Source organism: Geodermatophilus sp. SYSU D00867, assembly GCF_054050315.1.
Genome location: NZ_JBJGZC010000032.1, coordinates 1 through 45,995, shown reverse-complemented (window position 1 = coordinate 45,995; position 45,995 = coordinate 1). Strand labels below are relative to the sequence as shown.

The window sequence follows — 45,995 nt, the reverse complement described above, 5'->3', positions numbered from 1 at the left end:
GGCGGCCATGGCGAGAGGGAAACGCCCGGATCCATTCCGAACCCGGAAGCTAAGCCTCTCAGCGCCGATGGTACTGCCCCGGAGACGGGGTGGGAGAGTAGGACGCCGCCGGACAACCATTCAGGAACGGGGGTCGGAGCCATTGGCTCCGACCCCCGTTTCGCGTGTCCGGCACACCATTCCGGTGCTCGAACGAGTGCCGCCCTTGCGACCGAGGTACTGACGACGACATGACTGCTCCTCGACGAGGCTCCGCCGGACGTGGCCGGCCCGACGGCCAGGACCCGCGTGGCGGTGCACGCTCGCGGCGGGACGACCGGGCGGGTGGCTCCTCCGGCAGGGGTGCGACCGGTCAGCGGGGGTCCGGCTCCGGCCGACAGAGCGCCCAGGGCCGCCGTGACGGTGCCGCCTCCGGTGAGCGCAGCGGTCGACCGCCGGCCGGTGGCCGCCGGATCGGAGGCCAGCAGGAGCCGCGCGCCGGTGGCGCCCGCGGTGACGCGGGGTGGCAGGACCGCCGTCCGGTCGCCGGTGGACGGTCGGAGGGTTCGTGGCGGGACCGTCGTCCTGCCGGCGACCGGGCCGAGCGCTCCTGGCAGGACCGCCGTCCCGGTGCGGATCGCAGCGAGCGGCCCGGTCAGGACCGCCGTCCGGGTGGGGATCGCACCGAGCGGACGTGGCAGGACCGCCGTCCCGGCGGTGACCGCCCGCAGCGGTCCTGGCAGGACCGGCGTCCCGGTGCCGACCGCACCGAGGGCTCCTGGCGTGATCGCCGGACCGGTGGCGGCGACCGGCCGGAGGGCGCGTGGCGGGACCGCCGCCCGTCCGGGGACCGTCCCGGCGGCGACCGTGGCCGGGACGGCCGCGGAGCCGGCCCCCAGGGCGGCGCCCGCTCCTGGGAGGACCGCCGCTCCGCCCGCCCGGCGGACCGGAGCGAGCGCCCTGCCGGCCGGGACCGGGACCAGGCCGCCGGCCGCCCGTCGGGTGCGGGACGTCCCGACCGCTCGGGTGGGGGCAACTGGCGCGAGCGCCGGCCGAGCGAGGACCGTCGCAGCCGCCCCGGTGGGCCGGCCCGGGTGGACCGCACGCCCCCGGCGCCCGCCGGCCCCCTGCTGCCCGACTGGGCCGACCCGCGAGACCTCGACCCCGCCGTCCGCGCCGGCCTCCGGGGGCTCGACTTCCGCAACGCCGAGACGGTCGCGCGGCACCTGGTGGTCGCCGGCACGCTCGTCGACGAGGACCCCGAGCAGGCGCTCGCGCACGCCCGGGCGGCGCGCGACCGGGCGTCCCGGATCGCCCTGGTGCGGGAGGCCGTGGGTGTCGCCGCCTACCACGCCGGTGACTACGCCGAGGCCTCGCGTGAGCTCCGCGCCTACCGGCGGATGAGCGGCGACCAGGGCTACCGGGCCGTGCTGGCCGACTGCGAGCGGGCGCAGGGACGTCCCGAGGTGGCGCTGCGGCTGGTCCGCGAGGCGCTGGCCGAACAGCCCGACCGCGACGAGACCGTGGAGCTGCGACTCGTCGAGGCGGGCGCCCGTCAGGACCTCGGTGAGGAGTCGGCGGCCCGGCTGGTGCTCGAGGGGGCGCTCGGCGGACGGCCCCGGCCCGACGGCGTGGACTGGGAGGACGAGCCCACCCGCCGGCTGGCCGTCGCCTACGCCGACCTCCTCACCGCCACCGACGACCCGGCCGCCGACGCCTGGCAGGAGGCCGTGGCCGCTGCCGCGCCCGAGGAGGACGACGTCGCGTTCGGCGAGGAGGAGCTGCCGGAGGTCCCCGACGTCGATCCGGCCGCGGACGACGACGCCGTGGCGGCGGACGGGGACGACGCCGACGCGGGGGACGACGAGCTGGACTTCGACGCGGACGTGGAGCGCGAGGTGGCCGAGCTGCTCGGTGAGGTCGAGCCGCCCGCCGAGGACGAGCCGGGGCACTGACCACCGACGATCGAGTCCCCGTCGTCCACACGGCGGCCGCCGGTCCACAGGCGCCCCGGGGCGCCTCCCGGGCGTCCGCGGCCGGGTGAGGCTGCCGCCATGAGCGTGGCAGTCATCGACCGGAACGACGTGGTGCTCCGCGGGCGGCTCTCGGCCCCCGCGGAGCTCAAGGCCCTCCCCAGCGGGGACACCCTGGTCACCTTCCGCCTGGTGGTGCGCCGCCCCGAGACTCGGGCCCGCGGGCACTCGGTCGACGTGCTGACCTGCGTCACCTACGACCGCGCGCTGCAGCGGCGGGTGGCAGCCTGGGAGGCCGGGGACGTCGTCGAGGTCGAGGGCGCACTGCAGCGGCGGTTCTGGCGCACGCCGGGCGGCACGGCCTCGGTGTGCGAGGTCAACTGCCGGCGCGGTCGCAAGGTGCCGCGGAGCGGTGCCGGGGGGACGGTGCGGACGGCGTGAGCGGCGGCGGGCCGGGCCGGCGGCGTCGGTCAGTCCCCGTGGGGGCGCAGGACCAGCCCGGTCCGCGGTTTGGGCACGAACAGCGTCGACTTGCGCGGCATCCGGGCGCCCGCCCGCGCCACCGCGGCGACGTCCGTGGGGGAGGGCGGCCGCAGCAGCAGCGCCACCCCGTGGCGCCGGTCGGCCAGACCCAGCGCCTCGGGGACGTCGTGGGCGACGAGCACCGACCCGGGGTCGTCGGGCCGGCCCCACAGGTGCCCGATCAGCCCGGTGGTGGCCAGCACGACGTCGAGTCCGCGCCAGGCCGGCGGCGCCTCGGCCGGCACGGTCGCCCGGACCTCGGCCGACGGCTCGGACAGGCGCAGCAGCCGGCGGCCGTCGCTGAGCAGGAACAGACCCCCGGCCGAGGCGTGCGCCCGCCGGACGGCGACCTCGAGGTCGTCGGGGTCAGGGCCGGCGGGGACCTCGGTGACGGTGAAGCCGCGGGCGGCGGCCTCCGCGGCCACGTCGAGGGAGAGGTCGGGCACGACGCGGTGGATCGCCTCGACCCGCAGCCCGCCGGCGCCCATCGGCGTCAGCAGCGCGAGCACCCGGCAGTCGCCGTCGGGACGGGCCCGGTGCAGCGCGCGGGCCGCGGCGAAGCGGTGGTGGCCGTCGGCGATCACCGCCCCGGTGCGGGCGAGGGCCCCGGACAGGCCGCGCAGCACCTCCCGGTCGGCGACCCGCCACAGGCGGTGCCGGACGCCGTCGGGATCGGTGACGTCCATCGTGGGCGGGCCGGCCGGCGCCGCCTGCGTCAGCGCGGCGACCTCCGGCTCCGGGTCGTGGGCCAGGACGATCGGCTCGAGGTCGGTGGCCGTGGCCGCGAGCAGCGCCCGGCGGCCCTCGACGGCGGCCGGGAAGGTGTCCTCGTGCGGCAGCACCGCGCGGCCACCCGCGGCGGCGACCGCGACCGCTCCCAGCCAGCCGACCGTGGCCGCGCCCTCGACCGGCTGCATCTCGTACAGCCACAGGGCCGCCTCGCCGTCCCGGACCAGCACCCCGGCGTCCTCCCACTCGCGCAGCGTGCGGGCCGCGCGGGCCGCGGTGCCCTCGCCGGTGCTGCCGCCGCAGGGGCCGGTGGCCCCGGCCGTGCCGGGTCCGGACGTGCCGCCGGGCAGGATGAGGCGGACGATGTTGTGCGGATCGGCGGCGGCCAGCCGCTCGCGGCCGTCCGGCGTCACCAGGTCGTAGGCTGGCGAGCTCACTCGGGCCAGGTGCCCGGGGTCGTGTCGCCGGTAGGTCAGGGCCCGGAACGGACGGACGTCCAGTCCCGCCACAGCGTGGGGCAGAGGGCCCGCCGACGACGAGTGCACGACGGGATCGTAGGAGCCGTCGGCCACGCACCGCCGCGGCAGCCGGGTCCCCGGTCCCTGCCGGGCCTCGCACCGGCCGGCGCGCACGCGAGCGGCAGGAGCGGGAGGACAGCGGTGTCGACAGCAGGCTCACCGGAGGACGACCTCCCGGGCGGGGGTGTGCCCGGGGGCGGGGTCTACGAGTGGTACCGGCGCGGCCTGGACCTGCTCAGCGGCGGCGACCCGGCGGCCGCGGCGACCCTGCTCGCCCGGGCGGCGGAGGCCGAGCCCGGCTCGCGCAGCATCCTCGAGGCGCTGGCCCGCGCCCAGTACGACGCCGGGCGCTACCGGGACGCCCTCGACAGCTTCGCCGAGCTCGCGGCGGTCAACCCCACCGACGACTACGCCCAGTTCGGCCTGGGCATGGCCGCCAGCCGCGCCGGCGAGCTGGGCCTGGCCGCCGAGCACCTCGCGCTGGCGGTCGCCATGCGCCCGGACCAGGCGCACTACGCCCGCGCCCTGCGCGGGGTGCGGGCGCGGCGGGCGTCGGGAGGGGGAACGGCGTGAGCGACCCGTCCGCGCGGCCGGCTCTCGCGGCCGGCAGCCCCCGGCCGCCGGCCGAGGTGCACGACGTCGCGCTGCTGGACCTCGACGGCGTCGTCTACGTCGGGCCGGACGCGGTGCCCGGCGTGCCGCAGGCCCTCGCCACCGCCCGCGAGCGGGGGATGCGGCTGGGCTTCGTCACCAACAACGCCGCCCGACCGCCGGAGGAGGTGGCCCGGCACCTGACCGACCTCGGCGTACCGGCGAGCGCGGACGAGGTCATCACCAGCTCCCAGGCGGCGGCGTCGGTCGTGGCCGGGATGCTCGGGCCGGGCGCGCGGGTGCTGCCCGTCGGCGGTCCCGGTGTCGCGGCGGCGCTGCGGGCGGCCGGGCTCACCGTCGTCGAGCGCGCCGAGGACGAGCCGGCCGCGGTGGTGCAGGGCTACGGCCGCGAGGTGGGCTGGGCGCAGCTGGCCGAGGCGGTGGTCGCCGTCCGCAACGGCGCCCGCCACGTGGCCACCAACGCCGACGCGACCATCCCCTCGCCGCGGGGTCCACTGCCCGGCAACGGGGCGATGGTCGGCGTGGTCCGCGACGTCACCGGCCGCGAGCCGCTGGTCACCGGCAAGCCGGACCCCGCCATGCACGCCGAGTGCGTCCGCCGCACCGGGGCGGAGCGCCCCCTGGTGGTCGGCGACCGGCTGGACACCGACGTCGAGGGCAGCCACCGGGCCGGCGCGGCCAGCCTGCTCGTCCTCAGCGGGGTCACCGTCCCCGCCACCCTGCTGGCCGCCGGCCCGCTGCACCGTCCCGACCTGCTGGCCGCCGACGCCGGCGGGCTGCTGGTGCCGCACCCGCCGGTCACGGCCGAGGACGGCGGGTGGCGCTGCGGGGGCTGGCTGGCCACCGCGGACGGCGACGGCCTGCTGGAGCTGCGCGCCGGGGAGGGCGCCGGCGACGGCCTGGACGGGCTCCGCGCCCTGTGCCTCGCCGCCTGGACGGGAACGCCCGGGGGCGGGCCGGCCAGGGTGCTCGCCGCGGACGGGGAGGCGCGCCGCGCGCTCACCGCGTGGGGGCTGGCGGAGCGGTGAGACAGCGCGCCGGCACGAGCGGCCGGGCGAGCCGACGGGGTGTCCGCGGTGTCCTCGGGCGGCCCGCGCCGTCGTCTCCGGCCGGTACCCTCGCGGGCCAGGGGCGCCGCACCGCGCCGCCCCGTGCCCGCCGTCCGGCGACCCCGTCCCCCCTCCCGTCCGAGAGGTCAGCGCCATGACCGAGCCGACCCGGCCGCGACCGGTCCCCGGCCCGCCGCGGCCCGGTCCCGCGGGCGTCCCGGCCCGGCCCGTCCCCGCGGGGCCGGTCGTCGACGCGACGGACGCCGACCGGGGCACCGACGTGCCCGAGCAGCCGGGGACACGGTTCGCCGACCTGGCGCAGCGCCCGGTGGGGGAGCACGTCGCCGTCTTCGAGGCCGAGCACGACCGGCTGAAGCGCGAGCTCGGCACGATCGACCAGCTCTGATGCCGCGCCGCAGCCGACTCGACGCCGAGCTGGTCCGCCGGGGCCTGGCCCGCTCCCGCGAGCACGCCGTCGAGCTGATCACCGAGGGGCGGGTCGCCGTCGCCGGGCGCGCCGCCACCAAGCCGGCCACCGGCGTGGAGGCCGGCACGCCCGTCGTCGTCCGCACCGACCCCGACGAGCACCGCTGGGTCTCCCGCGGCGCGCACAAGCTGATCGGCGCCCTGGACGCCTTCGCCGTGCCGGTCGAGGGCCGCCGCGCCCTGGACGCCGGCGCCTCCACCGGGGGCTTCACCGAGGTGCTGCTGAGCCGGGGTGCCCGCGAGGTGGTCGCCGTCGACGTCGGCTACGGCGAGCTGGCCTGGTCGCTGCGCACCGACGACCGGGTGCGGGTGCACGAGCGCACCAACGTCCGCACGCTGACGCCGCAGCAGATCGACGGCCCGGCCGACCTGGTGGTCGCCGACCTGTCGTTCATCTCGCTGCGGCTGGTGCTGCCCGCGCTCACCGCCTGCGCGACCGACGACGCCGACCTGCTGCCCATGGTCAAGCCGCAGTTCGAGGTCGGTCGCGAGCGGCTGGGCTCGGGCGGGGTGGTCCGGGACCCGGCGGCGCGCGCGGCGGCCGTGCTCGAGGTCGCCGAGGCAGCGGCCGCGCTGGGCTGGGGCACCGCCGGCGTGGTCGCCAGCCCGCTGCCCGGCCCGGCCGGCAACGTCGAGTTCTTCCTGCGGCTGCGCCGCGACGCCGGCGCGCCGGCCGAGGAGGACGTGCGCCGCGCCGTCGCGGAGGGACCACGGTGACGCGGGGGACCGGCCGGGCGGGCACGCCCGTCCGGGGGGACGCTGGGGACCGGCGGCGGACACCGCGGCACAGGGCACAGGCGGGCAGAGCAGCCCGGATCGAGGAGGACCGATGAGCGAGGCCGGCCAGGGCGGATGGCGCCCGGGAGGCGGGCGGCACGTGCTGCTGGCCGTGCACACCGGGCGGCAGGACATCACCGAGCTGGCCCGCAGCTCCGCCGCGCGGCTGGCACGCGCCGGCATCACCGTGCGCGTGCTCGACGACGAGGCCGAGGCGCTCGGCATCAAGGGCGCCGAGGTGGTCCCCGCCGACGCCGAGGCCGCCCGCGGCGCCGAGATCGTCATGGTCTTCGGCGGCGACGGCACCTTCCTGCGCGCCGCCGAGCTCGCCCGCTACAGCCACGCCGCGCTCATGGGCGTCAACCTCGGCCGCGTCGGCTTCCTCGCCGAGACCGAGCCGGAGGCGGTCGAGGAGACGCTGACGGCGATCGAGCAGTGCGCGTACGCGGTCGAGAAGCGGCTGGCCATCGAGGTCGACGTGCTCGACGCCGCCGGCAACGTCGTCGCCGGGACGTGGGGGCTCAACGAGGTGTCGGTGGAGAAGGCCGAGCGCTCGCGGGTGCTCGACGTGGTGGTCTCCATCGACGGGCGGCCGCTGACCAGCTTCGGCTGCGACGGCGTCCTGTTCGCCACCCCCACCGGCTCCACCGCCTACGCGTTCTCCGCCGGCGGCCCGGTGGTGTGGCCCGACGTCGAGGCGATGCTGCTGGTCCCCAGCAACGCGCACGCGCTGTTCTCCCGGCCGCTGGTCACCTCGCCCGACGCCGTGCTCTCGGTCGCGGTCCCGCCCGACGGCAACCGCGCCCGGGTCTCGGCCGACGGCCGGCGTGCGTTCGACGTCCCCGACGGCGGCCGCGTCGACGTGCGGCGCGCGGCCCGGCCGGTGCGCATCGCGCGGGTGCACACGACGACGTTCGGGGACCGGCTGGTCGCCAAGTTCGGGCTGCCGGTGCGCGGCTTCCGCGAGGTCCGCCGGCACGACCCCGGCCACGAGCTGCGGTCCTCACGGAACGTCCTCGCCCGCGACGTCGTGTCCTACCCGGGCAACGGCGACGGGGGCGTCCGGGAGGAGGTGCGCGGTGGCGCCGCGGACCCCGACGCGTGAGCGCACCGGCCGCGCGCGCACCGCGCCCGCCGCCGACCCCGCCGTCCCGGCCGACACCGACGGCGGCCGCCCGCCCGCCCGCCGCGAGGACGCTGCACCGCGCACCGCGCACGGCCTCGGCCGGCTGACCGAGCTGCGCATCCGCGGCCTGGGCGCCATCGACGACGTCACCCTCGAGCTCGGCCGCGGCCTCACCGTGGTCACCGGTGAGACCGGCGCCGGCAAGACGATGGTCGTCACCGGCCTGACCCTGCTGTTCGGCGGCCGCGCCGACCCCGGCCGGGTGCGCGCCACCGGGCGGGCCGGCGTCGAGGGCCGGCTCGAGCTGCCGCCGGACTCCCCGGTGTGGGAGCGGGCCGCCGACGCCGGCGCCGAGCCCGACGACGACGGCAGCCTGATCCTCGCCCGCACGGTCAACGCCGAGGGCCGCTCGCGGGCGCACCTGGGCGGGCGCAGCGTGCCGGTCGGCGTCGTCTCCGAGCTCGCCGAGGGCCTGCTGGCCGTGCACGGGCAGAGCGACCAGCTGCGGCTGTCCCGCCCGGCCGAACAGCGGCACGCCCTCGACCGCTACGCCGGCCCGGCGCACCTGCAGCTGCTGGAGACCTACCGCGCCGCCTACGCGCGGTGGCGGGAGCTCGCCGCCGACCTCGACCGCCGCCGCGGCCAGGCCCGCGAGCTGGCCCAGGCCGCCGAGGTGCTGCGGCACGGCCTGGACGAGATCGAGGCGCTGGCGCCCGAGCCGGGCGAGGACGAGGCGCTCGACGCGCAGGCCAAGCGGCTGGGCGACGCCGACGCGCTGCGCGCCGCGGTCGACGAGGCGCGCACGGCGCTGGTCGGCGACGTCACCGGCGACCTCGGCGCCGAGGGGCTGCCGCAGGACGCCACCGCGGCGCTGGCCACCGCCGAGCGCGCGCTGGCCGGCACCGACGACCCCGCGCTGGTCCTGCTCGCCCGCGACCTCGCCGACGCCGTCGCGGTCGTGTCCGACGTGAGCGTGCAGCTGGCCGGCTACGTCGCCGACCTCGACGCCGACCCCGCCCGGCTGGCCGAGGTGCTCGACCGGCGCGCGGCGATCACCGCGGTGGTGCGCAAGTACGCCGACCCGGGCGAGGGGCTGGCCGGCGTCCTGCGCTGGGCCGAGGACGCGCGCGCCAAGCTCGACGCGCTCGACGTCTCCGACGAGGCCCTCGAGGCGCTGGAGGCCGCCCGCGACACCGCCCGCGCCGAGGTCGACGACCTCGCCGCCCGGGTGTCGGCCGGCCGCCGCGCCGCCGCCGACGGGTTCGCCGCCGAGGTGGGCCGGGAGCTCGCGGGCCTGGCGATGAAGAGCGCGCGGGTCTCCTTCTCGATCGACAGCCACCCCGACCAGCCGGGGCCCGACGGCGTCGACGAGGTCGCGCTGCTCATGGCCGCCCACCCCGGCGCCCCGCCACGGCCGGTGCACCGCGGCGCCTCCGGCGGTGAGCTGTCCCGGGTGATGCTCGCGATCGAGGTGGTCTTCGCCGGCGCCGACCCGGTGCCGGTGATGGTGTTCGACGAGGTCGACGCCGGCGTCGGCGGGCAGGCGGCCGGGGAGATCGGGCGGCGGCTGGCCCGGCTGGCCCGCGACCACCAGGTCGTCGTCGTCACCCACCTCGCGCAGGTGGCCGCCTTCGCCGACACCCACCTCGTGGTGGACAAGTCCCCGGACACCGCCGCGGGTGTCACCGCCACCGACATCCGGGCCGTCGACGGCGAGGACCGGGTGCGGGAGCTGGCGCGCATGCTCTCGGGCCTCGCCGACAGCGAGACCGGGCAGGCGCACGCCCGCGAGCTGCTCGCCGTCGCCGCCGCGGCGCGCACCGCGTAGGAGCCCGGCCGGTCGTACACGACCGGGTGGTGGGACGCAGGAGTGTCGATCGCGTGACGGGGGTAGGCGGGACCCGTGCGCGCCGACGTCCCGCTCCCGTCACCCCTCGCCGCGGCCTGCCCCGCCCGGACCGCCGGGGGTGACCGGTGAGCTGCTTCAGCTCCGCCGACGAGTCGGCGCACTACGGCTTCTCGGTCTGCATGCTGCTGCAGCAGTACCGCGAGCAGCTGGGGTGGGAGACCGCGCCGCTGGTCGAGCTGGGCACCGGTGACGCCTCGGCGATCGCCGACGTCGTGCAGGGCCTGCCCGGCCTGCGCGTCCGCAGCTACGACATCAGCGAGGACTCGGTGCGGAAGGCGCGGGCCAACATCGCCGAGCGCGGGGTCGCCGACCGCTACACCGTCGAGCTCGGCGACTTCTTCGACCAGGCCGACGCCGCCGGCGGCGAGCCGGTGACCACCGCGATCGCCAACCCGCCCTACATCCCGGCGCCCGACCGCGACATCCTCATGCCCGAGCTGTGGGGCGGCGTCCGCGGCAACGACCTCACCCTTCAGCTGCTCAAGGCCGGCTACGACCACGTGGTCACCGCGGTCGCCAGCTACGCCGATCCGGTCACCACCGTCAGCACCGCCGCCGACCTCGGCTACCGGGTGGTCAACTTCCTCGCGATGGGCCTGGACTACGGGCCCTACAGCAGCGAGCCGAAGGTGCGCGAGCAGATCCGCCGGATCGTCGCGGAGGGCCGCGGATGGGCCGGCGACGACGAGTACATGGTCGCCGTCGCGCTGTTCACGAAGGACCCGGACATCCCCGGCGACCGCGCCGACCAGCTGCTGCGGGCGCTGCAGCTGCCGGCCTGAGCCGGGCGCTCAGCCCAGCGGCACGCACAGCGCCGTCGGGTGCCCGCCCGCGGGGCGCCGCCGTCCGCGGCGGTGAGCTCGACGGTCGCGGCGAGCCCTCGGCCGGCGCGGTCAGCGGCGCTTCGCGTAGCCCGCCAGGCCGAACTGCAGCAGCGACAGCCCGCGGCGGCCGGCGGTGCGCAGCTCCTCGGCCAGCTCGGGGCCGGTGACGCCGGCCAGCACCCGGTCGCGGGCCAGCTCCAGCAGCCGCCCGTAGAGCGCGGTGACCGCCGCGGCGGTGAGCTCGGGTTCGACCGCGCCGTCGCCGGCGCCGGTCTCCGCGCGGATCTGCGCCGCCAGCGCCGCGGTGAGCTCGCCGAGGATCTCCCGCTCGCGGGCCTGCAGCGTCCGCGAGCCCCGGACGACCTGGGCCATCGCGGCCACGCCCTCGGCGGCCTCGGGCGTGCCGAGCATGGACATCGCCCGGACGACGAACGTCCCCGCCGCCGCGGCCACCGACTCCCCGGCCGGGCGGGTGGCGACGGCGTCAAGCAGCGCGGCCCGCATCGGCGGGTCGGCGGCGAGGACCAGCCCCTCCTTGACCGGGAAGTGGTTGAAGACCGTCTTCTCCACCACGCCCGCGCGCTGGGCGATCTCCACGACGCTCACCGCGTCGAAGCCGCGCTCGGCGAACAGCTCGGCGGCGGCGTCGACGATCCGGTCGTGGGTCTCCCGCCGCCGGCGCTCCCGCACGCCCGAGCCGCGCCGCTCCCGCCGCCGGGCGGCCCGACGCTCCCCGGCCGGCGCATCCCCGGGCCGCCCGGCGGGGGCGGGCGGCGGGCCGGGCACGGGGACCGGTGCGGGCGCCGGGCCCCCGGGCACAGCGCGGATGTGCGGGGGAGCCGTCGTCTCCGGCCCTTCCTCCGCGGCCCCGGGACGGGTCGCCGGGATGCTGGCAGCAGGAGCCCCACGTGTCACAGCGGGCAACGCTAGACAGCGCCGCTGGGAGATGGAGCGGTGCTGGTGGGACGTGCGTGCCGGGCGTGTCGCGTCGGCCGTGGTGTCGGACACCCTGCGTGACCAGGCCGTTGCAGTTGCGCGTCGGAGGAGAACCGCCGACGGCGTGCGTGGGACCATCGGCCAATGCGCATCGGCACCCTGCGACGGAGCCGGGCCCAGGAGGCGGCACCCGGGGTGAGCGGCACCGTCCGGCTGGACCGTCGCACGAAGAACCTCACCAAGCGCCTGCGGCCCGGCGACATCGCCGTCATCGACCACGTGGACATCGACCGGGTCAGCGCCGACTCCCTCGTCGCCGCCCGGGTCGGCGCCGTCGTCAACGCCGCGCCCAGCATCTCCGGGCGCTACCCGAACCTCGGCCCGGAGATCATCACCGCGGCCGGCATCCCCCTCGTCGACGGCGTCGGCAAGGACGTGTTCGCCGCGCTCAAGGAGGGCGCGCAGGTCCGCGTCGAGGGCGACACGCTCTACGGCCCCGACGGCACGGCCGTCGCGAAGGGCACCGAGCAGACGCCGGAGACCGTCGCGACCGCGATGGCCGAGGCCAAGGCCGGGCTGTCCACGCAGTTGGAGGCGTTCGCCACCAACACGATGGAGTACATGAAGCGCGAGCGCGCGCTGCTGCTCGACGGCGTCGGCGTGCCCGACGTGCAGACGGCCATCGAGGGCCGGCACGTGCTCGTCGTCGTCCGCGGCTACGACTACAAGGAGGACCTGCAGGCGCTGCGGTCCTACATCCGGGACTACCGGCCGGTCCTCATCGGCGTCGACGGCGGCGCGGACGCGCTCATCGAGGCCGGCTACTCGCCGGACATGATCATCGGCGACATGGACTCGGTCAGCGACCACGTCCTCAAGAGCGGCGCCGAGGTCGTCGTGCACGCCTACGTCGACGGCCGCGCCCCCGGCCTCAAGCGGGTGCAGGACCTCGGCGTCGACGCGATCACCTTCCCGGCCGCGGCGACCAGCGAGGACATCGCGATGCTGCTGGCCGACGAGAAGGGCGCCAAGCTCATCGTCGCCGTCGGCACGCACGCCACGCTGGTGGAGTTCCTCGACAAGGGGCGCGGCGGCATGGCCTCGACCTTCCTCACCCGGCTGCGGCTGGGCGGCAAGCTGGTCGACGCCAAGGGCGTGAGCCGGCTCTACCGCAGCCGCATCTCGACCGCCGCGCTGGTCGTGCTCGTGCTCGCCGCGCTGGTCGCCATCGTCGCCGCCCTGGCCGTCACCACCGCCGGGCGGATCTACTTCGACCTGCTGGTCGACCAGTGGGACAGCTTCGTGTTCTGGTTGGAGAACCTCTTCTCGTGATCGACTTCCGGTACCACCTGGTCTCCCTGATCGCGGTGTTCCTCGCGATCGCCCTGGGGCTGGTGATCGGCGCGACCCAGCTGTCGGGCCCGCTGCTGGACAACCTGCAGGGCCAGGTCACCTCGCTGCAGGACGACAAGCGCGCGCTGGAGGACACCACCCAGGACCTGCAGACGCAGGTCGACAGCAGCCAGGCCTTCGAGTCCGCCGTCGCCCCGGCCCTGGTGCAGGGCGCGCTGACCGGCCGCAGCGTGCTGCTGGTGCAGGCCTCCGAGGAGGTCACCACCGACACCGTCGAGGAGGTCACCGCGCTGGTCACCGAGGCCGGCGGGACGATCTCCGGGCAGGTCTCGCTGGCGCCGGAGTACAGCGACCCGGCCAGCGAGGCGGGCCTGCAGAGCTACGTGACCGGCCCCGGCCGCCCGGCCGGCGTCGTGCTGCCCGAGACCGACGACACGGGCCAGCTGGTCGGCGCGCTGCTCGCCCAGGTCCTCATGGTCCCGGCCGACGGCACCCCGGCCCCCGACACCGCCGCGGTGTCCACCGTGCTGGCCGGGCTGTCGGCGCTGGAGGTCCTCTCCCAGGACTCCGCGTCGGTCACCCCGGCCGACTTCGCCGTGGTGCTCACCGCCGGGGCGCCGACCGGCGAGGACGCCGCCGACCGCAACGACGTGCTGCTGGACCTGGTCACCGCCCTCGACGCCGAGGGCTCGGGCGCGGTCGTGGCCGGCGACGCCGACTCGGCGGGGGAGACCGGCCTGGTGGGCGTCGTGCGCGCCGACCCCGCGGTCTCCGCGGCGGTCTCCTCGGTGGACAACGTGACCAGCCCCTCGGGCCAGATCAGCACCGTGCTGGCGCTGGGCCGCGAGCGCGAGGGCACCTCCGGCAAGTACGGCACCGGGGAGGACACCCAGCCGGTCCCGCCGGTGCCCGCCACCACCCCGTGACCGGCCGCCGGCTCCCGCGCCGCACGACCGGCCGCCGGTTCCTGCTCGCCGCCGCCGGCGCGGCCGCCGCCCGGGCGGGTCTCGCCGCCGCGGCCGCGCTCGACGCCCGCCCCGTCGGCGCCCCGTGGCGGCGCACCAACTACGCCGGGCGGCCGGTGACCCTGCTCGGCGGGCCGGCGCTGGCCGCGGCCGCCACCGCCGGCGCCGTGCTCGGCGCCCCGGCCGGCACCCGCGCCGCCGCCGCCGTCGCCGGGGCGGTGTCCGGGCTGGTCGGCGGCTACGACGACCTCGCCGGTGCCCGCCCCGAGCAGGCGCGGGACAAGGGCCTCGCCGGGCACCTCGCCGCGCTGCGGGCCGGCCGGGTGTCGGCCGGCGCGGTCAAGGTCGCCGGGATCGGCGCGGCCGCCGCGGTCGCGGCGCTGCTCTCGGCAGGCGGGCATGGGGCCCGAGGCGGGCGGGGGATCGCCGACGCCGTCCTCACCACCGGCCTGGTCGCCGGCACCGCCAACCTGGTCAACCTGCTCGACCTGCGCCCCGGCCGCGCGGCCAAGGCCGGCGCGCTCGCCGCCGCGGCGGGCCTGCGCGGCCCGGCCGGCGGCCTGGCCGCCGGTCCGCTCGGTGCGGCGCTGGCGGTGCTGCCCGCCGACCTCGGCGAGCGGGTGATGCTCGGCGACGCCGGCGCCAACGCCCTCGGCGCGGTGCTCGGCCTACGGGCCGCCGCCGTCCCCTCGCGCCCGGCGCGCGCGGGCCTGCTGGCCGCGGTCACCGCGCTCACCCTCGCCAGCGAGCGGGTCAGCTTCACCCGGGTCATCGAGGCCACGCCGGGCCTGCGGGAGCTCGACCGGCTCGGCCGCCGCCCGGCGTGAGCGCCGGACCGGCGGTGCGCCCGCCCGGCCGCCGCGTCGCACAGGGGGTCGCCGGCGCCGCCGCGCTGATCGCCGTCCTCACCGTGCTGGCCCGCCTCGCCGGCTTCGGGCGCACGCTGGTCTTCACCAACGCCGTCGGCGCGGACAGCACCGGCGACACCTACACCGCGGCCAACGCCGTCCCGAACATCGTCTTCGAGGTGGTGGCGGGCGGGGCGCTGGCCTCCCTCGTCGTGCCGATGCTGGCCGCCGGCATCGCCGCCGGAGACCGCGAGCAGGTCCGCCGGACCGCCTCGGCGCTGCTGGGCTGGACGCTGCTGGTGCTCGCGCCGCTGGCCGCGCTGCTCGCCGTCCTCGCGCACCCGGTCGCCGAGCTGCTGCTCGGCGGCGGCACGCCCGCCGAGGTCGACCTGGCCGCCCGCTTCCTCGTCGTGTTCGCACCGCAGGTGGTGCTCTACGGCCTCGCCGTCGTCGCCACCGGCGTGCTGCAGGCCCACCGCCGCTTCGCCTGGCCGGCCCTGGCGCCGCTGCTGTCCAGCGTCGTCGTCGCCGCCGCGTACGCCGCCTTCGCGTGGACGGGCGGCGGCCGGGAGGTCCGGGACCTGACGACGACGGGCGAGCTGGTCCTCGGCGTCGGGACGACGCTCGGCGTGCTGGCCCTGGCGCTGGCGGTGCTGCTGCCGGTGCGGGGGCTGCACCTGGGGCTGCGGCCCGCGCTGCGGTTCCCGGTGGGCGCGGCGCCGCAGGTGCGCCGGCTGGCGGTCGCCGGGGTGCTCACCCTCGCCGGGCAGCAGCTGGTGGCCGCGGTCGCCATCCGGCTGGCCGGCGACGGGCCCGACGGCACCCAGGTCGCCTACACCGCCGGGCTCACGCTGTTCCTCGTGCCGTGGGCGGCGGTCGCGGTGCCGCTGGCCACCTCCGCCTACCCGCTCATGGCCGAGCGCGCCGCGGTCGGGGACCTGCCCGGCTACCGCCGCGCGCTGGCGCCGGTCACCGCGCTGGTCGTGGCCGCCAGCGCCGGGGCCGCCGCGGTGCTGGCCGCCGTCGCCGGGCCGATGGCGCGGGTGTTCCTCGTCGACGGGGAGGCCGACCGGGTCGCCGCGCTGCGCGACGCCGTCGTCGCCTTCGCCCCGGGCCTGGTCGGCTACGGCCTGGTCGCCGTCCTCACCCGGGCGCTCTACGCCCGCGGGCTGTGGCGGGCGCCGACGGCGTGCGTGCTCGGCGGGTGGCTGCTCGCCGTGGCCGCCGACGTCGTCCTGTCCACCGCGCTGCCGGTCGCGGACCGGGCGCTGGCGCTGGGCGCCGGGCACAGCGCCGGGGTGACCGCCGCGGGCCTCGGCCTGCTCGTCGTCACGGCGCGGACGGCCGGGCCCACGGGGCTGGCCGGGCTGGCCCGCCTGGGGCTGCCGGCGCTGCTCGCCGCCGGGGCGGGCGCGGCCGCGGGCCTCGCGGTCGCCCGCGCACTGGGCGCCGACCCGGTGCCCGGCGGCTCGCTGCTCGCGACGGCGGGGGCGGGGCTGCTGGCGGCGGCGACCGTGACCGCGGTGGCGGCGGCGGTCATGATGGGGACGGCGCGCCGCCCCCTGACCGCGGCGGTGCGCGCGCTGCGGACGCCCGGGGGGACGGAGGTGCACGGTGGCTGAGGCCCGACCGCTGGCCGGCCGCCGGGTGGCCGAGGTGCTCGCCACCAGCACCGGCGGCGTCGGCACCCACCTGCGCTCGGTGCTGCCCGCGCTGGCCGGCGCGGGCGCCGGGGTCACCGTCTGCGGGCCCGCGGCCACCGACGCGCTGTTCGGCTTCTCCGCCGCGGCCGGCTTCACCCCGGTGGAGATCTCCGCCGGGCTCGACCCGCTCGCCGACACCCGCGCGGTGCTCGCGCTGCGCCGCGCCGCCGCCGGGGCCGACCTCGTGCACGCCCACGGGCTGCGCGCCGGCCTGGTCGCCGCCGCCGCGGTGCGCGGCGGCACCCGCCGCCCGCTGGTGGTCACCCTGCACAACGCGCTGCCCGAGCGCTCCGGTCCGCTCCGCCGGGTGCTGGCCGCCGCCGAGCGGGCCACCGTCCGCGCCGCCGACGTCGTGCTGGCCGCCTCCGGCGACCTCGCCGACAACGCCCGCCGCCTCGGCGCCCGCGACGTCCGGGTGGCGCCGGTGTCGGCGCCCGCGCTGCCGCCGGCCCGCCGGTCCCGCGACGAGGTCCGCGCCGGCCTGGGGCTGGCCGACGGCCGCCCGCTGGTGCTCGCCGTCGGGCGGCTGCACCCGCAGAAGGGCTACGACGTCCTCCTCGACGCCGCCGCGACCCTGGCCCGTGGCGCGGCCGGTGACCGCGCGCCGCTGGTCGCGATCGCCGGTGACGGGCCGCTGGAGGCCGAGCTGTCCGCCCGGATCGCCGCGCAGCGGCTGCCGGTGACCCTGCTCGGCCGCCGCGACGACGTCGCCGACCTGCTGGCCGCCGCCGACCTGGTCGTGCTGCCCTCCCGCTGGGAGGCGCGCTCGCTCACCGCCCAGGAGGCGCTGCGGGCCGGCACGCCGCTGGTCGCCACCCGCACCGGCGGGCTGCCGGAGCTGCTCGGCGACGGCGCGCTGCTCGTGCCCCCCGGCGACGCCGCCGCGCTGGCCGGCGCGGTCGCCGACCTGCTGGCCGACCCCGCCCGCGCCGCCGCGCTGGCCGAGGCCGGGCGGGCGCGGGCGGCGGGCTGGCCGGACGAGGCCGCCACCGCCCGCACCCTGGTCGCCGTCTACCGCGAGCTGCTGGGGCCCCCGCGGTGAGGCGCGCCGCCGTCCTGCTGTCCGTGCTGCTGGCGCTGCTCGCCCTCGGGCTGCCCGGATCGGCGGCGGCGGACGACGGCCGGCGCGCCGACCGGGTGCTCGTCGTCGGCGTGCCCGGGCTGGTGTGGGACGACGTCGACCCCGGGCGGACGCCGGCCCTGTGGGAGCTGGCCGACACCTCGCCGGTCGGGGCGGTGTCGGTGCGCGCGGCCCGCTCCACCACCTGCCTGCTCGACGGCTGGGCCACCCTCGGCGCGGGCAACCGGGCCCGCTTCCCGGCGCCGGACGAGATGCTGCCGATGGTCCCGCTGCCCACCGTGCCGCTGCCGGGGGAGACACCGGACGCCCCCGGCGAGTCCGGCGCGGCCCCCTCCCAGGAGCCGGTGCCGGCCGGGCCGCCGGCCAGCCCCGAGCTGTCGCACTGCGGGCTGCAGGAGCGGCTGGCGGAGGCGGGGCTGGCCGATCCGCTCAGCGCCGTCCGCGCGGTCGCCGAGGACGACGCCAGCGCCCGCTTCGGCGCCGAGCCGGGGGCCCTCGGCGCCGCGGTCGGCTGCGCGACGGTCGTCGGCCGGGCGGCGGCGCTGGCCGTGGCCGCGCCCGGGGTCGGGCTGACCCGCGAGGACGCGCTGCCGGCCGACCCGGCGGCGCTGGCCGCGCTGCTGGAGCCCTGCCCGCTCACGCTGGTCTCCCTCGACGGCCTGGTCGACGCCGGCGTCCCCGCGCCCGAGGGCAGCGAGACCGGCACCGACCCGGTCTCCCGCGAGGCCGCGCTGGCCGCCGTCGACGAGCAGGTGGCCCGGCTGCGCGCCGCCGTGGACACGCTGCCCGGCGAGACGCTGCTGCTGGTGCAGGGCGTCTCGGAGGTCAACGACGGCCGCCCGCAGCTGCACGTGGGCATCGCCTCGGGTCCCGGGTTCCCCGGCCCGGGGTGGCTGACGTCGGCCAGCACCGGCCGGGCGCCGTTCACCCAGCTCATCGACGTCGCCCCGACCGTGCTGCGCGCGCTGGACCTCGAGCAGCCGGCGTCGGTCAACGGCCAGCCGCTCACCGTGACCGGGGGCCGTCCCGCCACCGCGGAGGCGGTCGCGGAGCTGGAGCGGGCCAACACCGCCGCGGTCACCCACCACCGCAGCACCGGCACGTTCTTCACGGCGCTGGTGGTGGTGCAGGCCGCCGTCGTCGTCCTCGGCGTGCTCGTGCTCGGCCTCACCCGCGGCGCGCGGCCGCGCGCCCGGCTGCGGCCGGTGCTGGAGCTCGCGGCCCTGGCGGCCGCGGCGCTGCCGGTGGCCACCTACCTGGCCGGGCTGCTGCCCTGGGAGCGCGCCGGCTCGCCGCGGTGGGCGCTGGCCGGGGCGCTGCTGGTGGCCGACGCCGCGGTGGTCGCGGTCGCCGTCCTGGGGCCGTGGCGCCGCCGCCGGGGCGGGCCGCCGCTGGCCGTCCTCGCGGTCACCGTCGGCACGCTGGTCGCCGACGTGCTCACCGGCTCGTCGCTGGAGCTGGACGGGCTGCTCGGCTACGACGCGATCGTCGCCGGGCGGTTCACCGGCTACGGCAACCTCACCTCCGGCCTGCTGGCGGCGGCCGCGCTGGTCGGCACCGCCGTCGTCGCCACCGCGGCCGGCCGCCGCGCCGGGCGGGACGACGGCGGGCGGCGGGCGCGGCGGGTCACCGGCGCCGTCGTCCTGGGCGCCGGGCTGGCCACCGTGGTGCTGGTCGGCGCGCCGGGGCTCGGCCGCGACTTCGGCGGCGTGCTCGCGGTGCTGCCCGGCTTCCTGCTGCTGGCGATGCTGCTCACCGGCGTGCGCGTGACCGCGGTGCGGCTGGCCGCGGTGCTCGGCGCCGGGGTGGTCGCCGTCGGCACGCTGGCGTTCCTGGACTGGCTGCGGCCGGCCGCCGAGCGCAGCCACCTCGGCCGGTTCGTCGAGCAGCTGCTCACCGGCGAGGCGTGGACGGTGGTGAGCCGCAAGGCCTCGGCCAACGTCGGCATCCTGCTCGGCAGCGCGCTGGCCTGGATGCTGCCGGTGGCGCTCGTGGCCGCCGTCTGGCTGGTGCGCGGCCGCCGGCCCGCGCTGCTGCGCGGTCCCGGCCTGCTCCGCGACGGCGGCTCGGGCCTGCGCCCGGCCGACGCGGCCGTGCTGCGCGCCGGGCTGGTCGCCGCGGCGCTGAGCCTGACCCTGGGCGCCGCGGTCAACGACTCCGGCGTCGCGCTGCCCGCGACCGCCGCCGCGCTGCTCGTGCCGCTGCTGGTGACGCTGGCCACGACCGCGCCTGGCCGGCGGGGCGTGCCCGCGGACAGCCGGGACGAGGACCCGGACCGTGTTACGGTGGGTTCCCGTGGGTCGACCTGGAATGCGTGATCGCGGGCTCCTCCACAACTCCCAGCCGACGAAGTTCGTCTTCGTCACCGGTGGAGTTGTCTCCTCTCTCGGCAAGGGCCTGACGGCCAGTTCCCTCGGCGCTCTGCTGTCCGCCCGCGGCCTGCGGGTGACCATGCAGAAGCTGGACCCGTACCTCAACGTGGACCCCGGGACGATGAACCCGTTCCAGCACGGCGAGGTCTTCGTCACCGAGGATGGCGCCGAGACCGACCTCGACGTCGGCCACTACGAGCGGTTCCTCGACACCGACCTCGGCCGGCGCTCGAACGTCACCACCGGGCAGGTCTACTCCGACGTCATCGCCAAGGAGCGGCGCGGGGAGTACCTCGGTGACACCGTGCAGGTCATCCCGCACATCACCAACGAGATCAAGTCCCGCATCCTCGCCGCCGCGGAGTCCGGCACCGAGGACGACGAGGGCGTGGACGTCGTCATCACCGAGATCGGCGGCACCGTCGGCGACATCGAGTCGCTGCCCTTCCTCGAGGCCGCCCGGCAGGTGCGCCACGAGATCGGCCGGGACAACTGCTTCTTCCTGCACATCTCGCTGGTGCCCTACATCGCGCCGTCGGGCGAGCTGAAGACCAAGCCGACGCAGCACTCGGTCGCCGCGCTGCGCAACATCGGCATCCAGCCCGACGCGGTGGTCTGCCGCGCCGACCGCGAGATCGGCACCGGCCTCAAGCGCAAGATCAGCCTGATGTGCGACGTCGACGCCGAGGGCGTGATCTCCTGCCCCGACGCGCCGTCGATCTACGACATCCCCAAGGTGCTGCACCGCGAGGGCCTGGACGCCTACGTCGTCCGCCGGCTGGGCCTGCCGTTCCGCGACGTCGACTGGACCGTGTGGGGCGACCTGCTCGAGCGGGTGCACCGCCCGAAGCAGACGGTGACGATCGCGCTGGTCGGCAAGTACGTCGACCTGCCCGACGCCTACCTGTCGGTCAGCGAGGCGCTGCGCGCGGGCGGGTTCGCCCACCGCGCCCGGGTGCGGATCCGCTGGGTGCCCTCCGACGACTGCCAGACCCCCGAGGGGGCGGCGGCCGCGCTGTCCGACGTCGACGGCGTGTGCATCCCCGGCGGGTTCGGCGTCCGCGGCATCGAGGGCAAGCTCGGCGCGATCCGCTACACCCGCACCAACGGCATCCCGACCCTGGGGCTGTGCCTGGGCCTGCAGTGCATGGTCATCGAGTACGCCCGCAACGTGGCCGGGCTCGAGCAGGCCAACTCCGCCGAGTTCGACCCCGACACCCCCGACGCGGTCATCGCCACCATGGCCAGCCAGGTCGACGTCATCGCCGGCGAGCGCGGGCTGGGCGGCACCATGCGGCTGGGCAGCTACCCGGCGCACCTGCTCAAGGGCTCGCAGGCCGCGGCCGCCTACGGCTCGACCGAGATCACCGAGCGGCACCGGCACCGCTACGAGGTGGCCAACGCCTACCGCGACCGGCTCTCCGACGCCGGCCTGGTGTTCAGCGGCACCTCGCCCGACGGCCTGCTGGTCGAGTTCGCCGAGCTGCCGCGCGAGGTGCACCCGTTCTTCGTCGGCACCCAGGCCCACCCGGAGCTCAAGAGCCGCCCCACCCGCCCGCACCCGCTGTTCGCGGCGTTCGTCGACGCGGCCATCGACCGCGCCGAGTCCGCCCGGCTGCCGGTGCCGGTGGAGGCCGAGGCGGAGAAGGTCGGGATCTGAGGTGACCGAGCCGGCCGCCGACGGCGACTACCGCGTCCTCGACAGCGAGACGGTCTACGAGGGGCGGGTCATCTCGCTGGTCAAGGACACCGTCGCCATGCCCGGCGGCGGCGACAGCGTGCGCGAGGTGGTCCGCCACCCGGGCGCGGTCGCCGTCGTCGCGCTGGGCGACGACGGGCAGGTCGTGCTGCTCCGGCAGTACCGGCACCCGGTCGGCGGCTACCTGTGGGAGCTGCCCGCCGGCCTGCGCGACGCCGACGGCGAGCCGCCGCTGGAGACGGCGAAGCGGGAGCTGGCCGAGGAGGTGCGCATGGCCGCCGAGCGGTGGTCGCTGCTCACCACCAGCTTCAGCACCCCGGGCTTTTGCGACGAGCTGGTGCTGGTCTACCTCGCCGAGGGCCTGTCCGACGTCGACCGGCCCGAGGGCTTCACCGTGGAGCACGAGGAGCTCGACATGACCGTCGAGCGGGTGCCGCTGGACGACGCCGTGCAGTGGGTGTTCGACGGGCGGATCCGCAACGCCGCCGCCGTCATCGGCCTGCTCGCCGCCGCCCAGCACCGCGCCGCCGGCCCGCGCCTGCGCCCCGTCGACGCCACCTGACGAACTCCCTCGCTCCCCACGGCTCGCACGCTCGCGGCGGGACCCTGCGAGGGGGCCGTCACGCGATGACGACGGGGCTGGACCAGCCGACCTGCTCGTACTCGGTGACCTGCGTGCCGGCGTCGAGGACGAGCTCCTCGAGCCAGAAGACGTAGGGGACGCCGCTGGTCAGCCCGCCGATGCCCGCGGTCACCTCGCCGCAGTCGCCGCGCTGCCCGACGGTCACCTGCGGCGGCGCCGGCTGCGGGCCGGGGACTAGCTGCTGGCCGACCGCCGTCACCCGGTAGCCCTGCACCGACTCCCGGCCGTCGGCCTGCCAGCTCACCGTCGCCGACCCCACCCCCGGGACGACGCCCGGCGGCACCTGGCGCAGGCTGCCGTAGCCGCCGCACTGCGCGGGCGGCGGCGTGGTCTGCAGCGGCTGGCCCTGCGGGACCAGCGGGCTCGGCACCTCGACGTGCAGCCGGCGCGGCACCGGCAGCGCGAGCACCGGGGCGTCGACCACCGGCGGGGGCGCCGCCGCGACCGGCTGCGGCGCGTCGACCACGCGGGCGGGCTGCGGGCCGTCGGCGGTGCCCGCGTCGCGGAACGGCGCCCAGGACGCGGTCACCTGCGCGGCGAGGTCCGTGGCCGGTGCCGACAGCACGACCAGCCCCACCGCCGCCACGGCGGCCACCCGCCCGGCGATCCCGCCGGCTGACGGGCCCCGCCGCCGTCTCGCTCGTCCCACGGTCACCTCCCGGCTCGGGAGGTGGCATCGGCACCGGTGGCCGCGTCCTCAACCCGAGAGCGGCGGCGCGGTGGCGCCGGAGCCCGCCGCGTCCGGGACGGGCAGCCGCAGCCCCAGCCGCCCGGCCTCCAGCGCGGCCAGCGCCCGCACCGCGGCGGGGTCGCCGGCCCGCCAGGCCGCGCCGATCCCGGGCGGCAGCGCGGCCAGCCGGGGGAGCGGGGCGGTGGCGACGGCGCGGGCGGCGAGCAGGTGCAGGTCCGGGTCGGGGCCGCCGGCCAGCCGCTCCACCGCCGTCGCCTCCTGCACCCAGCGCAGCCGCCACGGCAGCCAGCGCAGCAGCAGCCAGCCCACCGGCAGCACCACCAGGACGACGGCGAGGAGCAGCGCGAGCGTGCCGACGGCGTCCTGCGCCGCCTGCCCGGCGCCCCGCACGGAGCCCGCGGCGTCGCCGAGCGCGTCGAACGGGGAGGACAGCTCGTCGCCGACCACCGGCAGGTCCTGCGCGGCGTCGGCGGCCGAGCCCATGCTGTCGGCGACCGACGTCCCGAGGTCCTCCACCGCCCGGCCGGGCGCGGCCAGCGCCAGCACCGCCCCGTGCACCGCGCGCGCCACCAGCACCCACAGCACGGCCCAGGCCAGCAGTCCGGCGTCGGCCGCCACCTGGCGCAGGCGGGCGTCGGGTCGGGCGGCGTACAGGCGCATCAGCGGGTCCTCCCGGGGGTTCGGCGACGCGTTCCGGCCCCCGCCATCGTCGGCGCTGCGCGCGGTCCCGGCAGCGCGGGAGCGGCCAGGCTCTAGGGTCCGGAGTGAGCTCCCTCACCCGGGAGCGGACGGCAGGCGCGGGCCGACGACCTCGGCCCGGTCGAACATCCAGGAGTGGTCATGCGCGTCGGGGTGCCCCGCGAGGTCAAGAACAGGGAGTACCGGGTGGCGTTGACCCCGGCCGGGGTCACGGAGCTGACCCGGGCCGGGCACACGGTGCTCGTCGAGCAGGGCGCGGGGGAGGGCAGCTCCATCCCCGACGCCGACTACACCGCCGCCGGCGCGCGCATCGTCGCGAGCGCCGACGACGTGTGGGCCGACGCCGACCTGCTGCTCAAGGTCAAGGAGCCGGTCGAGGAGGAGTACGGGCGGCTGCGCGCCGGGCAGACGCTGTTCACCTACCTCCACCTGGCCGCCTCGCGGGCGTGCACCGAGGCGCTGGTCGCCTCCGGCACCACCGCGATCGCCTACGAGACCGTGCAGACGGCCGGCGGCGCGCTGCCGCTGCTCGCGCCGATGAGCGAGGTCGCCGGGCGGATGGCGCCGCAGGTCGGCGCGCACAGCCTCGAGCGCGCGCACGGCGGCCGCGGGGTCCTGCTCGGCGGGGTGTCGGGCGTCTACGCGGCCAAGGTCGTCGTCATCGGCGCCGGGGTGTCGGGCATGAACGCCGCGACCATCGCCCTGGGCATGCAGGCCGAGGTCGTCGTCCTCGACCGCGACGTCGACAAGCTGCGCGCGGCCGACCGGGTCTACCGCGGCCACCTGCAGACGGTGACCTCCAACGCCTACGAGGTCGAGCGCGCCGTCCTCGACGCCGACCTGGTGATCGGCGCGGTGCTGGTCCCCGGCGCCAAGGCGCCCACGCTGGTGAGCAACGAGCTGGTCAGCCGGATGAAGCCGGGGTCGGTGCTCGTCGACATCGCCGTCGACCAGGGCGGGTGCTTCGAGGACTCCCGTCCCACGACACACGACGACCCGACCTTCCGGGTGCACGAGTCGGTGTTCTACTGCGTGGCGAACATGCCCGGCGCCGTCCCGAACACCTCCACGCACGCGCTCACCAACGTGACGCTGCCCTACGTCATGGCCCTGGCCGAGCAGGGGACGCGGGCGGCCGTCGCCGCGGACCCGGCGCTGGCGCACGGCGTCAACGTCGTCGCCGGGCAGGTGACCCTGTCCGAGGTGGCCGAGGCACACGGGATGACCGCCGTGCCCTGGGAGGAGGTCCTGTCCTGACGACAGCGACGGGAGCGCCGCAGCGGGGGGCGAGCGAGGAGCGGACCGGCGCGCGGGGCCTGGCCGGGGGACGGGGCCCGACGACGACGCCGGGTGCCGGTCCCGACGTCGAGCGCGTGGTCGGCGGCTACCTCGACCACCTCGCCGTCGAGCGCGGCCTGGCCGCCAACACCATCGCCTCCTACCGGCGCGACCTGCGCCGGTACGCGCGGTTCCTCGCCGACGCCGGGGTGCGGGGCCTCGGGGAGGTCGCGGAGAGCGACGTCTCCGGGTTCCTCGCGGCGCTGCGGGCCGGCGACGACGAGCACCCGCCGCTGTCGGCCACCTCGGCCGCGCGCGCCGTCGTCGCCGTCCGCGGGCTGCACCGCTTCGCGCTGCTCGACGGGCTGGTGCCCGGCGACGTCGCCGCGGAGGTCCGCCCGCCCGCGCCGGCGCGGCGGCTGCCCAAGGCGATCCCGGTCGAGGCGGTGGTGGCGCTGATCGAGGCCGCGGGGTCGGTGGAGGGCCCGCGCGGGCTGCGGGACCGGGCGCTGCTCGAGGTGCTCTACGGCACCGGCGCGCGCATCTCCGAGGCGGTCGGCCTCGCCGTCGACGACCTCGACCGCGGCCAGGCCGTGGTGCGGCTGGCCGGCAAGGGCGGCAAGGAGCGGATCGTCCCGGTGGGCAGCTACGCGTTGCGCGCCGTCGAGGACTACCTGGTGCGCGCCCGCCCGGCGTTGGCCGCGGCGGGGAGGGGCGGCGTCCGGGGCGGGCGGCTGTTCCTCAACGCCCGCGGCGGGCCGCTGTCGCGGCAGAGCGCCTGGGCGATCCTGCGGTCGGCGGCCGAGCGGGCCGGGCTGGACCCCGACCACGTCTCGCCGCACACGCTGCGGCACTCGTTCGCCACCCACCTGCTCGACGGCGGCGCCGACGTCCGCGTCGTGCAGGAACTGCTCGGCCACGCGTCGGTGACGACGACCCAGGTCTACACGCTGGTCACCGTCGACAAGCTGCGCGAGGTGTACGCCAGCAGCCACCCGAGGGCCCTGTCCTGACGAGGGCGGGGGCGCCCGTCTGGCAGGTCCTGCCCACGGCTACCCGCCGGTACTCCGGAACCTGGGCGACATCCGCCAGCAACCGGCGTGTCCCGTGGATCGTTCGTGGTGATCTCCCTACCGTCGGGGAGGACCCGAGCGGACCGGGCCGGCCGAGACCGCGGCCGGCTCCGCCGGGGAGCACGGAGGAGTGGCACTCATGGCGATCCGAGGGGACGTGGCCGGGCAGGCCCTCGCACTCCCGGCCGACGGCGGGGAGATGGGTGCGGCCGCCTCGAAGCTGGACCCCGCCCGCGCGCGGCAGCGCAAGCTGCCCGAGCCGCCGCCGCTGACCCAGCACGGCCCGGCGCGGGTCATCGCGATGTGCAACCAGAAGGGCGGCGTCGGCAAGACGACGTCGACGATCAACCTGGGTGCCGCGCTGGTCGAGTACGGCCGCAAGGTGCTGCTGGTCGACCTGGACCCGCAGGGCGCGCTGTCGGTCGGCCTGGGTGTCCCCTCCCAGCAGCTGGACCGCACGATCTACAACGCCCTCATGGAGCAGCGGACCACGCTGGCCGACGTCCGCGTGCCCACCGACGTCCCGGGCCTGGACCTGGTGCCGAGCAACATCGACCTCTCCGCCGCCGAGGTGCAGCTGGTCAGCGAGGTCGCCCGCGAGCAGACGCTGCTGCGCAAGCTGGCCGACGTCCGCGACGAGTACGACTACGTCCTCATCGACTGCCAGCCGTCGCTGGGCCTGCTCACGGTCAACGCCCTGACCGCGGCGCACGGCGTGGTCATCCCGCTGGAGTGCGAGTTCTTCTCGCTGCGCGGCGTGGCGCTGCTGGTCGACACGATCGACAAGGTGCGCGAGCGGCTCAACCCCGAGCTGGAGATCTCCGGGATCCTCGCCACGATGTACGACACCCGGACCGTGCACTGCCGGGAGGTGTTCAGCCGGGTGGTCGAGGCCTTCGGCGACACCGTGTTCCAGACGGTCATCCAGCGCACCGTGCGCTTCCCGGAGACGACCGTCGCCGGCCAACCGATCACCACCTGGGCGCCGACCTCGTCGGGTGCGGCCGCCTACCGCGACCTGGCCAAGGAGGTCATCGCCCTGTGACGCGTCGCCCCGTCCTCCCCGGCGCGGCCGAGCTGTTCCGCCGCACCGACGTGCCGCAGGCGGAGGTCACCGAGCTGCCGAGCGTGAGCTCGGCGGTCAGCTCCCCGGCGCTGCGGGGTTCCCGCCGCGCGGCGGAGACGGCCCCCGACGACGAGTCGCCCGCCCCGCTCACGCTGGTCCCCGGCGGCGCGCCGGCCGACGCGCTGGCCGCCTTCCGCGCGCCGGCGCCGGCTCCCGCCCCCGGCGCCCGCACCCGGGGCAAGCCCGCCCGGGCGGCGGGCAACGGCCGCACCCGGCACGACGAGAAGATCACCGTCTACCTCTCCGCCGAGGAGCTGCTGGCGCTGGAGAGCGCCCGGCTCACGCTGCGCGCCCAGCACGGCGTGGCCGCCGACCGCGGCCGCATCGTGCGCGAGGCGATCGCGGTGCTGCTCGCCGACCTCGAGGAGCAGGGCGAGGACTCGGTGCTCGTCCGCCGCCTGCGCGGCTGACAGAGGCGCCCCGTGCCCCCCGCCGCGCACCCGCTCGCGGCGGGCCCCTGCACGGAGGCCAGGGCGCATACGCTTGCTCCCCGTGAGCGGTGAGGTGCAGGCGGTGGCGAAGCGCCCGGCGGAGCCGGCGCGCTTCACCGTGCGGCTCACCAACTTCGAGGGCCCGTTCGACCTGCTGCTGCAGCTGATCGGCAAGCACCAGCTCGACGTCACCGAGATCGCCCTGTCGGTGGTCACCGACGAGTTCATCGCCCACCTGCGGGCGCTCGGCGACGAGCTCGACCTCGACCAGGCCAGCGAGTTCCTCGTCGTCGCCTCCACCCTGCTGGACCTCAAGGCCGCGCGGCTGCTGCCCGCCGCCGAGATCGAGGACGAGGAGGACCTCGAGCTGCTCGAGGCCCGCGACCTGCTGTTCGCCCGGCTGCTGCAGTACCGCGCCTACAAGCAGGCCGCCGCGTTCCTCCGCGAGCGCGAGACCGTCGCCGCCGGCCGGTACCCCCGCGAGGCGCCGCTGGAGCCGCGGTTCGCCGAGCTGCTGCCCGAGGTGCTGCTCGGCGTCACCCCCGAGCGGTTCGCCGCGCTCGCCGCGAAGGCGCTCACGCCGAGGGAGCCGCCGACCGTCGGCGTCTCGCACCTGCACGCGCCGCCGGTGAGCGTGGCCGAGCAGCTGCTCGCCGTGCGCACCGCGCTCATCGGTGCCGGGACGCTCACCTTCCGCGCGCTGACCGCCGAGTGCGGCTCGACCCTGGAGGTCGTGGCCCGCTTCCTCGCGCTGCTGGAGCTCTACCGCCAGCAGCGGGTCACCTTCACCCAGCTGGCGCCGCTGGGGGAGCTGCACGTGCGGTGGACCGGCCCGGTGCCCTCCGGTCCCGCCGACCCGGCCGCGGAGGACCCCGCCGACGACGTCGCGACGGAGGACCTGCCGTGAGCGACCGGCCGGAGGAGCAGGAGCCGGACGGGCGGGGGGTGGAGGGGCGGGGCCCGATCTCCTGGGAGACCCTGGCCGCCGAGCTCGAGGCCACCCGCGAGCGGGACCCCGACCGCCCCGACGCGGCCGACCCCGCGGTGTGGGACGCCGTCGCCGCGGAGCTCGCCGCCCGCGTCGCCGAGCGGCCGGCGCCGGGTCACGACGACGTCCCGCCGGTCCCCGAGGAGCCGCTGGTCCTCCCGGGGATGCCGGAGCCGGCGCCGGCACCCGAGCCGGAGCCGGAGGTGGCGCTCGACCCGGCGGAGCTGCGCGGCGGGCTGGAGGCGCTGCTGTTCGTGGCCGACGGGCCGGTCGACGAGGCGACGCTGGCCGGCGCGCTCCGCTGCCCGGTCGCCCGGGTGCGCACCGCGCTGGCCGACCTCGCCGCCGACCACGACGCGCGCCGGTCCGGCATCACGCTGCGCCGGGTGGGGGAGGGCTGGCGGTTCTACACCCGCGAGGAGTTCGCCCCCGTCGTCGAGCGGCACCTCGCGGAGGGGCAGCGGACCCGGCTGACCCAGGCGGCGCTGGAGACCCTCGCCGTCATCGCCTACCGGCAGCCGGTGACCCGCGCGCGGGTGTCGGCGATCCGCGGGGTCGGCGTCGACGGCGTCATGCGCACCCTGCTCGCCCGCGGCCTGGTCGCCGAGGTCGGCACCGACCCCGACAGCGGCGGCGGCCTCTACGGCACGACGCCGCTGTTCCTCGAGCGGCTCGGGCTCACCGGCCTCGACGAGCTCCCGCCGCTGGCGCCGTTGCTGCCCGACCCCACCGCGCTGGCCCGGGAGGAGGACCCGGACCGGTGAGCGTCCTCCCGCACCGACCGGCTCCCGCCGCGGGGGTGGGAGACTGGGCGCGACATGGACACCGCACCGCACAGCGACGAGTACACCGACCCGGACGAGACCCCCGGCACACCCGGCGGTGAGGGCTGGTCGGAGGACATGGAGCTCGCCCCGGCCCACCCCGGCGACCGCGAGCCGTCCGCCGCGCCGGAGGAGCGCGAGGGGGAGCGGCTGCAGAAGGTGCTCGCCCGCGCCGGCGTCGGCTCCCGCCGCGTCTGCGAGGAGATGATCGACCGCGGCCGGATCAGCGTGAACGGCCGCGTCGTCACCGTGCAGGGCATGCGGGTCGACCCGCACACCGACAAGATCGCCGTCGACGGCCGGCGGATCGAGCTGCGCGACGACCGGGTCACCTACGCGCTGAACAAGCCGGCGGGCGTCATCACCGCGATGAGCGACGACCGGGACCGGCCCACCGTCGGCGACATGATCGGCGACCTCGCGCCCGGGCTGGTGCACGTCGGCCGGCTCGACCAGGACACCGAGGGCCTGCTGCTGGTCACCAACGACGGCGAGCTGGCGCACCGGCTGGCGCACCCCTCCTACGAGGTGAGGAAGACCTACCTGGCGCAGGTGTCCGGGTCGATCCCGCGCGACCTGCACCGCCGGCTGCGCGCCGGGATCGAGCTCGACGACGGCCCGGTGAAGGTGGACGCCTTCCACGTCGTGGACACCCACGCCGGCCAGTCGGTCGTCGAGGTCGTGCTGCACGAGGGGCGCAAGCACATCGTCCGGCGGCTGCTGGCCGCGGTGGACCTGCCGGTGTCCCGGCTGACCCGCACCGCGATCGGGCCGATCTCGCTGCAGCGGATGCGCAGCGGCTCGATCCGCCGGCTCACCCGCCAGGAGGTCGGCGCGCTCGAGGAGCTCGTCGGCCTCTAGCCGGCCGCGGCCCGCCCCCCGGGGCGGGGGACGGGCCGCGGGCGGTCAGAGCGCGGTGACCTCGACCGGGGTGGACAGCACCCGGTCCGGCCCGACGACCCGGTCCGGCCCGGTGAGCCGCACCGTCGCCCGCAGCCGCAGGTCCTCGCTCGAGGCGCCGACGGCGAGCTGCACCTCCCCGGCCTCGACCACGCGGCGCAGGTCCCGCCCGGTGAACGACGCCCGGTCGGCGTGCAGGCGGAACGTCACCCGCGCCGCGGCGCCGGCGTCGAGCTCCACCCGGGCGAAGCCGACCAGCCGGCGCAGCGGCTGCACCACGCTGGCCACCGGGTCGGACAGGTACAGCTGCACCACCTCCGCACCCGCGCGGGCGCCGGTGTTGCGGACCGTGCAGGAGACGGTCAGCTCGCCGTCGGTGGCCCACTCCTCGCCGGACACCGCGAGGTCGGACCAGTCGGCGGTCGTGTAGCCCAGCCCGTGGCCGAACGGGAACAGCGGCGTCGGGTCGGCCGAGCTGATCCCGCCGGCGCGGCCGAGGGTGGGCGCCAGGTAGGTGGCCGGCGACCCGCCCGGCCCGCGCGGCACCGACACCGGCAGCCGGCCCGAGGGGTTGACCCGGCCGCTGAGCACGCCCGCGACCGCGCCGGCGCCCTCCTCGCCGGGGAAGAACGCCTGCACGACGGCCGCGGCCCGGCCGGCGACGTCGCCGAGGGCGTAGGGCCGGCCGGTGAGCAGCACGACGACGACCGGGGTGCCCGACTCCAGCAGCGCGTCGAGCAGCTCGCCCTGCACGCCCGGCAGCCGCAGGTCGGCGGCGTCGCAGCCCTCGCCGGAGGTGCCGCGGCCGAACAGGCCCGAGCTGTCGCCGACCACGGCCACGCACACGTCGGCGTCGCGGGCCGCGGCCACGGCGGCGTCGAAGCCGCTGCGGTCGGGCTCCTGCACCGGGCAGCCCGGGGCGGTGGTGACCTCGGCGCCGGTGAACTCGGCGCGGACGGCGTCGAGCAGCGTGGGCACCTCCAGGCCCACCGGCACGTCGGGGTGCTGCGGGCCGACGTGGTTGGGGAAGGCGTAGCAGCCCATGAGGGACAGCACGGAGTCCGCGCACGGGCCGACGACGGCGATCCGCCGCGGCGCCGCCAGCGGCAGGGAGCCGCCGGGGTTGTCCAGCAGCACCACCGACCGCTCGGCGAGCACGCGGGCAATCTCGCGCAGGTGCGGCGGGTCGAAGTCCAGCGGCTCGCCGCTGCGCAGCGCCTCCGGCTCGGGGTCCCAGCCGGCGTCGAGCAGGCCGAGCTCGCCCTTCTGCCGCAGCACCCGCTCCACCGCGCGGTCGACCAGCGCCTCGGGCACCTCGCCCGACCGCACCCGCTCCAGCAGCGGCGCGCCGTAGCAGCGGACCGTCGGCAGCTCGACGTCGACACCGGCGGCCAGCGCCTGCGCGGCGGCCTCGCCGGGGGAGCCGGCGACGTGCTGGGTGGTCTCCAGGAACGAGACGCCGAAGTAGTCGGCGACCACGACGCCGTCGAAGCCGAGGGTCCCGCGCAGCAGGTCGGTGAGCAGCGCCGGGTCGGCGGCGGGCGGGACGCCGTCGACGGCGGCGTAGGAGTGCATCACCGAGCGGGCGCCGCCCTCGCGCAGCGCCGTCTCGAACGGCGGCAGCAGCAGGTCGGCGAACTCGCGCGGGCCCAGCCGCACCGGGGCGTGGTTGCGCCCCGCGCCCGAGGCGGAGTAGCCGGCGAAGTGCTTGAGGGTGGCGACGACGCCGGTGTCCTCCAGGCCGCGGACGTAGGCGGTGCCCAGCGCGGCGACGAGGTACGGGTCCTCGCCGATCGTCTCCTCGGTGCGGCCCCAGCGGGCGTCGACGGTCACGTCGAGGACCGGCGCGAGCCCCTGGTGCACGCCGATGCGGCGCATGAGCCCGCCGATGCCGGCCGCCATCGCGTGCACGGTCGCGGGGTCGAAGGAGGCACCCCAGGCCAGCGGCGTCGGGAACACGGTCGCCTGCCAGGCGGCGAGCCCGGTCAGGCACTCCTCGTGCGCGACGGCCGGGATGCCCAGCCGCGAGCCCTCGACGATGCCGCGCTGGGTGCTGGCCAGGACGCGGGCGCCGGTGAGCGGCTCGACCGGCACGGTGCCGAACACGCGGGTCAGCTGCCCGAGGCCGGGCCGGGTGAGCTCCTCCCACGGCGGGAGCGGCTCGGAGAACTCGTGCTGGTTGGGGGCGACGTCCTCACCCTCGCCGATCGTCGTCCACACGCCGTAGAGCTGGGCGACCTTCTCCTCGAGGGTCATCTGGGCCATCAGCTCGCGCACCCGCACGTCCAGCGGCCGGGACGGGTCCCGCCAGTCGCCGGTGGCGGGTGCGTCGAGCAGGGATCGGTCGGTCACGGGGCGGCTCCAGACGTGCGGGGAGGAGCCGGACGGCGCGGGCCGCCCGGCCGGTGTGCGGGGACGGGGTCAGGGACGGCGGGCCGTGGAGGCGCGCGGGACGAGCGAGGTGGCCAGCTCCACCCGCTGGCTGGTCAGCTCCCGGCCGCTGACCAGGTCGAGCAGCATGCGCCCGGCCATCCGGCCCATGTCGGCCAGCGGCTGGCGCACGGTGGTCAGGGGAGGGGAGGACCAGCGGGCCATCGGCAGGTCGTCGAAGCCGACGACGGACAGGTCCCCCGGCACCGACAGGCCCGCCTGGCGGGCGGCCTCGAGGACGCCGAAGGCCTGCTCGTCGCTCCCGGCGAAGACCGCCGTCGGCGGGTCGGGCAGCTCGAGCAGCTCGCGGGCCCGCTCGTAGCCGCCGTCGTGGTGGAAGTTGCCGTGGCGCACCAGCGCCGGGTCGGCCGGGATGCCGGCGCGGTCGAGCGCGGCGCGGTAGCCGTCGATGCGCGCCCGGCTGCACAGGTAGTCCTCGGGACCGCCGATGACCGCGATCCGCCGGTGCCCCAGCTCGACCAGGTGCTCGGTCGCGGCCATGCCCCCGGACCAGTTGGTGGCCCCGACGCTGGGCACGTCGGGCCCGGGCATGTCGACCGGGTCGATGACGACGACCGGGAGGTGGGAGCGGCCCAGCCGGCGCTGGTCGGCGGCGGTGATCCGCGAGGTGACGACGATGGCGCCGCGGCGGCCCCCGGCGATCAGCGAGCGGACCCAGTCGCCGTCCTGCGGCCGCGCCGCGAGCGAGTCGACGACGATCTCCAGGCCGCTCTCGGTGACGCCGCGCAGCAGCTCGACCGCCCAGGGGCTGTCCAGCGCGGTGAACACGACGTCGACCAGCGGGCTCTCCGGCTCGGGGACCGCGCGGCGGGCGACCGGCACGTAGTCGTACTGGTCGAGGAGGGCCAGCACCCGCTGGCGGGTGGCGGGGGCGACGTCGGTCTTGCCGTTGACGACCTTCGACACGGTGGGCAGCGACACGCCTGCCGCCGCGGCGATGCTCGCCAGGGTCGGGCGGCCTGCCGTCTGCTCGGACACGCGGGGTCCTCCTGGGTCGCCGGTCGCCGGCGGCCGGTGTGCCCGCCGGGGTGCCGTCCAGCCTGGCGTCCCGGGGTGGGCCGGAGGAGGGCCCCGGCGGCGGTGCCGGACGAATGTGAGCGGGAACGCTATCGAAACATCTCCGAAACCGCCAGCCCCGCTCATCCCCGCTGGTCAGTCCGCGCGTGCGTCGGGACGCCCCTGGAGGGCGGGAAGATCGCCTGCGGCGCGTCTGTGGCGGGCGCGTTGACAGCGCCGGTGACGTGGCTTACGTTCTCGCACCACTCCGAAACTTTCGGTTTTCAACGTCGAAACAGAAAGGCGGCGATGGGATGTCATCCCGGCGTCTGACCCGCGGAGCCGCGTCTGCCGGCGCGCTCCTCCTCGCAACGAGCCTGGCCGCCTGCGGCTCCTCCGGCCCCGGCGGAGGCGGTGGCGGCGGCGACACCGCGCAGGTGTGGGCCCTGCAGGACACCGTCCTGAACCCGATCGAGGAGTCCTCGGTCTCCCGGTTCAACGAGACCAGTGAGGCGGGTGACGCCGAGCTGACGACGTTCGGCAACGACCCGTACAAGCAGCGGCTGCGCGTGGCCCTGGGCTCGCCCGAGGCCCCCGACGTCTTCTTCAACTGGGGCGGCGGCAACCTCAAGGAGTACGTCGACGCCGGCGCGGTGGAGGACCTCACCCCGCTGCTGGAGGAGGACACCGAGCTCCGCGACTCGTTCATCCCGAGCGTCCTCGAGGCCGCCCAGCTCGACGGCAAGTACTACGGGATCCCGATGCGCGGCGTGCAGCCGGTCGCGCTCTTCTACAACAAGCAGGTCCTCGACGCCGCCGGCGTCCAGGTCCCGCAGACCTGGGACCAGCTGCTGGCCGCCGTCGACGCCCTCAAGGCCAGCGGGGTCACCCCGATCGCGCTGGCCGGCTCGCAGTCCTGGACCGAGCTGATGTGGATCGAGTACCTGCTCGACCGCGTCGGCGGCCCGGAGGTCTTCCAGGCCATCCGCGACGGCGAGGACGGCGCGTGGGAGAACCCGGCCGTCCTGCAGTCCCTGCAGATGGTCACCGACCTGGTCGACCGCGGCGCCTTCGGCGACGACTTCGCCTCCGTCGGCTACGACGTCGGCGGCGCGTCGACGATCCTCGCCCAGGGCGACGCCGGCTTCCACCTCATGGGGTCGTGGGAGTACGTCAACCAGCTCGGCCAGAGCCCCGAGTTCGTCGAGGCGGGCGACCTCGGCTGGGCGCCGTTCCCGGCCGTCGAGGGCGGCGCCGGTGACCCGGCCAACGTCGTCGGCAACCCGACCAACTTCTACTCGGTGGCCGCGGACTCCGACCAGAAGGACACCGCGCTGGAGTACGTGTCGACCGCGCTCAACGACGAGCAGTACGTCGAGGACCTGGTGGCGGCCGGCGACGTGCCGGCGGTGACCGGCGTCCGCGAGCAGCTGGAGGCCGGGGACAACGCCGACTACACGACCTGGATCTACGACCTGGTCGAGGGCGCGCCGAACTTCCAGCTGTCCTGGGACCAGGACCTGCCCGCCGAGCAGTCCACGGAGATGCTGACCGAGCTGCAGCGCCTCTTCCTCGGTGAGCAGACCCCCGAGGGCTTCGTCGCCGCGATGTCCGCGGCCTGACGGTCCGACACCACCGCACCACCGCTCCACCACACGGCAGGGGAACCGGCATGGCAGGAAGCACCCTCGTGACTCCCGCGGAGAACCCGGCGCCGCCGGCGCCGCGGGGGCGGTCCACCGGGACGCGGGAGCGTCCCTCGGGCTGGTACCTGGCACCCGCACTGGCCTTCTTCGGGTTCTTCGCGGTCCTGCCGATGCTCCTGGTCGTCTACCTCAGCTTCACCGACTGGGACGGCTTCGGGTTCCCGCAGCCGTCCGGGGCGGCGAACTGGGAGCGCCTGGTCGCCGACGGCGAGGCGCGCGACGCCCTGCTGCTCACCCTGCTGTTCATGGTGGCCTCCTGGGCCGTCCAGACCCCGATCGCTCTCCTGATCGGGGTCTGGGCGGCCGGGCGGCAGCGCAACCGCGCCGTGCTCAGCTCGCTGTTCTTCCTGCCCCTGCTCCTGTCGACGGCGGCCATCGCGCTGCTGTGGGCCTCGGTGCTCGACCCGAACTTCGGGGTCACCCAGGCGCTGCCGTTCCTCGACCGGTTCAACTTCCTCGGCGACACCGAGATCGTCATCTACACCGTGGTCTGGGTCGTCTCCTGGCAGTACGTCCCGTTCCACACGCTGCTCTACCAAGGCGCGGCGCGGCAGATCCCGCACAGCCTCTACGAGGCGGCCACCATCGACGGAGCCGGCCGCTTCCGCCAGTTCTTCACGATCACGCTGCCGCTGCTGAAGTACACGGTGATCACCTCCAGCGTGCTCATGCTGGTCGGCTCGTTCACCACCTTCGACACGATCCTCATCCTCACCGGGGGCGGTCCCGGGACGACGACCCGCATCGCGCCGCTGTACATGTACATCACCGGCTTCAGCGGCTTCGAGTTCGGCTACGCCAGCGCGATCGCGGTGCTGCTGCTGGTGCTCGGCGCCGGCCTGTCCCTCTTCGTCACCCGCATCACCGGCTTCCGGGCCATGCAGAGCCAGCAGGAGGGCCTGTGACCGCCACCGCGCTGCCCACCACCGGCGCGGCCCCCGCGCCCGCCCGCCCGCGCCGCCGGGGCCGCCGGGAGCGCCCCAACGTCCTGGCCGGCGTCCTGTCCCTGGTCTGGCTGGTGCTGGTCGCCGTCCCGCTGTACTACCTGGTCTCGGGGAGCCTGCGGACCCGGCAGGACTACCTGTCGGACAACCCGCTGGTCCCGCCGTCGAACCCGACGCTGGACAACTACCGGACCGTCTTCGAGGGCGGGTTCACGACCTACCTGCTCAACACGGTCGTCGTGACGATCGCGACGGTGGCGATCGTCGTCGGGCTGACCCTGCCGGCGGCCTACGCGGTGGCCCGCAACGCCGGCCGGTTCGTGCAGCGCGGCTTCTCGCTCATGCTCGTCGGCCTGGCCATCCCGGCGCAGGCGGCGATCATCCCCGTGTACCTGATGATCACGCAGATGCGCCTGTACGACACCCTGCTGGCGATCATCCTGCCGACGGCGGCCTTCGCCATGCCGGTGGCGCTGCTGGTGATGGTCAACAGCCTGCGCGACATCCCCGGCGAGCTGTACGAGGCGCAGACCCTCGACGGCGCCGGTCCGTTCGCCGTGCTGCGCCACCTGGTGCTGCCGCTGGCCAAGCCGGCGATCACCACGGTGTCGGTGTTCACCTCGCTCACCGCCTGGAACGGCTTCCTGTTCCCGCTGGTGCTCACCCAGTCCGAGGACAACCGGGTGCTCACCCTGGGCCTGTGGGACTTCCAGGGCCAGTTCGGCACCAACGTGCCCGGACTGCTCGCGGCCGTGACCCTGTCGGTGGTGCCGATCTTCGTGCTCTACCTGGTCGGCCGCCGGTACCTGCTCAGCGGCCTCACCGCCGGCTTCGGCAAGTAGCTCAGTGCGGTCGCAGCCAGCGCGCGGGGTCGGCGACCACGCCGGCCAGCGCGCGCAGCGCCGCCCCGGTCGCCCCGGCGGCCGGGGCGGCGAGCGCGGCCTCCACCCGCGGCCGGCGCCAGCGGGCCGACAGCACCCGCCGGCCCAGCGTCTCCTCGAGTGCCGGGCACAGCTGTGCGGCCAGCTCGCCGAGGTGGCCGCCGAGCACGACGGTCGGCACGTCGAGCACGTTGAGCACGCCGGCCAGCGCCACGCCCAGCGCCCGGGCGGCGCCGTCGACGGCCGCGCGGGCCGCGGGGTCGCCGTCGGCGGCGCGGCGGGCCAGCTCGCCGGGGCCGGTGTCGCGGGGCAGCCCGGCGGCGGCCAGCAGCGCGTCGCGGCCGGCGTACTGCTCCAGGCAGCCGGTGGACCCGCAGCGGCAGGCCGGCCCCGCGGGGTCGACGCACACGTGGCCCATCTCGCCGGCCCAGCCGGAGCTGCCGCTCACCACCCGGCCGTCCATGACGGTCGCGCCGCCGACGCCGATCTGCCCGGACAGGTAGACGAAGTCCCGGTGCGGCCCCGGCCGGCCGGGCGCGGTCTCGGCGACCGTGCGCGCGGCCAGGTCGGCCTCGTTGCCCAGGACCAGCTCCGCGGGCAGCGGCGGGCCGAGCAGCTCGGCCGGGCGCAGGTCGGACCAGCCGAGGTTGGGCGCGCGCAGCAGCACGCCGGCGTCGACGTCGACGATGCCGGGCAGCGCGAGGCCGGCGCCGGCGACCCGGGCGCCGTCGGGCAGCCCGTCGAGCAGGCCGGCGGCGAGCCGGCCGAGCCGGGCGAGGGTGGGGCCGGGGTCGCTGCCGCGGAAGTCGCCGGGCTCGACCCGCTCGCCCACCACCCGGCCGCGCAGGTCCAGCACCCGGCCGGCGAGCAGGCCGGCGTCGGCCTGCAGGCCGAGGGCCACGACCCGCGCGCCGGGGGCCAGCGGCGTGGCCGGGCGGCCGCGGCGGCCCGACGGCGCGGCCTCGACCTCGTCGAGCAGGCCGCCGGCCACAAGGTCGTCGGCCAGCCGGGCGGCGGTCGCCCGGGTCATCCCGGTGGCCGCCGCGACGTCGGCGCGCGAGGGTGGGGTGGTGGCGGAGCACACCGTCCGCAGCACCAGCGCGAGGTTCGCCGGCCGGGGGGTCGAGGGCCGCGCGCGAACCGTCTCGGGGCTCGTCACGGACTCGGACACGGGGTTGAGGTTAGCTGTGACGTGCATTATGTTCTAGTCCGAAACAAAATCAGCGCCGCTCCGCCGGCCACCGGCCTGTGCGCATCCCCGCACGGCCTCCCCGTCGAGTTCCCGGGAGGAACCCCATGACGCAGCCCACCCGTGAGGACAGGTTCTCGTTCGGCCTCTGGACGGTCGGCTGGACGGCGCGCGACCCGTTCGGCGAGGCCACCCGGCCCGAGCTGGACCCGGTCGAGAGCGTCCACAAGCTCGCCGAGCTCGGCGCCTACGGCGTCACCTTCCACGACGACGACCTGATCCCCTTCGGCAGCGACGACGCCGCCCGCACCCAGCGGATCGACGCGTTCACGAAGGCGCTGGCCGACACCGGCCTGGTCGTGCCGATGGTGACCACCAACCTGTTCACCCACCCGGTGTTCAAGGAGGGCGGGCTCACCGCCAACGACCGCGGCGTCCGCCGGTTCGCGATGCGCAAGGTCATGCGCAACATGGACCTCGCCGCCGAGCTCGGCGCGCAGACCTACGTGCTGTGGGGCGGCCGCGAGGGCGCCGAGGTCGACAGCGCCAAGGACCTCAAGGCCGCGCTCGACCGCTACCGCGAGGGCATCGACACCCTGGCCCAGTACTCCGAGGACCGCGGCTACGGCCTGCGCTTCGCCCTGGAGCCCAAGCCCAACGAGCCCCGCGGCGACATCTTCCTGCCGACCATCGGCCACGCCATCGCCTTCATCAACACCCTCGAGCACGCCGACCTGGTGGGCGTGAACCCCGAGGTCGGGCACGAGCAGATGGCCGGCCTGAACTACACGCACGGCATCGCCCAGGCGCTGTGGCAGGGCAAGCTCTTCCACATCGACCTCAACGGGCAGAAGGGCCCGCGCTACGACCAGGACCTCGTCTTCGGTCACGGCGACCTGCTCTCCGCCTTCGCCACCGTCGACCTGCTGGAGAACGGCTTCCCGTCCGGCGGCGCCCGCTACGAGGGCCCCCGCCACTTCGACTACAAGCCGCTGCGCACCGAGGACGGCAAGGGCGTCTGGGAGTCGGCCGCCGCCAACATGCGCACCTACCTGCTGCTCAAGGAGCGGGCCGCCGCGTTCCGCGCCGACCCGGAGGTGCAGGAGGCCCTCGCCGACGCCGCCGTGCCCGAGCTCGCCCAGCCGACCCTCGGCGACGGCGAGACCTACGAGCAGCTGCTGGCCGACCGCTCGGCGTTCGAGGACTTCGACGCCGCGGCCGCCGGCGCCCGCCGCGGCGGTCAGGTCCGCCTGTCGCAGCTGGCCCTCGAGCACCTGCTCGGCGCCCGCTGATGGCCCTGGTCGCGGGGGTCGACACCTCGACCCAGGCCTGCAAGGTCGTCGTCCGGGACGCGGCGTCCGGTGCCCTCGTGCGCGAGGGCCGGGCGCCGCACCCCGAGGGCACCGAGGTGGCCCCCGCGGCCTGGGCGGCCGCGCTGGAGCAGGCGGTGGCGCAGGCCGGCGGGCTCGACGACGTCGCCGCCGTCGCCGTCGGCGGCCAGCAGCACGGCATGGTCTGCCTCGACGGTGACGGCCGGGTCGTGCGCGACGCCCTGCTCTGGAACGACACCCGCTCCGCCGGCGCGGCCGCCGACCTCACCCGTGAGCTCGGCGGCCCGCAGGCGTGGGCCGACGCCGTCGGCCTGGTGCCGGTGGCGTCGTTCACCGTCACCAAGCTGCGCTGGCTGGCCGAGCACGAGCCGGCCAACGCCGAGCGCACCGCCGCGGTCTGCCTGCCGCACGACTGGCTCACCTGGGTGCTCGCCGGGCAGCCGGGTCTGGGCGCGCTGGTCACCGACCGCGGCGACGCCAGCGGCACCGGCTACTGGTCGGCCGCGACGGGGGAGTACCGGCCCGACCTGCTGGAGCGCGCCTTCGGCAGCACCCCGGTGCTGCCGCGGGTCCTCGGCCCGGCCGAGGCGGCCGGGACGGTGGCGTGGGCGGGCACCACCGGCGCCGTGCTCGGCCCGGGCACCGGCGACAACGCCGCCGCGGCGCTGGGCCTGGCGGCCGAGCCCGGCGACGTCGTCTGCTCGATCGGCACCTCCGGCGTCGTCTCGATCGTCTCCACGACCCCGGCCGCCGACCCCAGCGGCGCCGTCGCCGGGTTCGCCGACGCCACCGGCAACTACCTGCCGCTGGTGGCCACGCTCAACGCCGCCCGCGTCCTCGACGCCACGGCGCGGCTGCTGGGCGTCGACCACGCCGAGCTGTCCCGGCTGGCGCTGTCGGCCCCGGCCGGCGCCGGCGGCCTGGTCCTCGTGCCCTACCTGGAGGGCGAGCGGACGCCGGACCGCCCCGACTCGACCGGCGCGCTGCACGGCCTGACCCTGGCCACCTCCACCCCGGCCTCGCTCGCCCGCGCCGCCGTGGAGGGGTTGCTGTGCGGCCTCGCCGACGGCCTCGACGCCGTCCGCGCCACCGGCGCGGAGGTGCGGCGGGTGTTCCTCGTCGGCGGCGGCGCCCGCTCGGAGGCGGTCCGCCGGATCGCCCCCGCCGTCCTCGGCGTGCCGGTGCTCGTGCCGCCGCCGGGGGAGTACGTGGCCGACGGCGCCGCCCGCCAGGCCGCCTGGGTGCTGTCCGGCGCGGCCGCCGCACCCGAGTGGCCGCGGCCGGGCACCGAGGTGCACGAGGCCGACCCGACCCCCGCCGTCCGCGAGCGCTACGCCGAGGTCCGCGACCTCACCGCGAACCGGATCTGATCCACCCCGAACCACCGGCACCGTCGCCGTACCCCCGAGGAGCACCCCCATGGCCACCGTCACCTACGACTCCGCGACCCGGATCTACGCCGGGGCGGACCGGCCGGCCGTCGACGCGCTGGACCTGCAGGTCGAGGACGGCGAGTTCCTCGTCCTGGTCGGCCCGTCCGGCTGCGGCAAGTCCACGTCGCTGCGGATGCTCGCCGGCCTCGAGGACGTCGACTCCGGCCGCATCCTCATCGGCGACCGCGACGTCACCGACCTGCCGGCCAAGGCCCGCGACATCGCGATGGTCTTCCAGAACTACGCGCTCTACCCGCACATGACCGTGGCCGACAACATGGGCTTCGCGCTCAAGATGGCCAAGATCGGCAAGGCCGAGATCGGCGAGCGGGTGCGCGAGGCGGCCAAGCTGCTCGACCTCGAGCAGTACCTGGACCGCAAGCCGCGCGCGCTGTCCGGCGGCCAGCGCCAGCGGGTGGCCATGGGCCGGGCGATCGTCCGCAAGCCGCAGGTCTTCCTCATGGACGAGCCGCTGTCCAACCTCGACGCGAAGCTGCGCGTGCAGACCCGCACCCAGATCGCCCAGCTGCAGCGGCGCCTGGGGATCACCACGGTCTACGTCACCCACGACCAGACCGAGGCGATGACCATGGGCGACCGCGTGGCGGTGCTCAAGGACGGCCTGCTCATGCAGGCGGGCAAGCCGCGCGAGCTCTACGACCGGCCGCGCAACGTCTTCGTCGCGGGCTTCATCGGCTCCCCGGCGATGAACCTCGTCGAGCTGCCGGTGGCCGACGGCGGCGTCCGGTTCGGCGACACCGTCCACCCCGTCGAGCGCGAGGTGCTCGGCCGGGCGGCCGCCGACCGGGTGGTGCTCGGCGTCCGGCCCGAGGACCTCGAGGTCGGCGAGCACGGCATCCCGGTGGAGGTCGACGTCGTCGAGGAGCTCGGCGCGGACGCCTACGTGTACGGCCATGCCCTCCTGGACGGGGCGGACCTCGACGGGACCCGGCACACCGTCACCGTCCGGGTCGACGGGCGCCGCCCGCCGCTCAAGGGCGACCGGGTGCACGTCACGCCGCGCGCCGGGCACGTGCACCTGTTCTCCACCGTCGACGGCGAGCGGCTCGGGTGAGCCTCCCGCCCACCGGCGAGCAGCACGTCCTCCGCCGCGGGGACGCCGAGGCCGTCGTCGTCGAGGTCGGCGGCGGCCTGCGCACCTACCGGGCCGGCGGCCGCGACGTCGTCGACGGCTACGACGTGGCCGAGATGGCCGCGGACGTGCGCGGGCACGTGCTCGCGCCCTGGCCCAACCGGCTGCGCGACGGCGTCTGGTCCTGGGACGGCGTCCGGCACGTCACCCCGGTGACCGAGCCGGAGCGGGGGACGGCGATCCACGGCCTGGTGCGGCACGTGCCCTGGCGCGTGCTCGACCGGGCCGAGGACCGGGTGGTCCTCGGGTACGTGCTGCACCCGCAGCCGGGCTACCCGTTCACCCTGCGGCTGCAGGTGGCGTGGGAGCTCACCGACGACGGCCTGCGGGTGACCACCACCGCCACCAACGAGGGCGGCACCGACCTGCCCTACGGCGAGGGCCACCACCCCTACCTCGCCGCCGGCCCGGGGCTGCGGGTCGACGACTGCACCCTCACCCTCCCCGCGGCCACCCGGCTGCTGACCGACGACCGGCTGCTGCCGGTCGGCCGCGAGCCGGTGGAGGGGACGCCGTTCGACCTGCGCGCCGGACGGCGGGTCGGCGACCTGGTGGTCGACGACTGCTTCACCGACCTCGCCCGCGACGCCGACGGCCTCGCCGAGGTGCGGCTGGTCCGCCCGGACGGCAGCGGCGCAGTCGTCTGGATGGACGCCTCCTACGGGCACCTGCAGGTGTTCACCGGCGACGTCGTCGAGCCGCCGTCGCGCCGCCGGCACGGGCTCGCCGTCGAGCCGATGACCTGCCCGCCGGACGCGTTCCGCTCCGGCGAGGCGGTGCGGCGGCTGGCGCCGGGGGAGTCCACGACCGGCACCTGGGGCATCCGCCCGCTCTGACCGCCGGGGCGCGGGTCAGGCCGTCAGCGCGAGGCAGATCCAGCACAGCGGGTCGCCGGCGTCGTCCCGGTCCTCGGGCCAGCACCACACCGCCGGGTCGAGCAGCGTCACCGGGGCCAGGCACACCGACCGGCCGACCAGCAGACCGTCGCCGCCCACCGCGTGCAGGCGGCCCATCGGCAGGTCCAGCGACTCCCCGCCGCACTCGAGGGGGCGCACCGCGTCCGCGCCCATCGTCCAGTGCTCGCGGCGCCGCGTGTCCGCGCTCACCGGAGGACGAGGCGCTCGCCGGCGGGCATCCGGCGGGCGAGGTCGGCGAGCAGCGCCCGGGCGTCGTCGGCGACGGTGGCCGCGTCGAGTCGCACGACGACCTGCCGGTGGCCCAGCCCCCGGAGCCCGGTCACGGTCCGGCACAGCGCCTCGGCGCCGATCCGGTCGAGCCGGCCGCGGACGCTGATGACGCCGGTGGTCCGGTCGGTGCGCGCGGTGGACAGCGGGGGCAGCGGGCGGGCCCCGGCCTCGGGTGCCCGCTGGGTCGCGGGCGCTCCCGAGGGGACGCGCCGTCGGCAGGGACGGGTGCGACGGTGGGCCTCTTCTCGACTCACCCCCCGACCGTGACGAATCCGTCCGAAACGTCCCAGGGCCCTAGGTCCCTGGGGCAGGCGTGTCCGCCGTGGGCCGACACGCAAGGGGCGCGGCCCGTCACGGTCCGCGGTGGGGGCGGGCCGGGCGGCGGGGTCAGGCAGTGCGCGGACGCGGCGGCGGCACCGGGCTCGGCGGGACGTTCTGGTTGAGGTGGAACAGGTTGTCCGGGTCGTAGCGGCGCTTGACCTCGGTCAGCCGGGCGTGGTTCGCGCCGAGGTCCTCGGCCGCGCGGGGCGCGTCGTCCGCCGAGGCGAAGTTGGTGTAGCCCCCCGGCTCGGTGTACGGCCGCAGCGCGGCGAAGTAGTCGCGGACCCAGCGGATCATGCGCTCGTCGTCCGCGGGGTCGGCCCACATGCCGGCGATGTTGGCCACGTAGCGGGCGTCCCGGTGCCCGAAGGCGGTCGCGTCGCTCGCCACCTCCCGCGGCGCGCCGTCGAGCGTGTACAGGTGCATCGTCCCGGTGACCACCGGCAGGCGGGCCCCGTGCTCGACGTGCACCGCGATCGCCTCGTCGGGCAGCTCGGTGACGAAGGCGTTCTTCCAGTAGCTCCGCGTGCCCGGTGGGAGCAGCGGGTCGAACAGCGCGTTGACGGCCGGGTAGGGCATCGGGGCCACCATCTCCGCGGCCGGCGGCGCGACACCGCGGATCCCGGCGAGGAACCGCTCGCCGTCGGCCGGGTCCCCCGTCCAGCAGGAGACGACGACCGCGAAGGGCTCGCCGACGCGGTCCTCCGGGATGAACGGCAGCGGGGGCGCCAGGTGCATGGCGGGGTAGCCGCCGTACTCGCGCGGTGCGGCGGAGATCGTGTCCCGGAAGTGCGCGAACACCGCCGGTCCGTCGGTGAGCTCGAAGAACTGCAGGCCGACCAGGACGTTCTCCGGGATGGCGTGCAGCCGGTACGTGAACTCGGTGACGACGCCGAAGTTGCCGCCGCCGCCGCGCAGCGCCCAGAACAGGTCCGGGTGCTCGTCCTCGCTGGCGGTGAGCTGCTCGCCGGCGGCGGTGACCACGCGGGCGGAGAGCAGGTTGTCGCAGGTGAGCCCGTGCGCGCGGTTCAGGTAGCCGATCCCGCCGCCGAGCGTGAGGCCCCCGATCCCCGTGGTCGAGATGATCCCGCCGGGCGTGGCCGTGCCGTGGGCCGCGGTGACGTCGTTGAGCCGTCCCCAGGTCGTGCCGCCCCCGGCCCGGGCGGTGGCCGCCGCGTCGTCGACGTCGACGTGCTGCATCGGGGACAGGTCCGCCACGATCGCGCCGTCCCGCGTCCCGAACCCGGCCACGCCGTGGCCGCCGCCGCGGACGGCGAGCTCCATCCGCTGGTCCTGCGCGAGCCGGACGACGGCGACGACGTCGTCGGCGGTCGCGCAGCGGACGACCGCTGCGGGGTGCGCGTCGATCGCCCCGTTCCACACCCGCCGGGCCTCGTCGTACCCCGCGTCCCCGGGCCGGATCACCTGCCCGGTCACCCGGTCGGCCAGTGTCGTCAGTGCCTGGGTCATGGCTGCTCCTCGAGGACTCGAGTCGCACGCGCCGCGGGCTGAGCACGCGCCGGTCGCGGCGGCGACCCTAGTCCCGTGCGCCGCCGTCCGGGGCCCTGGAGGAGCGCCCCGGGAGGGGCACCGTCCGGGGCGGCGTGCCCTCCCCGCCCGTCGCCGCGCGGCCACCGCCGGTCCTCTCCGGGGTCGCCGTCATCACCGGCTCCCGGAGGAGCCGAGCGGGCCGCGGCGCCCCGGGCGACGTCGGGTGCGGTCACCGGCGACCGGGAGGTGGCGCGGGGTACCTAGACTCGACCGGGCACCCCTGATCCGGGAGCCGGGACCGAACGAGGAGGGTGCACGTGGCCGTACGGGCCATCCGGGGCGCGACACAGGTGGACGCCGACGAGCGCGAACAGGTCCTCGAGGCCACCCGGGAGCTGGTGAGCACCGTGGTCGAGCGCAACGGCCTCCACCACGACGACATCATCAGCATCCTGTTCACCGCGACCCCGGACCTGGTCTCGGAGTTCCCGGCGCTGGCCGCGCGCGAGCTCGGGATGGGCGACGTGCCGCTGATGTGCGCCACCGAGATCGGCGTGCCGCACGCGCTGCCGCGGGTGCTGCGGCTCATGGCGCACGTGGAGACCGAGCGGCCGCGCGGGGACATCCAGCACGTGTACCTGCGGGGTGCCGTGGCGCTGCGACGGGACATCGCGCAGTGAGCGAGCGTCAGCGAGCGGAGACCACTGCGCGGAGCGACAGCGCAGTGAGCGAGCGTCAGCGAGCGGAGACCACTGCGCGGAGCGACAGCGCAGTGAGCGAGCGTCAGCGAGCGGAGAC

The 45,995-nt window shown here is 76.9% G+C and carries 42 protein-coding genes and 1 rRNA gene; 33 read left to right on the top strand and 10 right to left on the bottom strand.

What is annotated here, in order from left to right; genetic code table 11:
* The 3 genes from rrf to ACI8AK_RS21930 form a co-directional block, all read left to right on the top strand.
* Positions 1–114 (top strand): 5S ribosomal RNA (gene rrf / locus ACI8AK_RS21940); the annotation flags it as partial.
* Between the two features lie 959 nt (positions 115–1,073).
* The gene (locus ACI8AK_RS21935; RefSeq protein ID WP_387994426.1) at positions 1,074–1,934 is read left to right on the top strand and encodes a tetratricopeptide repeat protein; all 861 of its coding nucleotides are present in this window, start codon (positions 1,074–1,076) and stop codon (positions 1,932–1,934) included.
* A 99-nt stretch (positions 1,935–2,033) separates the two neighbouring features.
* Positions 2,034–2,393 carry a single-stranded DNA-binding protein gene (locus ACI8AK_RS21930; protein WP_456958007.1) on the top strand — a complete coding sequence of 120 codons (360 nt, stop codon included), beginning with the start codon at positions 2,034–2,036 and terminating at the stop codon, positions 2,391–2,393.
* A gap of 29 nt (positions 2,394–2,422) precedes the next feature.
* On the opposite strand, the gene ACI8AK_RS21925 is transcribed toward ACI8AK_RS21930, so the two are convergent.
* Entirely contained in the window at positions 2,423–3,712 is a 1,290-nt protein-coding gene (locus ACI8AK_RS21925; protein ID WP_456958005.1) for a DUF1015 family protein, read from the bottom strand.
* 150 nt (positions 3,713–3,862) lie between these two features.
* On the opposite strand from ACI8AK_RS21925, the gene ACI8AK_RS21920 reads away from it, so the two are divergent.
* The 7 genes from ACI8AK_RS21920 to ACI8AK_RS21890 all read left to right on the top strand — a co-directional run bounded on the left by ACI8AK_RS21920 (position 3,863) and on the right by ACI8AK_RS21890 (position 10,462).
* Positions 3,863–4,294 (top strand): tetratricopeptide repeat protein, encoded by a 432-nt coding sequence (locus ACI8AK_RS21920; RefSeq protein ID WP_387994417.1) that lies wholly within the window; start codon positions 3,863–3,865, stop codon positions 4,292–4,294.
* Positions 4,291–5,361, top strand: coding sequence for an HAD-IIA family hydrolase (locus tag ACI8AK_RS21915; protein ID WP_456958003.1), 1,071 nt, complete (start codon positions 4,291–4,293; stop codon positions 5,359–5,361). The genes ACI8AK_RS21920 and ACI8AK_RS21915 overlap by 4 nt, the downstream gene beginning before the upstream one ends.
* A 175-nt stretch (positions 5,362–5,536) precedes the next feature.
* Entirely contained in the window at positions 5,537–5,788 is a 252-nt protein-coding gene (locus tag ACI8AK_RS21910) for a hypothetical protein (RefSeq protein WP_387994413.1), read from the top strand.
* On the top strand, positions 5,788–6,585 hold the full coding sequence (locus ACI8AK_RS21905; protein WP_387994410.1) for a TlyA family RNA methyltransferase: 798 nt from the start codon (positions 5,788–5,790) through the stop codon (positions 6,583–6,585). Before ACI8AK_RS21910 ends, ACI8AK_RS21905 begins: the two co-directional genes overlap by 1 nt.
* Before the next feature lie 112 nt (positions 6,586–6,697).
* Positions 6,698–7,750: an NAD kinase gene (locus ACI8AK_RS21900; RefSeq protein ID WP_456958001.1), complete on the top strand. Its 1,053-nt coding sequence runs from the start codon at positions 6,698–6,700 to the stop codon at positions 7,748–7,750.
* Entirely contained in the window at positions 7,725–9,599 is a 1,875-nt protein-coding gene (gene recN / locus ACI8AK_RS21895; protein WP_387994404.1) for a DNA repair protein RecN, read from the top strand. Before ACI8AK_RS21900 ends, recN begins: the two co-directional genes overlap by 26 nt.
* Positions 9,600–9,745: 146 nt before the next feature.
* Positions 9,746–10,462 carry a methylase gene (locus ACI8AK_RS21890; RefSeq protein WP_456902371.1) on the top strand — a complete coding sequence of 239 codons (717 nt, stop codon included), beginning with the start codon at positions 9,746–9,748 and terminating at the stop codon, positions 10,460–10,462.
* A gap of 111 nt (positions 10,463–10,573) precedes the next feature.
* Here the strand turns inward: ACI8AK_RS21890 and ACI8AK_RS21885 are convergent, their stop codons facing one another.
* Entirely contained in the window at positions 10,574–11,194 is a 621-nt protein-coding gene (locus ACI8AK_RS21885) for a TetR/AcrR family transcriptional regulator (RefSeq protein ID WP_456902372.1), read from the bottom strand.
* 441 nt (positions 11,195–11,635) lie between these two features.
* On the opposite strand from ACI8AK_RS21885, the gene steA reads away from it, so the two are divergent.
* Genes steA through ACI8AK_RS21845 form a run of 8 tightly spaced genes read left to right on the top strand, consistent with a single transcriptional unit; the run spans position 11,636 to position 22,023 of the window.
* Positions 11,636–12,772 (top strand): putative cytokinetic ring protein SteA, encoded by a 1,137-nt coding sequence (steA, locus tag ACI8AK_RS21880; protein WP_387994397.1) that lies wholly within the window; start codon positions 11,636–11,638, stop codon positions 12,770–12,772.
* Positions 12,769–13,719 carry a copper transporter gene (locus ACI8AK_RS21875; RefSeq protein ID WP_387994394.1) on the top strand — a complete coding sequence of 317 codons (951 nt, stop codon included), beginning with the start codon at positions 12,769–12,771 and terminating at the stop codon, positions 13,717–13,719. The genes steA and ACI8AK_RS21875 overlap by 4 nt, the downstream gene beginning before the upstream one ends.
* Positions 13,716–14,585, top strand: a complete 870-nt coding sequence (locus tag ACI8AK_RS21870; RefSeq protein ID WP_456957999.1) for a hypothetical protein — start codon at positions 13,716–13,718, stop codon at positions 14,583–14,585. The genes ACI8AK_RS21875 and ACI8AK_RS21870 overlap by 4 nt, the downstream gene beginning before the upstream one ends.
* On the top strand, positions 14,582–16,228 hold the full coding sequence (gene murJ / locus ACI8AK_RS21865; RefSeq protein ID WP_456957997.1) for a murein biosynthesis integral membrane protein MurJ: 1,647 nt from the start codon (positions 14,582–14,584) through the stop codon (positions 16,226–16,228). Before ACI8AK_RS21870 ends, murJ begins: the two co-directional genes overlap by 4 nt.
* Positions 16,221–17,351 carry a glycosyltransferase family 4 protein gene (locus ACI8AK_RS21860; RefSeq protein ID WP_456957995.1) on the top strand — a complete coding sequence of 377 codons (1,131 nt, stop codon included), beginning with the start codon at positions 16,221–16,223 and terminating at the stop codon, positions 17,349–17,351. Before murJ ends, ACI8AK_RS21860 begins: the two co-directional genes overlap by 8 nt.
* On the top strand, positions 17,348–19,708 hold the full coding sequence (locus ACI8AK_RS21855) for a hypothetical protein (protein WP_456957993.1): 2,361 nt from the start codon (positions 17,348–17,350) through the stop codon (positions 19,706–19,708). Before ACI8AK_RS21860 ends, ACI8AK_RS21855 begins: the two co-directional genes overlap by 4 nt.
* Complete coding sequence (locus tag ACI8AK_RS21850; protein WP_456957991.1) at positions 19,686–21,422, top strand: CTP synthase; 1,737 nt, start codon at positions 19,686–19,688, stop codon at positions 21,420–21,422. The genes ACI8AK_RS21855 and ACI8AK_RS21850 overlap by 23 nt, the downstream gene beginning before the upstream one ends.
* 1 nt (position 21,423) lies before the next feature.
* A complete protein-coding gene (locus ACI8AK_RS21845; RefSeq protein ID WP_387988046.1) occupies positions 21,424–22,023 on the top strand; it encodes an NUDIX domain-containing protein in 600 nt (199 codons plus the stop codon).
* 58 nt (positions 22,024–22,081) lie between these two features.
* Here ACI8AK_RS21845 and ACI8AK_RS21840 read toward each other — a convergent pair whose 3' ends face one another.
* Both ACI8AK_RS21840 and ACI8AK_RS21835 read right to left on the bottom strand, forming a co-directional pair.
* Complete coding sequence (locus ACI8AK_RS21840; protein WP_456957989.1) at positions 22,082–22,699, bottom strand: hypothetical protein; 618 nt, start codon at positions 22,697–22,699, stop codon at positions 22,082–22,084.
* A 102-nt stretch (positions 22,700–22,801) separates the two neighbouring features.
* The gene (locus ACI8AK_RS21835; RefSeq protein ID WP_456957987.1) at positions 22,802–23,455 is read right to left on the bottom strand and encodes a hypothetical protein; all 654 of its coding nucleotides are present in this window, start codon (positions 23,453–23,455) and stop codon (positions 22,802–22,804) included.
* A 180-nt stretch (positions 23,456–23,635) separates the two neighbouring features.
* Here ACI8AK_RS21835 and ald point away from each other — a divergent pair, with 180 nt between their 5' ends.
* The 7 genes from ald to ACI8AK_RS21800 all read left to right on the top strand — a co-directional run bounded on the left by ald (position 23,636) and on the right by ACI8AK_RS21800 (position 30,075).
* Positions 23,636–24,751 carry an alanine dehydrogenase gene (gene ald, locus ACI8AK_RS21830; RefSeq protein WP_456902380.1) on the top strand — a complete coding sequence of 372 codons (1,116 nt, stop codon included), beginning with the start codon at positions 23,636–23,638 and terminating at the stop codon, positions 24,749–24,751.
* A gap of 116 nt (positions 24,752–24,867) precedes the next feature.
* Complete coding sequence (locus ACI8AK_RS21825) at positions 24,868–25,785, top strand: site-specific tyrosine recombinase XerD (RefSeq protein WP_387988050.1); 918 nt, start codon at positions 24,868–24,870, stop codon at positions 25,783–25,785.
* Between the two features lie 199 nt (positions 25,786–25,984).
* A complete protein-coding gene (locus tag ACI8AK_RS21820; protein WP_456902382.1) occupies positions 25,985–26,890 on the top strand; it encodes a ParA family protein in 906 nt (301 codons plus the stop codon).
* Positions 26,887–27,381, top strand: a complete 495-nt coding sequence (locus ACI8AK_RS21815) for a hypothetical protein (protein WP_387988051.1) — start codon at positions 26,887–26,889, stop codon at positions 27,379–27,381. Before ACI8AK_RS21820 ends, ACI8AK_RS21815 begins: the two co-directional genes overlap by 4 nt.
* Before the next feature lie 82 nt (positions 27,382–27,463).
* A complete protein-coding gene (locus ACI8AK_RS21810) occupies positions 27,464–28,309 on the top strand; it encodes a segregation and condensation protein A (RefSeq protein ID WP_456957985.1) in 846 nt (281 codons plus the stop codon).
* Complete coding sequence (gene scpB, locus ACI8AK_RS21805) at positions 28,306–29,154, top strand: SMC-Scp complex subunit ScpB (RefSeq protein ID WP_456902383.1); 849 nt, start codon at positions 28,306–28,308, stop codon at positions 29,152–29,154. Before ACI8AK_RS21810 ends, scpB begins: the two co-directional genes overlap by 4 nt.
* Positions 29,155–29,208: 54 nt before the next feature.
* A complete protein-coding gene (locus tag ACI8AK_RS21800; RefSeq protein WP_387988054.1) occupies positions 29,209–30,075 on the top strand; it encodes a pseudouridine synthase in 867 nt (288 codons plus the stop codon).
* 45 nt (positions 30,076–30,120) lie between these two features.
* Here the strand turns inward: ACI8AK_RS21800 and ACI8AK_RS21795 are convergent, their stop codons facing one another.
* Positions 30,121–32,466, bottom strand: a complete 2,346-nt coding sequence (locus ACI8AK_RS21795) for a beta-xylosidase/alpha-l-arabinosidase (RefSeq protein WP_456957983.1) — start codon at positions 32,464–32,466, stop codon at positions 30,121–30,123.
* 69 nt (positions 32,467–32,535) lie between these two features.
* The gene (locus tag ACI8AK_RS21790) at positions 32,536–33,543 is read right to left on the bottom strand and encodes a LacI family DNA-binding transcriptional regulator (protein ID WP_456957981.1); all 1,008 of its coding nucleotides are present in this window, start codon (positions 33,541–33,543) and stop codon (positions 32,536–32,538) included.
* Between the two features lie 455 nt (positions 33,544–33,998).
* Between ACI8AK_RS21790 and ACI8AK_RS21785 the strand changes: the two genes are divergently transcribed.
* The 3 genes from ACI8AK_RS21785 to ACI8AK_RS21775 are packed head-to-tail and all read left to right on the top strand — an operon-like array spanning position 33,999 to position 37,053.
* Entirely contained in the window at positions 33,999–35,183 is a 1,185-nt protein-coding gene (locus tag ACI8AK_RS21785; protein ID WP_387988057.1) for an extracellular solute-binding protein, read from the top strand.
* A gap of 50 nt (positions 35,184–35,233) precedes the next feature.
* Positions 35,234–36,172 carry a carbohydrate ABC transporter permease gene (locus tag ACI8AK_RS21780; RefSeq protein ID WP_387988058.1) on the top strand — a complete coding sequence of 313 codons (939 nt, stop codon included), beginning with the start codon at positions 35,234–35,236 and terminating at the stop codon, positions 36,170–36,172.
* A complete protein-coding gene (locus tag ACI8AK_RS21775) occupies positions 36,169–37,053 on the top strand; it encodes a carbohydrate ABC transporter permease (RefSeq protein ID WP_387988059.1) in 885 nt (294 codons plus the stop codon). The genes ACI8AK_RS21780 and ACI8AK_RS21775 overlap by 4 nt, the downstream gene beginning before the upstream one ends.
* Position 37,054: 1 nt before the next feature.
* Here ACI8AK_RS21775 and ACI8AK_RS21770 read toward each other — a convergent pair whose 3' ends face one another.
* Positions 37,055–38,263 (bottom strand): ROK family protein, encoded by a 1,209-nt coding sequence (locus tag ACI8AK_RS21770; protein WP_456957979.1) that lies wholly within the window; start codon positions 38,261–38,263, stop codon positions 37,055–37,057.
* Between the two features lie 125 nt (positions 38,264–38,388).
* On the opposite strand from ACI8AK_RS21770, the gene xylA reads away from it, so the two are divergent.
* Genes xylA through ACI8AK_RS21750 form a run of 4 tightly spaced genes read left to right on the top strand, consistent with a single transcriptional unit; the run spans position 38,389 to position 43,034 of the window.
* Positions 38,389–39,573 carry a xylose isomerase gene (gene xylA / locus ACI8AK_RS21765; protein ID WP_456957977.1) on the top strand — a complete coding sequence of 395 codons (1,185 nt, stop codon included), beginning with the start codon at positions 38,389–38,391 and terminating at the stop codon, positions 39,571–39,573.
* Entirely contained in the window at positions 39,573–40,982 is a 1,410-nt protein-coding gene (gene xylB, locus ACI8AK_RS21760) for a xylulokinase (RefSeq protein WP_387988062.1), read from the top strand. The genes xylA and xylB overlap by 1 nt, the downstream gene beginning before the upstream one ends.
* Before the next feature lie 49 nt (positions 40,983–41,031).
* Positions 41,032–42,120, top strand: coding sequence for an ABC transporter ATP-binding protein (locus tag ACI8AK_RS21755; protein WP_387988063.1), 1,089 nt, complete (start codon positions 41,032–41,034; stop codon positions 42,118–42,120).
* Positions 42,117–43,034 carry an aldose 1-epimerase family protein gene (locus ACI8AK_RS21750; protein WP_387988064.1) on the top strand — a complete coding sequence of 306 codons (918 nt, stop codon included), beginning with the start codon at positions 42,117–42,119 and terminating at the stop codon, positions 43,032–43,034. The genes ACI8AK_RS21755 and ACI8AK_RS21750 overlap by 4 nt, the downstream gene beginning before the upstream one ends.
* Positions 43,035–43,049: 15 nt before the next feature.
* On the opposite strand, the gene ACI8AK_RS21745 is transcribed toward ACI8AK_RS21750, so the two are convergent.
* From ACI8AK_RS21745 to ACI8AK_RS21735, 3 genes are all read right to left on the bottom strand, one after another.
* On the bottom strand, positions 43,050–43,304 hold the full coding sequence (locus ACI8AK_RS21745; protein ID WP_387988065.1) for a hypothetical protein: 255 nt from the start codon (positions 43,302–43,304) through the stop codon (positions 43,050–43,052).
* The gene (locus ACI8AK_RS21740; RefSeq protein WP_387988066.1) at positions 43,301–43,639 is read right to left on the bottom strand and encodes a hypothetical protein; all 339 of its coding nucleotides are present in this window, start codon (positions 43,637–43,639) and stop codon (positions 43,301–43,303) included. Before ACI8AK_RS21740 ends, ACI8AK_RS21745 begins: the two co-directional genes overlap by 4 nt.
* A 133-nt stretch (positions 43,640–43,772) precedes the next feature.
* Positions 43,773–45,176 carry an FAD-binding oxidoreductase gene (locus ACI8AK_RS21735; protein WP_387988067.1) on the bottom strand — a complete coding sequence of 468 codons (1,404 nt, stop codon included), beginning with the start codon at positions 45,174–45,176 and terminating at the stop codon, positions 43,773–43,775.
* A 338-nt stretch (positions 45,177–45,514) separates the two neighbouring features.
* On the opposite strand from ACI8AK_RS21735, the gene aroH reads away from it, so the two are divergent.
* On the top strand, positions 45,515–45,877 hold the full coding sequence (aroH, locus tag ACI8AK_RS21730) for a chorismate mutase (protein ID WP_456902392.1): 363 nt from the start codon (positions 45,515–45,517) through the stop codon (positions 45,875–45,877).
* The last annotated feature ends 118 nt before the right edge of the window (positions 45,878–45,995 follow it).

What these genes read in the sequence shown, in the direction of transcription:
- ACI8AK_RS21930 (WP_456958007.1), top strand. Translation starts at nt 2,034, where the DNA reads ATGAGCGTGGCAGTCATCGACCGGAACGACGTGGTGCTCCGCGGGCGG.
- ACI8AK_RS21910 (WP_387994413.1), top strand. Translation starts at nt 5,537, where the DNA reads ATGACCGAGCCGACCCGGCCGCGACCGGTCCCCGGCCCGCCGCGGCCC.
- ACI8AK_RS21905 (WP_387994410.1), top strand. Translation starts at nt 5,788, where the DNA reads ATGCCGCGCCGCAGCCGACTCGACGCCGAGCTGGTCCGCCGGGGCCTG.
- ACI8AK_RS21900 (WP_456958001.1), top strand. Translation starts at nt 6,698, where the DNA reads ATGAGCGAGGCCGGCCAGGGCGGATGGCGCCCGGGAGGCGGGCGGCAC.
- ACI8AK_RS21835 (WP_456957987.1), bottom strand. Translation starts at nt 23,455, where the DNA reads ATGCGCCTGTACGCCGCCCGACCCGACGCCCGCCTGCGCCAGGTGGCG.
- ald (WP_456902380.1), top strand. Translation starts at nt 23,636, where the DNA reads ATGCGCGTCGGGGTGCCCCGCGAGGTCAAGAACAGGGAGTACCGGGTG.
- ACI8AK_RS21820 (WP_456902382.1), top strand. Translation starts at nt 25,985, where the DNA reads ATGGCGATCCGAGGGGACGTGGCCGGGCAGGCCCTCGCACTCCCGGCC.
- ACI8AK_RS21800 (WP_387988054.1), top strand. Translation starts at nt 29,209, where the DNA reads ATGGACACCGCACCGCACAGCGACGAGTACACCGACCCGGACGAGACC.
- ACI8AK_RS21780 (WP_387988058.1), top strand. Translation starts at nt 35,234, where the DNA reads ATGGCAGGAAGCACCCTCGTGACTCCCGCGGAGAACCCGGCGCCGCCG.
- xylA (WP_456957977.1), top strand. Translation starts at nt 38,389, where the DNA reads ATGACGCAGCCCACCCGTGAGGACAGGTTCTCGTTCGGCCTCTGGACG.
- xylB (WP_387988062.1), top strand. Translation starts at nt 39,573, where the DNA reads ATGGCCCTGGTCGCGGGGGTCGACACCTCGACCCAGGCCTGCAAGGTC.
- ACI8AK_RS21755 (WP_387988063.1), top strand. Translation starts at nt 41,032, where the DNA reads ATGGCCACCGTCACCTACGACTCCGCGACCCGGATCTACGCCGGGGCG.
- ACI8AK_RS21735 (WP_387988067.1), bottom strand. Translation starts at nt 45,176, where the DNA reads ATGACCCAGGCACTGACGACACTGGCCGACCGGGTGACCGGGCAGGTG.